The organism is Chelatococcus sp. HY11 (assembly GCF_018398335.1).
GTDB lineage: Bacteria > Pseudomonadota > Alphaproteobacteria > Rhizobiales > Beijerinckiaceae > Chelatococcus.
In genome coordinates this window covers 1-57060 of sequence record NZ_JAHBRX010000005.1, presented here as the reverse complement: position 1 = coordinate 57060, position 57060 = coordinate 1, and the positions used below count along the sequence as shown (strand labels likewise).

General features: G+C 58.1%; 49 protein-coding genes and 6 pseudogenes (1 of these 55 only partly in view). 23 read left to right on the top strand and 32 right to left on the bottom strand.

The annotated features are described in order from the left end of the window. A protein-coding gene (locus tag KIO74_RS31280) for a winged helix-turn-helix domain-containing protein (protein ID WP_213339684.1) crosses the window boundary here: on the bottom strand, positions 1-2344 show its 5' portion. 377 nt of this gene lie to the left of the window's left edge; 2344 of the gene's 2721 nt are visible here — the first part of the coding sequence; it begins with the start codon at positions 2342-2344; the stop codon falls past the left edge of the window. A 796-nt stretch (positions 2345-3140) separates the two neighbouring features. On the opposite strand from KIO74_RS31280, the gene KIO74_RS31275 reads away from it, so the two are divergent. The 7 genes from KIO74_RS31275 (at position 3141) to KIO74_RS31245 (ending at position 9894) form a co-directional block, all read left to right on the top strand. Continuing rightward, positions 3141-4091, top strand: coding sequence for an alpha/beta fold hydrolase (locus tag KIO74_RS31275; protein ID WP_213339683.1), 951 nt, complete (start codon positions 3141-3143; stop codon positions 4089-4091). Positions 4092-4197: 106 nt separating this feature from the next. Beyond that, positions 4198-5361, top strand: a complete 1164-nt coding sequence (locus tag KIO74_RS31270) for an acyl-CoA dehydrogenase family protein (protein ID WP_213339682.1) — start codon at positions 4198-4200, stop codon at positions 5359-5361. Between the two features lie 31 nt (positions 5362-5392). Continuing rightward, the gene (locus KIO74_RS31265) at positions 5393-5884 is read left to right on the top strand and encodes a VOC family protein (RefSeq protein ID WP_213339681.1); all 492 of its coding nucleotides are present in this window, start codon (positions 5393-5395) and stop codon (positions 5882-5884) included. Further along, the gene (locus tag KIO74_RS31260) at positions 5881-6639 is read left to right on the top strand and encodes an SDR family NAD(P)-dependent oxidoreductase (protein ID WP_213339680.1); all 759 of its coding nucleotides are present in this window, start codon (positions 5881-5883) and stop codon (positions 6637-6639) included. Before KIO74_RS31265 ends, KIO74_RS31260 begins: the two co-directional genes overlap by 4 nt. Positions 6640-6670: 31 nt before the next feature. Next, positions 6671-7090 (top strand): nuclear transport factor 2 family protein, encoded by a 420-nt coding sequence (locus KIO74_RS31255; RefSeq protein ID WP_213339678.1) that lies wholly within the window; start codon positions 6671-6673, stop codon positions 7088-7090. Between the two features lie 17 nt (positions 7091-7107). Then, positions 7108-8787 carry a class I adenylate-forming enzyme family protein gene (locus KIO74_RS31250; protein WP_213339676.1) on the top strand — a complete coding sequence of 560 codons (1680 nt, stop codon included), beginning with the start codon at positions 7108-7110 and terminating at the stop codon, positions 8785-8787. A gap of 18 nt (positions 8788-8805) precedes the next feature. Beyond that, a complete protein-coding gene (locus KIO74_RS31245; RefSeq protein ID WP_213339674.1) occupies positions 8806-9894 on the top strand; it encodes a CaiB/BaiF CoA transferase family protein in 1089 nt (362 codons plus the stop codon). Positions 9895-10128: 234 nt separating this feature from the next. Here the strand turns inward: KIO74_RS31245 and KIO74_RS31240 are convergent, their stop codons facing one another. Beyond that, on the bottom strand, positions 10129-10554 hold the full coding sequence (locus tag KIO74_RS31240; protein WP_213339673.1) for a MaoC family dehydratase: 426 nt from the start codon (positions 10552-10554) through the stop codon (positions 10129-10131). Positions 10555-10757: 203 nt separating this feature from the next. Here KIO74_RS31240 and KIO74_RS31235 point away from each other — a divergent pair, with 203 nt between their 5' ends. Then, positions 10758-11462 (top strand): IS6 family transposase, encoded by a 705-nt coding sequence (locus KIO74_RS31235; RefSeq protein ID WP_213339672.1) that lies wholly within the window; start codon positions 10758-10760, stop codon positions 11460-11462. A gap of 99 nt (positions 11463-11561) precedes the next feature. Here KIO74_RS31235 and KIO74_RS31230 read toward each other — a convergent pair whose 3' ends face one another. Further along, positions 11562-12155 carry a helix-turn-helix transcriptional regulator gene (locus tag KIO74_RS31230; protein ID WP_213339671.1) on the bottom strand — a complete coding sequence of 198 codons (594 nt, stop codon included), beginning with the start codon at positions 12153-12155 and terminating at the stop codon, positions 11562-11564. Positions 12156-12609: 454 nt separating this feature from the next. Here KIO74_RS31230 and KIO74_RS31225 point away from each other — a divergent pair, with 454 nt between their 5' ends. Beyond that, on the top strand, positions 12610-12888 hold the full coding sequence (locus KIO74_RS31225; protein ID WP_213339670.1) for a hypothetical protein: 279 nt from the start codon (positions 12610-12612) through the stop codon (positions 12886-12888). 175 nt (positions 12889-13063) lie between these two features. Beyond that, positions 13064-13333, top strand: coding sequence for a hypothetical protein (locus KIO74_RS31220; RefSeq protein WP_213339669.1), 270 nt, complete (start codon positions 13064-13066; stop codon positions 13331-13333). 169 nt (positions 13334-13502) lie between these two features. Here KIO74_RS31220 and KIO74_RS31215 read toward each other — a convergent pair whose 3' ends face one another. The 4 genes from KIO74_RS31215 to KIO74_RS31200 form a co-directional block, all read right to left on the bottom strand. Next, positions 13503-14102, bottom strand: a complete 600-nt coding sequence (locus KIO74_RS31215) for a GIY-YIG nuclease family protein (protein ID WP_213339668.1) — start codon at positions 14100-14102, stop codon at positions 13503-13505. After that, the gene (locus tag KIO74_RS31210) at positions 14083-14256 is read right to left on the bottom strand and encodes a hypothetical protein (protein WP_170147551.1); all 174 of its coding nucleotides are present in this window, start codon (positions 14254-14256) and stop codon (positions 14083-14085) included. The genes KIO74_RS31215 and KIO74_RS31210 overlap by 20 nt, the downstream gene beginning before the upstream one ends. A 191-nt stretch (positions 14257-14447) precedes the next feature. Further along, positions 14448-15059: a hypothetical protein gene (locus tag KIO74_RS31205; protein ID WP_213339666.1), complete on the bottom strand. Its 612-nt coding sequence runs from the start codon at positions 15057-15059 to the stop codon at positions 14448-14450. A gap of 10 nt (positions 15060-15069) precedes the next feature. Beyond that, positions 15070-15402 carry a hypothetical protein gene (locus KIO74_RS31200; RefSeq protein WP_213339664.1) on the bottom strand — a complete coding sequence of 111 codons (333 nt, stop codon included), beginning with the start codon at positions 15400-15402 and terminating at the stop codon, positions 15070-15072. A gap of 142 nt (positions 15403-15544) precedes the next feature. On the opposite strand from KIO74_RS31200, the gene KIO74_RS31195 reads away from it, so the two are divergent. Beyond that, on the top strand, positions 15545-15877 hold the full coding sequence (locus KIO74_RS31195) for a helix-turn-helix domain-containing protein (protein ID WP_213339662.1): 333 nt from the start codon (positions 15545-15547) through the stop codon (positions 15875-15877). 776 nt (positions 15878-16653) lie between these two features. Then, positions 16654-17667 (top strand): hypothetical protein, encoded by a 1014-nt coding sequence (locus KIO74_RS31190; protein ID WP_213339661.1) that lies wholly within the window; start codon positions 16654-16656, stop codon positions 17665-17667. 199 nt (positions 17668-17866) lie between these two features. On the opposite strand, the pseudogene KIO74_RS31185 reads toward KIO74_RS31190, so the two are convergent. Beyond that, positions 17867-18202, bottom strand: a pseudogene (locus KIO74_RS31185) (integrase core domain-containing protein); the annotation flags it as partial. Between the two features lie 143 nt (positions 18203-18345). Here KIO74_RS31185 and KIO74_RS31180 point away from each other — a divergent pair. Beyond that, positions 18346-19609: pseudogene (locus KIO74_RS31180) on the top strand (IS110 family RNA-guided transposase); the annotation flags it as partial. Positions 19610-19855: 246 nt separating this feature from the next. Here KIO74_RS31180 and KIO74_RS31175 read toward each other — a convergent pair. The 12 genes and pseudogenes from KIO74_RS31175 to KIO74_RS31120 all read right to left on the bottom strand — a co-directional run. Next, a pseudogene (locus KIO74_RS31175) lies at positions 19856-20688 on the bottom strand (IS3 family transposase); the annotation flags it as partial. Positions 20689-20816: 128 nt separating this feature from the next. Then, the gene (locus KIO74_RS31170) at positions 20817-21587 is read right to left on the bottom strand and encodes a GntR family transcriptional regulator (RefSeq protein ID WP_249731683.1); all 771 of its coding nucleotides are present in this window, start codon (positions 21585-21587) and stop codon (positions 20817-20819) included. Between the two features lie 115 nt (positions 21588-21702). Then, complete coding sequence (locus KIO74_RS31165; protein WP_213339656.1) at positions 21703-22398, bottom strand: amino acid ABC transporter permease; 696 nt, start codon at positions 22396-22398, stop codon at positions 21703-21705. Between the two features lies 1 nt (position 22399). Further along, the gene (locus tag KIO74_RS31160; protein WP_213339654.1) at positions 22400-23173 is read right to left on the bottom strand and encodes an amino acid ABC transporter ATP-binding protein; all 774 of its coding nucleotides are present in this window, start codon (positions 23171-23173) and stop codon (positions 22400-22402) included. Positions 23174-23197: 24 nt separating this feature from the next. Further along, the gene (locus KIO74_RS31155) at positions 23198-23953 is read right to left on the bottom strand and encodes a substrate-binding periplasmic protein (protein ID WP_213339652.1); all 756 of its coding nucleotides are present in this window, start codon (positions 23951-23953) and stop codon (positions 23198-23200) included. Positions 23954-23955: 2 nt separating this feature from the next. After that, complete coding sequence (locus KIO74_RS31150; protein WP_249731682.1) at positions 23956-26007, bottom strand: hydantoinase/oxoprolinase family protein; 2052 nt, start codon at positions 26005-26007, stop codon at positions 23956-23958. Continuing rightward, positions 26004-27608 (bottom strand): hydantoinase B/oxoprolinase family protein, encoded by a 1605-nt coding sequence (locus KIO74_RS31145; protein WP_213339648.1) that lies wholly within the window; start codon positions 27606-27608, stop codon positions 26004-26006. Before KIO74_RS31145 ends, KIO74_RS31150 begins: the two co-directional genes overlap by 4 nt. Before the next feature lie 9 nt (positions 27609-27617). Then, entirely contained in the window at positions 27618-28046 is a 429-nt protein-coding gene (locus KIO74_RS31140; protein ID WP_213339646.1) for a DUF3830 family protein, read from the bottom strand. A 42-nt stretch (positions 28047-28088) separates the two neighbouring features. After that, a complete protein-coding gene (locus KIO74_RS31135) occupies positions 28089-28631 on the bottom strand; it encodes a cucumopine synthase-related protein (RefSeq protein WP_213339645.1) in 543 nt (180 codons plus the stop codon). Between the two features lie 419 nt (positions 28632-29050). Beyond that, positions 29051-29731, bottom strand: a complete 681-nt coding sequence (gene scpB, locus KIO74_RS31130; protein WP_213339643.1) for an SMC-Scp complex subunit ScpB — start codon at positions 29729-29731, stop codon at positions 29051-29053. Between the two features lie 2 nt (positions 29732-29733). Next, positions 29734-30486, bottom strand: coding sequence for a DUF1403 family protein (locus tag KIO74_RS31125; protein ID WP_213339641.1), 753 nt, complete (start codon positions 30484-30486; stop codon positions 29734-29736). Positions 30487-30493: 7 nt separating this feature from the next. Continuing rightward, the gene (locus KIO74_RS31120; RefSeq protein WP_213339639.1) at positions 30494-33460 is read right to left on the bottom strand and encodes a Tn3 family transposase; all 2967 of its coding nucleotides are present in this window, start codon (positions 33458-33460) and stop codon (positions 30494-30496) included. A 163-nt stretch (positions 33461-33623) separates the two neighbouring features. Here KIO74_RS31120 and KIO74_RS31115 point away from each other — a divergent pair, with 163 nt between their 5' ends. After that, entirely contained in the window at positions 33624-34199 is a 576-nt protein-coding gene (locus tag KIO74_RS31115) for a recombinase family protein (protein WP_213339637.1), read from the top strand. A gap of 216 nt (positions 34200-34415) precedes the next feature. Here KIO74_RS31115 and KIO74_RS31110 read toward each other — a convergent pair whose 3' ends face one another. Then, positions 34416-35720, bottom strand: coding sequence for an NtaA/DmoA family FMN-dependent monooxygenase (locus KIO74_RS31110; protein ID WP_213339635.1), 1305 nt, complete (start codon positions 35718-35720; stop codon positions 34416-34418). 232 nt (positions 35721-35952) lie between these two features. On the opposite strand from KIO74_RS31110, the gene KIO74_RS31105 reads away from it, so the two are divergent. The 5 genes from KIO74_RS31105 to KIO74_RS31085 all read left to right on the top strand — a co-directional run bounded on the left by KIO74_RS31105 (position 35953) and on the right by KIO74_RS31085 (position 41507). Then, complete coding sequence (locus KIO74_RS31105; protein ID WP_213339633.1) at positions 35953-37542, top strand: ABC transporter substrate-binding protein; 1590 nt, start codon at positions 35953-35955, stop codon at positions 37540-37542. A gap of 58 nt (positions 37543-37600) precedes the next feature. After that, positions 37601-38587, top strand: coding sequence for an ABC transporter permease (locus KIO74_RS31100; protein ID WP_213339631.1), 987 nt, complete (start codon positions 37601-37603; stop codon positions 38585-38587). Further along, positions 38587-39534 (top strand): ABC transporter permease, encoded by a 948-nt coding sequence (locus KIO74_RS31095; protein WP_213339629.1) that lies wholly within the window; start codon positions 38587-38589, stop codon positions 39532-39534. Before KIO74_RS31100 ends, KIO74_RS31095 begins: the two co-directional genes overlap by 1 nt. Before the next feature lie 161 nt (positions 39535-39695). Further along, positions 39696-40706 carry an IS30 family transposase gene (locus KIO74_RS31090; protein ID WP_213339627.1) on the top strand — a complete coding sequence of 337 codons (1011 nt, stop codon included), beginning with the start codon at positions 39696-39698 and terminating at the stop codon, positions 40704-40706. Positions 40707-41189: 483 nt separating this feature from the next. After that, positions 41190-41507: a WGR domain-containing protein gene (locus KIO74_RS31085; RefSeq protein ID WP_343218666.1), complete on the top strand. Its 318-nt coding sequence runs from the start codon at positions 41190-41192 to the stop codon at positions 41505-41507. Between the two features lie 123 nt (positions 41508-41630). Here KIO74_RS31085 and KIO74_RS31080 read toward each other — a convergent pair whose 3' ends face one another. The 3 genes from KIO74_RS31080 to KIO74_RS31070 all read right to left on the bottom strand — a co-directional run bounded on the left by KIO74_RS31080 (position 41631) and on the right by KIO74_RS31070 (position 44406). Continuing rightward, on the bottom strand, positions 41631-42323 hold the full coding sequence (locus KIO74_RS31080) for a hypothetical protein (protein ID WP_213339502.1): 693 nt from the start codon (positions 42321-42323) through the stop codon (positions 41631-41633). A 585-nt stretch (positions 42324-42908) separates the two neighbouring features. Next, positions 42909-43526: a hypothetical protein gene (locus KIO74_RS31075; RefSeq protein WP_213339503.1), complete on the bottom strand. Its 618-nt coding sequence runs from the start codon at positions 43524-43526 to the stop codon at positions 42909-42911. Positions 43527-44100: 574 nt separating this feature from the next. Next, a complete protein-coding gene (locus tag KIO74_RS31070; RefSeq protein WP_213339504.1) occupies positions 44101-44406 on the bottom strand; it encodes a hypothetical protein in 306 nt (101 codons plus the stop codon). Positions 44407-45151: 745 nt separating this feature from the next. Between KIO74_RS31070 and KIO74_RS31065 the strand changes: the two genes are divergently transcribed. After that, complete coding sequence (locus KIO74_RS31065; RefSeq protein ID WP_213339505.1) at positions 45152-45478, top strand: hypothetical protein; 327 nt, start codon at positions 45152-45154, stop codon at positions 45476-45478. Between the two features lie 325 nt (positions 45479-45803). Here KIO74_RS31065 and KIO74_RS31060 read toward each other — a convergent pair whose 3' ends face one another. The 4 genes from KIO74_RS31060 to KIO74_RS31045 form a co-directional block, all read right to left on the bottom strand. Continuing rightward, entirely contained in the window at positions 45804-46535 is a 732-nt protein-coding gene (locus tag KIO74_RS31060) for a hypothetical protein (RefSeq protein ID WP_213339506.1), read from the bottom strand. A 250-nt stretch (positions 46536-46785) separates the two neighbouring features. After that, entirely contained in the window at positions 46786-47214 is a 429-nt protein-coding gene (locus KIO74_RS31055) for a hypothetical protein (protein ID WP_213339507.1), read from the bottom strand. A 308-nt stretch (positions 47215-47522) separates the two neighbouring features. After that, positions 47523-48101, bottom strand: coding sequence for a recombinase family protein (locus KIO74_RS31050; RefSeq protein WP_213339508.1), 579 nt, complete (start codon positions 48099-48101; stop codon positions 47523-47525). Between the two features lie 939 nt (positions 48102-49040). Further along, on the bottom strand, positions 49041-49346 hold the full coding sequence (locus KIO74_RS31045) for a hypothetical protein (protein WP_213339625.1): 306 nt from the start codon (positions 49344-49346) through the stop codon (positions 49041-49043). A gap of 337 nt (positions 49347-49683) precedes the next feature. On the opposite strand from KIO74_RS31045, the pseudogene KIO74_RS31040 reads away from it, so the two are divergent. Beyond that, positions 49684-50516, top strand: a pseudogene (locus tag KIO74_RS31040) (IS3 family transposase); the annotation flags it as partial. 246 nt (positions 50517-50762) lie between these two features. On the opposite strand, the pseudogene KIO74_RS31035 reads toward KIO74_RS31040, so the two are convergent. Then, positions 50763-52026: pseudogene (locus tag KIO74_RS31035) on the bottom strand (IS110 family RNA-guided transposase); the annotation flags it as partial. A 143-nt stretch (positions 52027-52169) separates the two neighbouring features. On the opposite strand from KIO74_RS31035, the pseudogene KIO74_RS31030 reads away from it, so the two are divergent. Both KIO74_RS31030 and KIO74_RS31025 read left to right on the top strand, forming a co-directional pair. Continuing rightward, positions 52170-52505 (top strand): annotated as a pseudogene (locus KIO74_RS31030) (integrase core domain-containing protein); the annotation flags it as partial. A 204-nt stretch (positions 52506-52709) separates the two neighbouring features. Further along, positions 52710-52937 (top strand): type 2 periplasmic-binding domain-containing protein, encoded by a 228-nt coding sequence (locus tag KIO74_RS31025; protein ID WP_213339623.1) that lies wholly within the window; start codon positions 52710-52712, stop codon positions 52935-52937. A gap of 484 nt (positions 52938-53421) precedes the next feature. On the opposite strand, the gene KIO74_RS31020 is transcribed toward KIO74_RS31025, so the two are convergent. The 3 genes from KIO74_RS31020 to KIO74_RS31010 form a co-directional block, all read right to left on the bottom strand. Continuing rightward, on the bottom strand, positions 53422-54585 hold the full coding sequence (locus KIO74_RS31020) for a TniQ family protein (RefSeq protein WP_249731653.1): 1164 nt from the start codon (positions 54583-54585) through the stop codon (positions 53422-53424). Positions 54586-54587: 2 nt separating this feature from the next. After that, positions 54588-55490: a TniB family NTP-binding protein gene (locus KIO74_RS31015; RefSeq protein WP_213339622.1), complete on the bottom strand. Its 903-nt coding sequence runs from the start codon at positions 55488-55490 to the stop codon at positions 54588-54590. Continuing rightward, positions 55490-57060: TnsB C-terminal domain-containing protein (locus KIO74_RS31010; RefSeq protein WP_213339621.1), on the bottom strand; the 1571-nt coding region annotated here is incomplete at its 5' end. The genes KIO74_RS31015 and KIO74_RS31010, both read right to left, overlap by 1 nt.

The window sequence follows — 57060 nt, the reverse complement described above, 5'->3', positions numbered from 1 at the left end:
TCAGCAGGCGATTTTCGGCTCCGTAGATCACAGCCTCGCGCAGATTTCGCTGCGCGGCCCGTCGATCGCCCATCAGATAATGGCATTGGGCAGCTAGCAAATTCCAGTGCAACTGCGAACGGACAGCGCCGCGGTGAATCGTGAATTGACGCCACCGGTTAACAACATGCCATGCATTCTTTTGCTCGCCCGCCGTCATCGCGTACCGCACGAATATCGTGGCGGCTGCCTCGTCAATCGATGTACTTGCAGAACTCGGCAACAGGGAATCCGGCTCGGAAGGTATGTTGGATTGCGTGAGTTGCCACACCCGATCAATATAGCCGAGCCGAAGATAGAGGTGGACCCTTTCGGCTATCACGCGCATGCGGAGACGTTCGATACCGCACTCAAGCGCAATTGAACTTGCTTCGTCCAGGATGCGGAATGCCGCCTCAAAATCTTCGTCTACGACATACAAGCGGGCTGCGACCGTGTAGCCGCATGCTAGTTCATCGGCAAAACCATAGACTCGTGCCTTCCCGAGATAACCAGAAATTAAAGAGCGGGCGGTTTGCAGATCGTTGGATTCATAGGCCAGTTCAGCGAGCGGCAGGGCAGGCAAAGCACCGAGGCCCGTATTTTCGCCGCTGAAACTCACGGCTTGTGATAGTCCGTGCTCCAACGCCTGTTTGCCTGCTGCGGTGCGGCCGATGGCATGAAGGGACGATCCCACAATCCCTTGCAGTGCTACATAAGCGAATTTGAAGCCTGATTTTTCCAGAACGCCGCGCGCCTTTGCTTCCAACTTCTCCAAGTCGGTCATTTTGAACTGCTCCCGCAGCGCTCGAATTTTCTGGCCGAACAGCGTGCAGGCAATATAGGGATGAGGGTCAACGTCATGCTGCTGCAGACGTTTGACCAGCGTCTCCACCTCTGAGAACTTATCCAGCGCCGCTGCCAAGAGCATCTCGCGATGGCCCAGAGTATAGTGTAGCTTCGCGACTTCAGATGGGTCGGTCCCTTCAACCTCCATCTCCTCGATGCGGGCACGTGCAAGATCGAGCAATCGCTCGGCGCTCTCTATTTGCATGCGCCGAATCTGGGCCCACGCAAGTACCATTAGCAAGCGCGGCCATTTCGCCACGATCTCGGCTGGCAGCTGGTTTGCAAGCTCCTCGAGATAGGTCATGGACCCGCGATAGGTCAGGTGTTCACAAGTGTGATCCAGCATCTCGACTAGCCACGCCACGTCGCCGCCCTTGATCGCGTGGTCAATGGCAGCGCGGTACTGACCAGCCTCCATCAGCCAGCGGCTGGCGGAACGATGGAGTTCGTGAGCCACTCCAGGCTCGAGATCGTTGAGCCTGCGCTCAAGAAATGAAGCAAAAAGGCCGTGGTACCGGTAGAGGTTACGCTCATCATCCAATGGTATGAGGAATAGGCCCCCATTCTCGATCTGGGACAACAGTTCGCGGCTCCCGGGAAACCCCAATACTGCATCGCACATGTCTGCGGTGAACTGCTCGAGTAGGCCAGTCCGCATCAAAAAATTCTGCACTTCCTCGGTCTGCTGGCCTAATACAGTCTCCGAGAAGAAATCTGCAACGAGGCTTTTGTGCCCGGAAAACGAGGCAAGCAGGCGTGCCCGGTCCGTCTGGCCACGCATAGCCAACAATGCCAGCTTTACCCCGGTGGCCCATCCCTCCGTGCGCGCGTGAAGTTTCTCGACTTCGGCGGGAAGCAGATTCGTGATACCTGTCCTTTTTGCGGCTTCCAGCATTTCCTGCGGAGTGAACCGAAGCTCCTCGATGCCGATCCTCCTGACCTCGCCCAATGAGAGCAGGCGGGCGGTTGGAAAGGGCAGCCGACCCCGCGACGCGCAGATGAAGGAAACGTTCTGCGGCAGCCACTCGATCAGGCGAAGTAGTGAGTGGCCTGACTCTTTTGAAAGGAGATCGGCCTCATCGATAAAGACAGCCAGGGGGCGATCCCAATCCATGGTCGCTCGCAGCAAGGCTCGGACTTCCAGATCCGTCGTCCGGAAGCCGGCGACGTGATCACCGCGCTCCAATACATCATGCAGATTCGGCATCGCTGGCGATAGCACCTGGATCAAGCTATGCACAATATCATGCTCGTGGCGGCTCGCATTGAGCCAGATGGCGGTCCGGCCGCAATCCATTAGAGTCTCGTACCATTGTCGCATTAATGTCGTCTTGCCGAAACCGGCCGGAGCGCCGATATGGGTCAGGCGGAACGTCAATAGGTCCGACGCCATCCCGCGCAAGCGAGGGCGGTCGATGACATGTTTGCCGATATAAGATGGTGCATCAGGAGTCGAATTGATGGCTGATGCTGGCATGCAGTGGCTCTGCTGGCATGCAGTGGCTCCTCCCATAAGCTAGAGCTGATTCCATTTGCATGGAATCGGCTCTCTTCTTTGTTGTGCCGCATTTCTTGACGGCGAACCGGATCCACTTCGCCGAAAAATGCTCTAGGGCAGACCCATACTGTATTTCATATCCAAAGTAAGTAAATGCCTGTCCTTGGATAGGTGCCATGTAAGCTCAGTGCCGAGAGTATAAATGGTGATGGTGTAAGTTCAGCTAAATGGGATATGCGCGCAGTGCCTATTAGTCGAACCGATCTGCCAACCTTGAAAAGTAACATTATATACATCCGTTGCCGCTCAGGCAAGCGTGACCAAAGGTGGCCACCGCTATCCGCCTTCGTTGATCTTGGAGCTTCCGAGGCGCTGTTTTCCGTTCACGTTCAAACTCGCGTCTAGAGCAACGGGCTTGGCATCGGAGTATGATTCGCCATGGAAAGTGGTGCTAAAACAGTGAGATAGTGGCAATGCACTGGCTCTATCAGAACCGCCATTGCTCTAGGCGCATGGTCAACGCAGTTCATGTCGTTGTGGCGACGAACGCCTTTTCGTTCTCCACACTGAGCAGGCTCCGTACCACACCTATGCGACGGCCTCGCAATCTAGCGCAGCGCAATCGCCTACGCGCTCCCATGGGAGCCACTATTTTACGCGTTTTATGTTCGGGGAGGCACGCTCGCAGGATCAACGTCCAACAGCCATTGGCCAACCTCACAGATCGCGGCGAGGATTCCAGCTTCATGCCGCCTGAGATAAAGGTGTTCTTTTCATGAGTGTCGACAACAGCGCCCTGCGAGGCGGCCACATTATGGCGGCGTTCCTACCCGGTGAAGGTCGGCCGAGGCAGAACGGATCAATCGCGCCGGCCGAGTTCGCCACAGCTGACGGACTCAATCTTTCTGCTGACATCGCCGGAGAACCCTGGCGCTCCCGCATCATCTTCCTGCATGGCGGCGCCCAGAGTCGGCGCTCATGGCGCCGGGCGCTGGAGGTATTTGCTTTGGGTGGCTTTTCCGTCGTGTCTTACGATCTGCGAGGACATGGCGAAAGTGACTGGTCAGCGAAGGGTGACTATTCGCTAGAGGCCCACGTCAGCGATCTCATCAGCATCGTGCGTTCATCTCCCGGGCGGCCGATCCTCATCGGCGCGTCGTTAGGCGGGCGAGTGGCGCTTGCGGCGGCAGCCAAACTAGGCAGTGAGGTGATCAATTGCCTTGTGCTTGTAGATTTGACGCCGAGGCTTAATGCCGTTGGCCTAAACCGAATCCGAAACTTCCTCAGTGAGAGTGTGGAAGGCTTCGCCGACAGGGCGGCGGCGGCCGCCGCCCTCAGCCTCTATGCTGAACGTCCGCTGGACAAGCCTATGTCCAATATCGGCCGCTCGCTCATCAAGCACAATAACGGTCGATTCTACTGGCGTTGGGATCCCCAAGCGGCACTGGATGCAAATCTCGATCCTGTCGACCTCGAAAGGAACCTGAGGCAAGCAGCGCGCCGGCTTGAAGTGCCGACGCTGCTGGTGCGTGGGACCGAAAGCGATTTGGTCACACCTGATTGCGTGTCCGATTTCCTTAGAGATTGCCCTAGTGCCGAGGTGGTCAACATAGAAGGCCAAGGCCATCTGATGAAGTCCAGCAATTGGGAGTTCTTTTGTAACGCGGCGCTGGAATTTGTTCATCGTCATACCCGACATCCCGTCTCCGACCCGTCGGAGTACTGAAGCGAAGCAACAAACGGCTGCGCACATCGCATATCGATAGATAGGTGCAGCCTAATGGCCGCTTTCCTAATCTGGCCAGCATAGACGATGACAACTGGTAAACAACATGGACTTCAACCTTCCTCAAGAACACGCTGCTTTTCGTGACACGGTTCGCCGCTGGGTGGATGCTGAAATGCCCAAGTCGCTGGCGCGTGAGCTGGAGCGCGACGAGGGGAACTATCCGTTTGAGCTTTGGGAGAAGTTCAATCAGGCCGGATTCCATGGTCTGGGTATCGACGAGGAATACGGCGGCCTTGGCGGAGACGTACTAACGCAAGCCATCTTCGCCCGCGAGGTTTCGCGGTCGCTGGCAGGTTTGCTGCTCGTCTGGATGCCTACATCGTTCGCGGGTGCCAAATCAATCGGTGTCTACGGAACGCCGGAACAGAAGCAGAGATTTCTTCCCAAGATAGCAACTGGCGAATGCCGTGTCTCAATCGGCTTCACTGAGCCGGGCGGCGGAACCGACGTACTCGGAGCACTCAGGACATTCGCGCAGCGAACCGAGGGAGGATGGATTATAAACGGCGAAAAAACATGGTGCACAGCGGCACATGTCGCCGATTACATTCTACTACTAGCGCGCACTGAAAAGAATGTTGAAAAGCGTCATCACGGAGTGACCCTGTTCTTCCTACCGGCCAAGAGTCCTGGTGTCACCACTAGTATGATTCCCAAGCTGGGCATGCGCTCAGTTGGATCGTGCTCGGTCACACTCCAGGATGTCTTTGTTCCAGATAATCTCGTGTTGGGTGAGCCGGGCAACGCCTGGTACATGTTGCTGCCAACGCTGAACAATGAGCGCATCCTTGTGGGGGCCCAGTGCCTCGGCACTATTGATGCCGTTCTCGAGGACGCCGTCGACTACGCCAAGACTCGCAAGGCGTTCGGCCGGCCGATCGGTCAGTTCCAAGCGATCCAACACTATATCGCTGATATCGCGACCTGGCGTCAGCAGACCGAACTGATGCTCCACTACACGGCTTGGCTCCAGTCAAACGACATGCCATGCGGGCAGCAGGCGAATATGCTGAAGATGATGGCTTCTGAAGCGGTCGGTCGCGCCGCCGATCTCGGCATCCAGATCCTCGGCGGTATGGGCTATTCGGCGGAAACTGACATGCAACGCTATTGGCGCGACCACCGTATCCTGCGCATCTCGCCAATCAGCAACGAGATGGTGCGCAACTCAATTGCGGAAAGCCTCGGCTTGCCGCGTTCCTTCTAGTCAACAACCACCTTAATATAACGAGGTTTTCATGCCGTCTGGTCCGTTTGCTCATGTCTGCCTTCTTGTCCACGATCTCGATAAAGCGATCGATGATTGGACTCAAATCCTCGAAGTGCTAGACCCTGACCAGCTCAAGAAGCGAATCGTGAAATACGACTCCTTCGGTGGCGGCGAAGATGCCGGCCTGCGGTGGGCATGCTTTGTAGCGGATCACGGCACCGAGATCCAGTTGATGCAGCCGGCTCCAAACACTCCGTTATACGATCGCTTGCAGCAGCGGGGTGAGCATGTGCATCATTTGTGCTTCACGACCAAGAACGTCCCGGGGGCCTTGGACCAACTCGAGGCGAAGGGAATTAAGATCCCAACGAAGGAACTGTTCTACGGCGATGAAGAGGAATGGCAAAAGTGGGGATGGGCATCTGCAAAGAGCGCACATGGTGTTTTGATCGAGATCGCATCGCCATATAAATCCGACAACGATGGCCGCTGGCATCCCGTTGGGAGCGCCGGAAAATGATGCGCGAAGATGGAGGCGCGCTTGTCCTTGGCGGGACAGGGGGACTGGGGAGCGCCATCGTAAGGCGTCTGGCAGTCAACTGGCCGTATGTCGACTTTACGTATCGCAGCAGCGCGGCGAAGGCGAGAGCGATTGTTAGCGATCTCGAAGAGATTACGTCAATTGCAGCCCACCCCCTCGAGATTTCCGACGATAATGCGATCGCGGCCGTGATTCAAGCCGCACATCGCAGGAGCAATGGTGGCTTGCGTGCTGTCATCTACTCGTCCGGCGTCCACATCCCTCAGGAATACGTGTCTAAGCTAGCGCATCAACAGTGGCAGGAAGTCGTCACGGTCGAGTTGATGGGCTTCATCGCATTGGTTCGGCATGTGCTTCCGGTCCTGCGCGAGACGCGTGGCAGCCTCGTGAATATCGGTTCCGTCGCTTCGCACTGGTTCGTTCCAGGCGATGCCCTCTCCGCCATCTCAAAGGCGGGAACGGAAACGCTGTGCAGGGCAATAGCAAAGGAGGAGGGTCGCTTCGGGGTAAGGGCCAACACCGTAGCGCCAGGCATCATGGAGGTAGGCATCGGGGGCGCCTTGATGCAGACCACCTATACCGAGGAGGTTTGGGCTAACTCCAAGCGCCGCACGCCGCTGCGTCGCTTCGGAGTCGGTGCCGATGTGGCTGCTGCTGTGGCGTTTCTATGTTCCAGCGAAGCCGGCTTCATTACCGGACAGACAATCATTGTAGATGGCGGTCTGTCGCTTTAGCTCATGTTTGCAATGTGAAAAGGAGAGAAAATTGACTGATTTGGCATTGTTGATGGCAGAGCGCGCATGTGAACGCCTGATGATCGAGTATTGCGAGTGCGTCGATACCCGCGATTTCAAGAAACTGATCTCATTATTTTCGCGCGATGGCGTGCTGAGGCGCCCGGATGGTGAGTTCAAAGGACAGGCGGCCATAGCGGCGTTCTTCGATAAGCTGACAACTGATCCGCTAATTCATGTCTGCAGTAACATGCTCATCAACATTGATGGTCCACAAAGCGGCGAGGCTACGTCCTACGTTACGGTCTTCCGCAGCTATGGCAAAAATGCTGATGGTCTACCCAAGTTGGAAGACCCCTATGTCGTCGCCAAGTATGTCGACCAATTCAAAGTCGAGGATGGGCAATGGAAGATTGCCTACCGCGACACCATCTTTGCTGCCAAGATCTAACTTAAAACGATCCACTCATGTCTTTAGAAACGATTCTGCGCGCTAGACCGGGTACCATCGGCAATTCCATACTGGAGGCTGCGCAACGCTGGCCCGATCGCACCGCATTCATCCTTTCGGAGCGACATGCAAGCTATGCGGAGTTCGCACGTCAGACTATTGCCGCAGCCCGTGCCCTGCTCGCGCTTGGAATTAAGCGCGGCGAGCATGTCGGCATACTGATGCCAAACAACTGGGACTATGCTGTTCTGGTTGGTGCCGCCAATATGATCGGGGCAGCAGCGGTGGTCCTCAACGCTCGCTATCGGGGTGAGGACCTGCGCTTCGTCATAGAACATGCGGACATAGCCGTATTGTTCACGACCGGCTCAGGTCAGCCGCATCTCGATCTCAAATCGCTGCTTTGCGGCCAGTTTCCAGAACTTGCAACCTGGTACAAAGGCGAACCGTTGGCCGCTGCCGGGGCGCCGAAACTACGCGCCGTATTTCACTTCGACGCGCCGGACGAAGTCAACTGGCCAGCTGAGCGTGAATTCATTGCCGGCTCAGCCAGCGTATCTGACGAAACACTTGCTCAGCGGGTGAGCTCGGTACAATCTGAGGACGCCGCTCTAGTCATCTTTTCCTCCGGCACTACCGCGCAGCCCAAGGCCTGCATGATCAGCCACCGTACAGTGAGCGAAGTCGCCGATGCGATGGCAGATCGATTGGCTCTCGAACAAAACGACGTATTTTGGAATCCTCTTCCTTTCTACCATTTGTCGTCACATCTACCTTTGAATGCGTGCCGGAAGATCGGGGCAGCCTATCTCTGCCAGACACACTTCGACGCCGGACAAGCATTGAATGAGATGGAAACGTGGGGCGCGACGATCTGCTACCCAGCGTTCCCAACCCTGACTGCGGCCCTCATAGACCACCCTGATTTCAGTCGGCGAGACCTCTCTCGACTCCGGCTTATGCTCAATATCGGTGCCCCGGAGTTGTTGCGCAAGTTCGCTGCTGCCATTCCACAGGCAACGCAGATAGGATGTTTCGGCCTGACTGAATCTGGCGGCGTCAGCACCATGTCAAAGCCGACCGAGACCCTCGAACAGCGTGTGACGCGTGTGGGAAGTCCGCTGAGCGTCCACAGGATCCGCATCGTTGATCCGGAAACGCTTGCTGACGTGCCCGCCGGCACGCGCGGTGAAATCCTAATTAGCGGAGCGATTTTTTCAGGATATTACAAGGATCCGGATCAAACTTCAAAGGTGTTGTTGCCGAGCGGATGGCTGCGGAGCGGTGATGCTGGCTGGATAGATGAAGAAGGACTTCTGGCCTATGCCGGTCGCATCAAGGATATGCTCAAAATCGGTGGGGAGAATGTTGCTGCCGTCGAGATCGAGAGCTTCCTGACAAGGCATCCAAAAGTAAAGATGGCCCAGGTCATTTCGGTGCCAGACGACCACCTCGTAGAGGTGGCCGCTGCATTTGTCGAGATGAAGTCGGGTGAAGCGGTGACTGAGGGCGAGCTCGTCGAATACTGCGTGGGTCGCATCGCCAGTTACAAGATACCTCGATATATTCGGTTCGTGACCGAATGGCCGATGAGCACAACCAAGATCCAGAAGTATAAGTTGGTCGAAACCTTCGTGCCGACCGGTAAGATCGACATCGCGCGCTTTCTCGGCAGATCGTCCAGCACCTTACAGTAACGATATCGGAGACAAGGAGTGGGACCTTTAGCGGGGCTGCGGATCGTAGAGTTGGATGCAATCGGGCCGGTGCCGATGTGTGCGATGCTACTTGCAGACATGGGTGCAGACATTGTTCGCATTGCGCGGGCCGGCGGACAAGTTTCCTATGACGATGTCGGAGGATCTATCCTTCATCGCAGCCGCACCGACATCGTACTCAACCTAAAGGAACCGGCCGGTCGCGACGCGGCTTTGGCGCTGATCGAGAAGGCAGAAGTGCTGATCGAGGGACTTCGGCCTGGTGTGATGGAAAGGCTAGGATTGGGACCCGACGTGTGCCTCGGACGACAGCCCACGCTGGTTTATGGCCGCATGACCGGATGGGGACAAGACGGTACGCTCTCCTCACGTGCAGGACACGATATCAACTATATCGCCGTGGCGGGCGCGCTTGCCGCCATTGGCGAAAGGGGCCGTACGCCCATTCCGCCGCTCAATCTTGTAGGCGATTATGGCGCCGGCGCTATGATGCTTGCTGTCGGAGTTCTGGCAGCATTGACTGAGGCTCGCCGCAGCGGAATTGGACAGGTCGTTGATGCCGCGATGTCCGACGGCACCCCGCTGCTTATGGCTCTTTTCCATGCACTGCGGCAGAATGGCGGCTGGAACGAGCAGCGTCAGTCGAACATGCTAGACGGTGGCGTCCCTTTTTATCGTTGCTATGCCTGCTCTGACGGCGGTTATATGTCGGTGGGTGCGCTTGAGCCGCAGTTCTTCGCAGAACTGCTCGCTGGGCTAGGCCTTGATCCCGCAGATTACCCTCAAAACGACGTTTCCGGCCATGAGGCGATGGCAGACGCTTTCGCAGACAGATTCTTGACGCGAAGCCGCGACGAGTGGACTGCTCTTTTCGAAGACCGCGATGCCTGCGTCTATCCAGTCCTCAGCATGTCCGAGGCGGTTGAGTACCGGCACAATCGCTCGCGTAAGACCTTTGTCGAACATGCCGGTATCATACAGCCTGCTCCTGCGCCACGCTTCAGCCGAACGCAGAGCGTAATCGGGACCGCCACATCTTGTACCTTCGAGGACGTGCTGGCACGATGGTCAGCGGAGGCAAATTAGCTTAGAAAAATGTGAGGCCATAAACTGAGTTAATACTCGGCTGAGAACTGCATCCAACGTCCTTGAACCGTAAGGAAGTCTCAAATCGGTGCGAAGCTGACTCAGACTGTCAGCCGAATTGAAGGCTGGCCCACTCCAATGAGAATCTGGTTTGGTGATTCTGTAGCAACCTAACACAAAAATTCCTGTCAGCCGGATTCTGCATAGCATAGAACAAAATTGAGATTAGCAAACTTAGTTCGTCGAGAAAGCGGATGAGGGAAGCGAGACGACTGCATTCCCGATCAGCACCGACCCTCGTTCAATCGAGGTTAGTACAAAGTCGCAGGTGATATTAACCATAATACCTATCTGTTCGATCGCGGTAACTTTAGCGCTAGCCTCTACCGTCTCGCCTTCATACACATTGTCAATGAAGCGGCTGGAGAATGACACGATAAAACCTTCTGCGAACGACGCCTGCAGCATATCCATAACATAGGCGGCGCTTATGACGCCCTGGTTGACCCGTCGGTCTCCGAGACCCTTCGCCCGTACAGCATCACGGTCGAGGTGGATTGGGTTCGGGTCTGCGAGTATTGGCGCCCAAACCCGCATCGTATCGGGATTTACAAAGTCGATCCTACGCAGTGGCAGAGTCGTACCAACTTCAAGCGGCATTGTCATGTCCCCGCGGCAAAATCCATGTATTCGTTATAGTGCATGCACGTGTCCCGTCATTCCGATCGAGATGCAACGTATATTCAAGGACGTCCATGATGCCCAATTTACGACTTCTTTTGCGCGTTAGGCCATTGACTTGGCCCCGCACCGGCGATGTCACGGTAACGGCTTGTGAGTAGCATTGTGATATACGCACCTGGATGAACACCTCATCCATCAGCTACAAGCGCCATCGTTTCCCTCCCCAGGTCATCGCACACGCAGTGTGGCTCTACTTCCGATTTCCGCTGAGCCTGCGTCTTGTCGAAGAAATGCTGCTGGAGCGTGGCATTGTCGTCTCCTATGAAACGATCCGCCGCTGGGTAAAGAAGTTCGGCCCAGACTATGCACGTCGCCTTCATCGCAAGAAGCCCAGCCGGAATGACGTGTGGCATCTCGACGAGGTGGTCATCACCATTGCCGGCAGGAAACACTGGTTGTGGCGCGCTGTTGATCAGGATGGCTATGTGCTTGACGAGATCGTCCAGGCCCGCCGCAATACCAAGGCGGCCAAGCGATTGCTGGCTCGACTTTTGAAGAAGCAGGGCATCGCGCCGAAGCGGATGATTACCGACAAGCTGCGCTCCTATGGTGCGGCGCATCGCCAGATCATGCCAAATGTCGATCATCGATCACACAAGGGCCTTAACAACCGCGCCGAGAATTCGCACGTACCATTACGAAAGCGGGAGCGAATGATGCAGGGGTTTCGATCACCCGGAAGCCTGCAACGCTTCGTCTCGATCTTCTCCGCTGTCCGAAATCTCTTCGTCCCACCCCGTTCCCAACGATCCGCAGTCGAGGTTTACCTGCACCGCCTTCAGGCGATCGCGGCGTGGAAAGCTGTGACGGGAACCATGGCCTGAAATCAATCCGCGATGCTCAACCCATTCGGCGCGCCAGAACGTAAGTTAAGGTGACATCGCCTAAACACCTCGTGGCGGTGCCCGCAGTATGCAGCGCGACTATGACTTGTCCTCCGTCAGGAGCCGCCGAACCAAATCGCTTTGTCGGTGTACATCCATCTTGGCAAACAGTGATCGCAGATGGGTCCGGGCGGTTTGATAGCTGATGCCGAGCTCGGCGGCGGCCGACTTCAGGTCACAGCCGTCCTTCAGCTTGTCCGCGACACGGCGCTCGGTGGGCGTAAACTTACCTCTGACGCTCTGAGGCGGCGCTCGCAGGCTATTGATTGTCCGCTCCACTGAAAACACCACGAGAGCGTCGCAGATATTCCTTCCCTGTTTTGCCGCGATATCGCCCGATGCCTCCGACATCAGGGGGAAAATAGCAACCGACAGCTCACGTGAGTCAGGGCCTTCAACTTTAAAGCCGTCAAGCTGTGACCGACCTGACGCGCAGCAGACTGAGATCTGGCTGGAAAGATGGCGTGCTGCGCGCGTGCCTCGCAAAACCAGCTGGCCTGTGGAAGACAGCCCGACACGGCTATCCTCGATCAATCCCGTGCCGGCGCTGTTGTGGACTTTGACGATGCCGCCTCCGTCGACCACAAATGCGGGATCAGCCAGCAGCTCCAGCAAGGCAGCTACCAGCCGCATGGCAGCATTCGCCGCTGTCTCGACCGCGGCCCCACCAACAGGCCTAGAGACAGACCCCGTTTCATCCACGCCCTCCTCCCCTGTCATGCGCCTGTGTGCGAAAATGCAGCTCGGTGTCCCCATCACTCCTGCCAAGTGAACGATAGCGTGCTCCACGCGGCGGGCCATAACCCATTTGGAGTAGGAACCTTGGTGCTGTCTATGATATCGGGCGGGCAGCATCATTTGCCGAGGGTCCCTCAGGAAAAGGTGCCGGCCGGCTGCCGAACAGGATGGGCTACCTGTGCTGCTTAGCCACGTCTCGAGCCTAAGCTCTGCCCGATCGTAAGCGCGGAGTGGGATGGCCACGATGCATATGCAGCGTAGTCATTGGGCGGACGTGAGCCATTGCTAGTGGCTTTCTTCGCAAATGGTGGTGACCACCGCAGGGTTGCGATGTCTCATGGGGAGTTTCATGCTTGGTTATCCGGATGTGCGCGCCGCCGGGGCGAGTATAGAGATTGCGCTCGAGCAGGGAATCACACTCGTCGCTGATGTCGGTGATGCGGCCGTCGCGACCGAGCTGGAAGACGTGTGGGCCAAACGTCACAATTTGGCTGCGCATATCGCGCTTCTATCCTTGCACCTCTCAAAGGCAGATTCGATCTCAAAAAGTGATCACGATCTTCGCGCCATTATCGCAGCATTGCGCCGCCAGATCGATGAGCTCGAACTGTCCTGCAAATGCTTTTGAAGAAGCGCTTGCAATGGCTTGATCCAGATCGAGTTTCGGCAATTCGATAGTTACTGGTCCGCTACTCCAATAGTGGGGTGCGGCCTCATGTCTGCGGTTGGGGAAACCGGCTGCGGCAAAAGGCCGACGCCGCCACATTTCATGGATTGATGAAGTAGTCCGCCACGTTCACCGGATGAGCCGACCGGAGGACATCGACCACATGCGCTACGATGCCAAGATCGCGACGGGGTTCATTCGGCCGATCGTCTGGCAGTCGATGGAATTGGATCTCTTAATGGACCTTCCCGTGCCGTTCCGTAGGGCGCTCTGGCGCGCCCACGTGGCGGAGGCGAACGACAATTTGACGGAGAACCCGGCGCGCGACCGAATGAACGCCGGCCTCTCGTCCGAAACCATCGGTGAAAGCTCTATGATGTTCGGCGGAGCTCCTCAAGCTTTTTGACCTTAAAAAGGCCTTGGCTGCAAAACATTTGAAGAACAACAAGCGCGATGATTGCGAAAGTTGGCTAACTCGTGAAATGCGAAGCACGGAAACGGGTAAGCTCAAGGCCGCCTTGGCCGCGGTAGTTCCCCAAATCGTAGCGCAATAGGCAGCGACCTGAGCGAGGCGATCACGCATCGGACGACGCGTCTCCGCACCACAAAGGTCGCAAGGCCTGCTTCAGGTGAGCATTAACTACGATTCGGTCAGCTTCTTCCGCCTGATCGCACCTGACAGCATCCACGCACAGGATCCCATGAACACCCTGTGCCCAGGTATCGAGATGCAGAGCTTCCCTCTGCGCATCCGAATGGGTCAGATGCTCGAGCAACCGGGCCTCAAGGTTGGAAGTCTGGCCGACATACAAGGTGCTTCCATTGACAGGCAATGGCGCGAGCTGCGGATAGCGATAGCCAGGATGGCGATGGCTGACAAAGTGATCGAGGATGTGGGCCAGCGACGCGCGCCTGACCGAAAGCCAGAATACGCCCGGTCCGGCCCCAAAGATACGAGAGAGCCGATCCTTGATCTGCCAATCTGCAACACCGACCGTGGCAAAGCCAATGGACCAGGCCTGGTGGTCAAGGTTGCTCCATGCCCCAAGGATCGGCAGGATGGTTGAATCAACGGTTCCTGTGTTCAAATTCGTTCCTGGTTGTCCTTCGATGATGACTTCTTGCTGATCACGAATTGCCAGCCGGGTCGCCAGGTCAAAGACCGTAATGGGCACACAGACGTTCGACCTCAGCCTGCCTGCCCTGCCGTACCATGGCACGCGTCCAATCGAGCGTTGCCAGGCGGTCCGTGGTTCCTGTGACAGTGTAGGGGGAAAACCCGAGTTCCGTCCGGCGAGCATCGACGCGTGCGATAGAGTCGGCGCTCATCGGATTGATGCCTCGTCTCCGCAGTGCAGCATCCACAGTGTCGTCGTAAATCTCGTCATACTCTTCAGGAAACAGCCGGGCATGGAAGGCCCGAACTTGCCTCTCCAGAGTTTCGTCTGCGCATCCTCTCGCTGACTGGGTGACAGCCCCGCCCGCCATTCCCCGACCTGCGTGACGCTGCCTTGATACCTTTACCGCCGACACCGGACCCAATCCTGACCGCCTTTGACGGATCTGTAGCAAAGCCCGCGCTTCTTGAGCTCATCAACCGCCTTCGCGCGGCGACCGCAAGCCTTTTCGGTCGCAGGGTCGTCGCCAGAGCCTCCCCGGCAAGCGTCGTTCTGATCCGCCCAATAGTCGATCAGCGCCTTGTTTGCCATTCCGCGCGAGGGGGGCGTCGCGGGCGCTTTCTGCGCGGTGGTCGCAAGGGTTGTACACCACTGATAGTCCTCGCCCTCGAGGCTGAACCGCTCCCGCGTCGGGACATCGAGGATGAATGACTGCGTGAAGGTCTCATCAACCTCCCGGCAGGTAGTCTCGACAAGATAGCGATGCGGCGGCCGGACCATTTTTATCGTGGCCACCACACAGGCGGTCTCCGGTCCCTGAAACTGCTTTCCACCCTTGTCGACTTCATAGGGCGCAAAGTCGAGCTTGCCCCGTCTGAATTCCGCGCATCGTCGTGCCGTCTCAGTATACACCCCATCGCGCAGCGGCACCCGGTCATCGGCAATGACGGGATGGACAAACGCTGTGAGAACGATCAAGGGCAGCGAAGCCCTGGCAATCCATCGGATCCCCATGGCGGCCGCCTCAAAAGTAATAACGTTTGTTACGGAACACATACAGCAGAAGATAGACCGGCAGCCACAACCCACCGGTCAGGATCGACAGGATGATATGTAACCAGTGGGGGAACCGCTTGATGGGTCCGGCGTAACCGACGACGGCTGAGGCAGCCGCCGCGGCGCCGCCACCTCCGGCATTCATGAAGACCTGCGATCCGCCTTGCTGCTTCTTCAGCATCTCGAGCTCGCGCATCTGCGGATCAAGGATCTCCCCGCAATGCCTGCATTTCTTGGACTGCGCATTGATCGTTTCCGAACAGTATGGGCAGCTCCTCATTTGTGGGGTGGTGGCTTCCATTCATAGCCTCTCAATTGGTGCCTGAGGGATAGCGGAACCCAATCGCAATTTCAACAAAAATCCGTAGTACTCTACGGATAAATAACATCTGTACGTAGTTCAATCTGTTCAACGCCGCGCCTGGCCAGCGCAAAACTGCGCAATGGTCGCTGTCGCCAAGTTCGGTCTGATTCTGAGAGAGATTCGTCGCCAGAAAGGCCTGACGCAGGAGGAACTCGCCCATAAGGCCGGGCGCTCGGTGGATGCTGTCTCTCAATGGGAACGTGCTATTAACTGGCCAACATTGAAGACCCTTGTCCAGATAAGCGAGGCGCTGGAGGTCCCCGTCCGGACATTCTTCGATGTCCCTGACGCACAGAAGTCGGATCAACGCCTACAGATGGATGTTGAAGCACGCCTGCTTCTTGATTCATTGCCAGATAACGATCTCGCGGTGGCGCTCGAGCAGCTTCGGGCATTGACAAAGCGTCGCTGACCAACCAGCGACGGGACATGGGAGCTGGCCGTCCATACCACCAGCCGATGACTTAGATTACCCAGTGGTGGGTCGCGGGCGGCTAGGAACGGTCGCCATGTCCACCTTAGTTTCGTTTGCGGCTCACCAAAAATCATGCTTGGTTCTGTGGGTTCACGCTCCCCCGTGAGCAGCCTCCCGATTTGCCGCTCCCTCGGCTGCCGCAAGGCAAGAATCGGGAGGCATTGTCGAGCCCGCAAGTCCGATCTGTGAGGCTCCGACCCGACCGTGAACTTGGCCACTCGGATATTCTCCGCTATGATACCCTCATCTGAAGTCCTTGCGATGGCGAGATTGCATGCTCCGGGACCACCATTCGCGAGCAATTCGCATTGGCTGAGCGCCATATCCGCGACGGCGAGCACCGTCTAGCACTGTTGCATGAGTTGCTCTCGCTTCACAGCTCGCGCAGCACAGATGCTGACAGCCTTCGGGCAGCTCGACCATGAAGAGCGCCAACAAGGCATGCGGACGATGGATCGCGGTCGCCTGATCGCCATGCTGGCTTGGTTCGAGAAGTCGGCCCTTGAACGGAAAGCACGATAATGGCACCAGGAACCAGGACGTGGTCCGGTCGGATTTTGAAGAAAGTCGCACTTACCCAGTTGCGGCAGATCAACACCCGGTGATTCGAGGCGGGATTTCTATTGGCCGCTTTCTGTATGCCTCGCTCTGCGACTAATGTGACGGTTTTTGTCTCGCGCTGTGATATATACGCTGTCCAAGAAGGATAACGTATGGACTGGTTCAAATCTCTGACAGGCTTTTCCGAACTCGGCTATCACGAAACCCGCACACTGCTTGAACTCAACAACTCTCGACTTCGATCGAAGATCAATGGGCGTGCCTCCGAGGTTGGCACCTTCTCGATGACCTCGCTCAACGATCTGAGGAAGAAGGTCGCAGCAGGTCGCAGCATCTCATCCAGACCCCGCCTCAGCCTGGTACAGGGCGATGTGCGTGAGATGCATCAGGCGTCAGAATATGCTGGGGCCCTGTTTCAGGTTGCATCTCAGTTCAACGCCCTGGAAATGATCCACCCCGACGTCACGCCAGAACATGGGGTTTCGGGATACGCCTACGACCCCACGCAAGGACCAGCCTGCGCCATCGCTGCCGGAGCGGCCACAATCTATCGCAATTATTTCGTGCCTGTTGGCGACCAGGTCGGCCAAACGGCCTTTCGCCAACTTGATGGTCTCGCCGGCGTTGGGGAGGAGCTAAGTCGCCTCCTCTGTTGCGCTGGCGATGACCTCTGGGACATGCGCAACGGCTATGCACTGCCAAGCCAAGGCTCCCTAGAAAGGATCATCCAACTCCTTGACGGAATGACTTCTGACGCTGTGGAGGCTCTCGCAGGCAGGCTCCGCATTGGCCTCCATATGGATGTTGAGGTAACGGACGCTGAGCGGCAGCCGGGTCCGTTCGTCAGCCAGGCATTTTGCTCCGCGCTTCCTGTTTCTTACGGAGCGGTTCCGCAGTCCTCCTGGGGCTCCTTCGCGCAGCTCGTGCTGGATGCTGCCTACGAGGCAACCCTTTTGGCAGGGGTCCTCAACGCGCGGCGAGGCATGTCGAACATCGTTCTCCTGACGCGGCTCGGCGGAGGCGCATTTGGTAACGATGAGATGTGGATCCACAATGCCATTCGACGGGCCGTGACCAAAATCGCCAACTTCGATCTGGACGTGCGGCTAGTGAGTTATGGCCTTCCATCGGCACAGACACGAGCGTTGGTCGAGGCTTTGGCATAGCCATAGGTTCTGGGCGTCTAGGACTGTCAGGCCGGGTATGCTCCATAGTCTAGGCTTGAATAATTCTGTAGAACCATTTTAAGGAAACCTTAGGAATCAGTTCGAGTGTTCGGGCCGTGCCTATCCGCCCCTGTCAAACGAACACTCCAGGTCTCCAGATGACGGTGGCCTGCCCCTATGAGGTGGTCCGGTTTCAGTCTTAATGCATGATGGGCTTATCGGCCAGCGGCAGAGCCGATGATGGTGCCGCTTTGCCGGGTTTCGACGGCCATATGAGGGCCTCCGGCGCCGGCGGTTTGTATCCCAGCGATGAGTGCGGCCGCTCGGTGTTGTAGTAGCGTCGCCATTGCTCGATGATGATCCGGGCCTCGGCGAGGCTGTAGAAGGTCTCGCCATTGAGCAGTTCATCGCGAAGCTTCGAGTTGAAGCTCTCGCAGTAGCCGTTCTCCCAAGGACTTCCCGGTTCGATGAAGGCGGTCTTTGCGCCGACAGCGGCAATCCAATCCCGCACGGCTTTGGCGATGAACTCCGGACCATAGCACATTGGGAAGAGGCTCGACCGTTGGCTGACGGCGCGCGAAGCCTTGCGTAGCGCAGCGCGCCGTCACGGCGGTCATGACCGGCCAGCAGGTCTCTAAAGTGAGGTTGTCGAGACAACACTTTGGAGAGAGGCCGACCATGACCAAGCGCTTTTCTACTCCCACCGGCGCCGTGCTGGTAGCGATCGACATGTCCAAGCATCGTCAGGAGGTCCTGATCGAACGACCTGAGGGTGGTCGACGCCGGCGGATGACCTTGATGGCGACCAAGCAGGACTACGAGCGCCTGGCTGTTGAGCTTTCTGCGATCGGACGACCGATCCTCGTCGGCTTCGAGGCGACCGGCAACTACCATCGCACGCTCGCCCACCGACTGCTGACGGCAGGCTTCGAGCTGCGGCTAATCTCCTCGGTCGCGCTCGCCCGGACTCGAGAGGCTCTGCACAACGGCTGGGACAAGAACGATCCCAAGGATGCCCAGGTGATCCTGCACATGTTGCGGATCGGCGCCACGCAGGCCTATGTCGATCCGCTGGCCGCCGGCATCAACGACCTGCAGGAGCTGTCGAAGACGCACGAGACGATCTCGAAGGCCAAGACGCAGACCTGGCACCGCATCCTGACGCATTATCTGCCGCTGTATTTTCCGGAGATAGCCCGCTTCGCCGGCAACAGCCGCTCGGATTGGTTCCTGGCGCTGATCGAGCGTTTCCCGACGCCCGGCAGCATCACCACATTGGAGCGGGAAGCGTTCGTGGCCGAGGCTTGGCCTCTGGTCGGCCGCAAGGTCTCCAAGGCTCGGCTGATCAACGATATCTACGAGACGGCCTGCTCATCGATCGCGTTGCCGGTGTTGGAGGAGAGTGCGGCGATCACGATGTTCCGCATGATCGTCGCCCAAGCGCGAGGCCTGATCCGGGAGCGCAACCGGATCGAGGAGATCGCACAGGCCACGCTGGCCGATCATCATGATTACCGGCTGCTGCGGCAGATCCCGGGAATCGGACCGATCAACGCTCTGACGATCCTGGCCGAGGCTGGAGACCTGCGCAGGTTCGGCCATCACCGGCAGTTCCTGAAGTTCTGCGGCCTCGACCTCGCGACCTGCCAATCCGGCACCTTCCGCGGCCGGACCAAGCTGTCGAAGTACGGCAATGCCCGCCTGCGCCGAACGTTCTGGATGGCAGCGCAGGTCGCCGCGCGCCAGCGCGATAACAGCTTCCGCGACAAGCTCGGCCGCTATGTTGCCGGCCACGCGGACGATGCCGATCGCCGTCGCAAGGCGATGACCGCACTTACCGCCAAGATGGCGCGGGTGGCGCATGCCGTCGTCAAGACGGGGACAGAATACCGGCCGTTCCTGGAGCGGTCGGATGCCAGGTGGAAGGACCCCTCTCTGCAAGTGCCGTGAGGGCGCCGAAGGCGACCCTGTAGATAATGTTCGGGCCTTCCACCTGGGTGCGTATCTCGTCTTGAGGACGGTGAGGACCACGGCCGCGTCAGTGCCGCTGGATCCTGTGTTTGCTATGGCTGGGAGCGATCCCGTTGACGGTGGAAACCATCTGGATCAGCTTATTACCGACGTCGGCGCATCGCCGACGCGATGAGACCTGCTGGCCAAGGCCCAAAGCTGCTTCCCGACATAGGACGTTGTCGGAACGAACATGGCCAGGCACGCCGTGCAGGATGAACAGGTCCGACAGAACGTCGATGACGTCGGTCGAGTTGAGCTTGCGATCGATGCGGATCGCCAGACATGCCCGGGTAAACTCATCGATGATGTTGAGCATGCGGAACTTCCTGCCATTGTGGGTCCGGCCCTCGACAAAATCGTAGGACCAGACATGGTTGGGGTGCTCGGGTCGAAGCCGGACGCACGATCCGTCATTCATCCAGAGGCGGCCTCTCTTCGGTTGCTTCTGCGGAACCTTCAGCCCCTCCCGCCGCCAGATGCGCTCGACACGCTTGGCGTTCACCGTCCAGCCCTCAAAGCGCAGCATCGCGGTGATCCGGCGATAGCCATAGCGGCCATACCGAGAAGCCAGCCGGATGATATCGGCCGTCAGTGCCTCTTCATCCGCCCGGCCTTTCAGCTTCTTGCGCTGGGTCGAGCGATGCTGGTCCAGGACCTTGCAGGCAAAGCGCTCCGACACCGAGAACTTCGCCATGACATGGTCGACGCAGCGACGGCGGCGGGCGGGGCTCAGAAGTTTCCCGAGGCAGCCTCTTTCAGGATCAGCTTTTCCAGCGTCAGGTCCGACACCGCCTTGCGCAGCCGGTCGTTCTCTTTCTCGAGCTCTTTCAGGCGCTTCACCTGGTCGCCCTTCAGGCCACCGAACTCCTTGCGCCAGCGGTAATAGGTGAACTGCGTCACACCGATTGAGCGAACCGCTTCGCCAACCGATCGGCCTTGTGACAACAAAACATCAACCTGGCGCAGCTTCGCGACGATCTCTTCGGGCTTGTGCTTCTTCTGGGGCATTCCAATGTCCTCTCCAACGGCTCAAGAGCCTACTTCAGGGAGGACCACTTTTCAGGGGGCAGACCAGTCAACACCTCTTCTCCTTGCCTTCGCGCAGAATCATGAGCCTTCTCTAGCAATCGCGTGCCTCAGGGAAACAGAAGATCAGCCTCGCCATCGGCATACGGTGAGCCGTTTTGTACAATGCTGAACCTGATACGGTCCGTCCGGTAATGCATCTCACCGGCCTGAAGCAGTCGGCCAGATGCCAGCTGGTCTTGAAATCGCTGGATAACGACTTGCGTGCCGACCGCCACCGAAAGATGAAACGCAACTTCAGCGTTACACGGCTCAATCTCTGCGATTGTCCGTGAATTGACGATCTCCAGACCGCTGCCCTCCACCAGAAGCTTGGAAAGGGACTCGGATTCGATCCGAGCCAGATCAATCTTGCGTAACAACCCGCTCTGAAAAATATGCGTTTCATAAACCAGCGCCTCGTCGGCAACTGAACGGACGATCCGCAAACACGCAACACCGCCCTTTCCCTTGCCGGCTAGTTGCCGATGCAAGCTAGGATCTGCCTGGAAGTTTTCGTCCAGCGAAACGGTCCGGGTGTCAAGATGATAGCCCTGATCCCTGAAATCCTTGATGATGGAGCGGGGCGGAACGAGCCTTCGCTCGAATTTCGGGGGACATACAATCGTGCCACGACCCTGCTCGCGCCGCACCAAGCCCTTGGCCTCGATGAGCGATAGCGCCCTGCGAACTGTCGGACGGCTTACTCCATACCGTTGCGCTAGCTGGTCTTCTGTGGGGAAGAGAACATTGGGCGACAGGGCTCTCGCCGATGCCTCCAACTCTCCCGCAAGCGCCAGATAGATCGGCTGGGCGCGGGCAGTGCCTTCAGAACTTTTCATTCTCATACCTCATCCCACGTCATGAGCTGCCGCCCACAACGCTCGCGCCGCTTATATACCGTCCGCCAAGGCGTCGGAATGCCGGAGCCTTTCATGGTTAGATTCAAACAGTTGCCTATGCGTGCACCCTGTTGCTCCGCATCCACCGCTCGAGCAGGTAGACAACGGTTTGTATCAAAATCACCATCGCAATGTAGAACACCGCCGCGAACGAGTAGGCTGTCAGACTCTGGAACGTCGACGAAGCCGCCAGTTGTGCGGTACGCATCAGCTCGCTCACACCGATAACGGACACGAGCGACGTTCCTTTCAAAATGATGATGAACTCGCTTCCCAGCGGCGGAAAAGCAATTCTAAAGGCCTGAGGGAGAATGATGCGACGCAGCGTGAGAAAATGCGACATGCCGATCGATCTTGCCGCTTCCCTCTGCTCTGGCGGAACAGCCTGTATGCTTGCCCGCAATATCTCCGCGGCATATGCACCACTGATCACCGAAAGCGCCAATGTCGCCGATACAACACGGTTATCCAGAGGGTGCATGGCCGCCCTGAGCCATTCCACACCCGAACTTGCCGCCCAGGCCGGCAACCCGAAATAGACGATGTAGATCATCACTAATGGCGGCACGCCTCGGAACAATGCCACATAAGCCGAAGAGGCGTAACGCACGGCCGTGTTGCCTGAAACGCGCCCCAGTGCGACGACCAGTCCGATTACAAGCGCGCCGCTCATGGCCAATATTGTCAAACCGACACTGATAAACGCGCCTTGGAAATAAAGCGGGAAATACTTAAGCGCGAACTCAAGCATTTCACATGCTCCTCGCGAGAAACTGCGCTATGCGCGCAGACGGCGGCGCAGCAAAAAAAACCTCCGCCGGTTGATCCGCAAGAAGGCGACCATTTTCCATAAATAGGATCCGATCGGCGACTTCGCGCGCAAAGGCGATCTCATGGGTCACCAACAGCATGGTCATCCCGCTGAGCGCGAGATCACGAATGACGGCGAGCACTTCACCAACAAGTTCAGGATCGAGCGACGACGTCGCCTCATCGAACAGGATCATGTCCGGCTCCATGCACAAGGCCCGCGCTATTCCCACTCGTTGCTGCTGACCGCCGGAGAGTTGATCCGGCCACTCATTCTCCTTATACCGCAGGCCTACGAGATCGAGCGCGCGCCGCGCGCGCTCGATGGCTGCGTCGACGGATAGGCCCAGCACATAGACCGGGCCTTCCGTCAGGTTCTGGATGACGGTCCGATGGGGGAACAGATTGAAGCGCTGAAAAACGAAGCCGATCCGCTTGCGGATATCGGCAATGTTCGCCTCTTTCTCCCGAAGGCACCGGCCACCCTCCTCGCGATATCCGACCAGACGCCCGCCGACCCGGATCGTACCGCTGTCATAGGGCGTCAGGAAGTTGATACACCGCAACATGGTGGTTTTGCCGGAACCGCTCGGTCCTAGAATCGCGACGGTTTCTCCGCGATTCAGCTTAAATGACACATCTTCGATAGCGAAGCTCGCACTGAAGCGCTTCCCTACATTCTCAACCACAAGTAGCGGATTATCGGGTGCGGTCATCGTACCGTACATAAGACCTTGCCTTCATTCCGCAACCACATTGGTCTCGCCGAACCACTTGGTGGCGATAGCCTTCATGGTGCCGTCAGTCTTCATCGTCGTGATCGCCTGGTCGATTTGGGCCAGGAGATCGCCATTGTCCTTATGCACGGCCACCGAAATGACGCGCGGTTCACTGGAGAGCTTCAAAGAAGAAACGACCAACTTATCGTGGAATGTAGCCGCAACAGTGTATGCGCCGCCGATGCTCTCCACAACGACCGCGTCCAAACGTCCCAGTACGAGATCATTTAGTTCGTCCGGTAGGGAATTGTAGCTCGCCGCCTTCATGCCTAGCGCTTCAACCTGCGCGGCTGCCGAACTGTTGACCTGCACGCCGATACGGAGCGCCTTCAATTCTTCCAGCGACGGCACGGGTTTGCCGACAGGCAGGATCGCGACGATGTCTTGAACGAGTACAGGCTGAGAGAACAGTACCTGTTCCTTGCGGGCGTTCGTCACCGCCAGACTGGTGATGGCGTCGATACGCTTAGACATAAGTGCGGGAACGACGCCATCGAAGGCCATGCCTTCATAAGCCGTCTTACGGCCGATCTTTTCACCCAGCGCGGCTGCGAAATCCATGTCATAGCCCACTTCGTTTCCGTTTTCGTCGGTAAAGCCGAACGGACGGTAATTGGGATCTCCTGCGACGCGGAAGTCCTGCGCAGTCGCGATTGAGGCTGAGCCGGCGAGAGCAAACGCCAGCACGATAGACTGAATGAAAGCAGAAATTCTCATTTTTAGACCCTCTGTGGCTTTTGATTGATTTCTATTATGAGTGCGCCGCCTTCCGCGACCACGACCTTGTCGCCCGGCATCAACACCAGGTTGGAGTCGTACTGCTCGACGACAGCCGGTCCCTCGATGCGGTGCCCGACCGGGAGATCACCGCGCTCGAAGACCGGACAATTCACCGGATCTTGGTCGCCAAACCAAACATCTCGATGACTTCGCGGAGCGGGATTGCCGCTCGTTGAATGGAAATCGATCACAATCCCCGGGTTTGGCTGGCGGACCGAGACCCCGACATTAACAAGCTCGATAGATGCGGCCGTGTCGCCATGTCCGAACCGTTGCTCATGAAGGACGTGGAACGCTGCTACGGCGGCATCGAGGTCTGTCTCGGTCTCCCCGGCCAGCGACACAGTCAGGCTGTGCGACTGACCGCGATAGCGGAAGTCGGCGCTGCGATTGATCGACATTCCTTTCGGGTCCAGACCATCCGCCTCGGCGCGCGCGAGCAACCCATCGGCAAGCGTGTGCAACGCGATCCGCAGGGATTTCGCAGCGTTCGCATCGACCGTCAGCATCAGCGTTCGATGAGCTGAATAGGTGAGGTCCGCCGATAATATGCCAAAGGCCGACCACACGCCCGGATAAAGCGGGATCACAACCCGCGGGATTTGCAGCACGCGCGCAACCTCGAGAGCGTGCATCGGACCGGCGCCGCCAAACGGCAGTAAGGTCATCTCCCGCGGATCGTGTCCCCGCTCGATCGAAATCGAGCGGACCGCCCTGCAAATGTTGTCGATTGCGATATCGAGGATGCCGCTTGCCGCCCGCATCGTGCTCATGCCGGTTGGCTTGGCGATCCGCGTCTCGATCGCCTCAAGAGCCGCCTGCCTGCTTATCGAGAATTTGCCGCCCAGCATCGATCCGGTACCAAGGCGCCCCAGCGCCACATGAGCGTCGGTGACGGTAGGCTCCTCGCCGCCAAGTCCGTAGCAGGCAGGCCCAGGCTTGCCGCCGGCGCTGCGCGGTCCCACCCGCACAAGACCGGTGCTGTCGATATAGGCAATCGATCCGCCACCTGCCCCCACCGTCTCAACCTCGACCGAAGGCAATGCGACTGAGTAGCCGGAGATGGTTCGGTCCTGCGTTAGCGCGGTCTGATCCGCACGCAGCAGGGCGACGTCCGAACTGGTGCCGCCTATGTCGAGCGTAAGTACATCGCCCAGATCAAGCTGGCTCGCCAGCGTTTGAGAACCGAGCACGCCACCGGCGGGTCCCGAAAGCATGCACCGCGCGGGAAAACGACGCGCCTCAGGTAGCGTCATGCAACCGCCATCGGATCCCATGATGCTCAGGCGCATTCCCTTGCCCTCGACCGCGCGTTCCAGCGTGTCCAGAAAGCGCGCCATCACCGGGCTTGCGGCCGCGTTAATGGCAGTGGTGCTGATGCGTTCATATTCACGGAAAGTCGCCAGCACTTCCGAAGAAATAGAAATCGGAACATTGAACTCGTGGGCAAGATAGTTGCGCACTCTTTGCTCATGCGAAGGATCCACAAACGAAAAGAGGAAGCAGATCGCAATTGCCTCGACCTCCGCCGCACGCAGCTTTGAGACAAGGTCAGGAAGAAGGCTTTCGTCGAGCCGCGTGAGCACACTACCGTCAACACCGATGCGCTCGGGAACCTCAAAGCGGAGATCTCTGGGGACTACTGGCACCGGCCGCGAAAGACCAATGTCGTAGGACGACGGGCGGCGCATACGCGCAATTTCGATGACGTCCGCAAACCCTTCGGTGGTGATGAGCGCCGTGCGGGCAAGCTTATGCTCAAGCAGCGCATTGGTGACAACGGTCGTGCCAACGACCAGCGTGCCGATATCGGCAATGCTGCCACCAAACCGCTCGGCAAGGTCGGCAAGCGATGTCATGATATCCTCGCCCTGGTGGCCAGGACGATGGAGGACCTTCGATATCCGGCTGGCCGCCGTCGCCCGGTCGGCGATGAGCACGTCTATGAACGTTCCGCCGACATCGATCGCAGCGTGGAAGTCGCGGCTCATGACGAGGCCTCCGGCACCGGCTGGCCGTATCCGCCGCCGCCCGCCGTCTCGATCCAAACGACGTCACCCGCCGCAATATCAGCTTCGACGTAGCTGTCGATCACATCCACCTGTCCCGATTCTCGCACGATGCGAATGCTTGTCGTCGCTCCATTGCCGCCACCGTCACGGCCGCGCGGTGCGCGATGCCCCATGCTGATCTGGAACGACGCACGCACCGGCGCCAACATCCGGAACACCCGTCGGAATCCCAGCCCGCCTTTGCGGAATCCCTTGCCGCCCGACGTTCTGACCAGTTCGTAGCGCTCGATCCGCACAGGCATGCTCAGTTCGACAGCTTCCGCCGGCGTATCGCTGAGATTGGAGACGGGCGGCATCACCGCACATTGCCCCTCACTGTCCGGGCTGGCACCTGAGCCACCGCCCAGCGCTTCGCCATAGGCGAACAACTGGTCTGTCCGAGGGTTCAGACCTCCGAACGAAAACACACCGCCACCTCCGGATTCCGCGTAAATTGCGTGTGGGGCCAACGGTTCGAATGCCTCCATCAGCGCGTCGAACGTGTGGTATGACACCTGGGTGGCTGCAGAAATGGCCGCCGGATATTTTGGGTTGACTATGCTGCCCTCCGGTGCGCGCACGTCGACCAAGCGATAAAGGCCTGCATTGGGGGGAATATCGCCCGCCAGCGTCACGCGCAGAGCCATGAACACGCACGCACACGTGTTTGACAGGCAGGAATTGAAGGGGCTGTCGGTCTGCCGGGCGGTACCCGCAAAGTCGACGACAAGCCGATCTTCCTGAACCTCCAGCTTGACCTTGATAGGGACCATTTGCCCGCCAAAATCGGCCTCCGTCTGTCCATAAGACACATGACCGTGAAGACTCTTGAGGGTTTTGCTGAAGGCGGCTTCCGAACGATCCAGAAGCTCTTTCAGCGCTCGCAGGATAGTCGCACGTCCATAACGCTGACCGATCTCGATCAATCTCTGCTGGGCGAGCTTGGCCACAGCGATCTGCGCGCGAAGGTCTGCCAGCCTCTCGTCCGGCGTGCGCGAATTGCTCACGATCAGTCGCGTCATCGCTTCGTCTGGCTGCCAGTCGCGGGTCAGCCTTACCGGTGGAATCCGCAACCCCTCCTGAAAGATTTCGCGCGCGGCCGCCGGCATGGATCGCGCCGCCATGCCACCCACATCATTGTGGTGGGCAAGACTTGCGGCAAATCCGACGAGTTCCCCCTCGATGAACAGGGGCCCCGCGAGAATGAAATCGGGAAGGTGATTGGCTCCGTGATACGGATCATTGACCAGGAAGGTGTCTCCTGGTCGCATCTCATCGCGAGGATACCGGGCCAGGATGGCACGCATCGCAAACGGCATGACGCCGAGATGTATCGGTATGTGCTCCGCCTGAACGGCCATTTCGCCGTCGGCGGTGTATATTCCGCAGGAGCAGTCCTTGCGCTCCTTGATGCTCGGGGAATGCGAGGAGCGCACCAACGCCTGAGACATCTCCTCGCTTACTGAAAGCAGACTGTTGCGGATGAGCTCGAGCGTCACCGGATCGAGTTCATGCATAGCCGCTGACGTCGAACCACCCATGTTATTGCCTCAAGCCCGCTCGCACACCACGAGAATATTGCGCTTCGATAGCGGATTAAGCTCATCGTTGCCGTAGGGAGCGATGAGGTTCGCCCAGGCCTTGTGGCCGACCTTGACCAGCGTATCCAGGTCTTCAGGATAGACCTTGCCCCAGATACCCGCGCCTTCGGGTTCGGTCAGTCCGCCGTAGCAGATAATGAGGTTCTGGGATCCCGCCCCATAAAGGCATTCGCCCGGCTGAACGTCGGTATAGAGCTTGAGGTTTTCGCGGGCGAGCGTGAGCACCGGCGCAGTCGCGAGCAACATCGGGCCGGTAATCAGCGCGTGAGACTGAATGGTCTTGAATGGCAGTGCGTCCCAGATCTTGCCGGCAACCGTGGGCGCCTTGTCATCATAGACCTCGATCCGAATGCTCGCATCGAATGCCGGCCATGACATCTTAAGTGTTTTCTTCGACATAATATTCTTCGTCCTCGACAATCACTTGGTTTGATAAGGGACGCGTGTCCACGGCTCAGCGGAAGCATAAGAGAGTATATCCTGCGCCTCATCCTTGCTACGCTGGTGCATATGCATACCGAGGTGCCACGGGAACACCTGCTCCGTCCAAAGATGTAGACGGGCACCGTAAGTGTGAATCGCTTCGGTCAGGCTCAGGAAGTCTTCCCTGGTCGAGATCTGGTCGAACACCGAAAAATAGCGCAGGAACAGGTCGCCAAGCTCATGGAGGCCCACATAATTCAAGAAACCAGCGCGATAGGCAAAGTGAGCCTGCGCCATCTTCTTGAGCTGTTCCACGTTGAAGTCCGGATCGTGCGCTAGCTTCAGCACGGCCGTCGTCGCGTAAAATGCAACTCCCCGCAGTTCGCTCTGTCCGAACAGCAAAGTCGTAAAAACCTGTCCGTATGTGCCCGCGCCGGAATCGATCACGCCATGCCTGATCTTGATCAAATCGGCTGGCTCATCAAGCCAGATCGCTTCTGTCCTTTGCCTAATGTAGGCCTCAACTTCCCGCCACGTCATTCCCGATCCCTTTCTGTAGCTGGCTCGGCGTGAACGTAACGTATAATTTGTATTTACAAATATGTTTTAACAATTCCAGAGCGCGACATTACGACGCATGGGATCGACTCGAGAAGCGGTTGTTGAACGGATGCATGTTTTTGCTGGTCGTCTCCCTTTTTGATGTTCCTGGGAGGTCGTCCGCAAAGACGCCATGGCTCGGCCCTATTGCCCTAGCTGAAGTCTCCGGAGCTGAGGATCGCTCGGCAAGATCAAAGATGGGAGATCAGGACACGCAATGACTTCACTGAGTTCGCGGGCGGTCGGCTCAACAACTGAGGGAAATTCCGCGGACCGTCGGAGTCAGCCATTGCCGCGAGCACGCCAGCAAATCTAAGAACCAGGGATTCGACCTGAGAACCACCTCTGGGCGGCCCATTCTAGTCGCGTATGGCTTCGTTGACCACCGTTGCCAGTTCACCCGTCAGCAGCTCTGCCTTGCTGAGCAATCCCGCATCCTCGAGTGCCTCGAAGTCGGGGAGATCACGAAGGGTTTCGAGCCCGAACTCGAGCAGGAACGCGGGTGTGGTGACATAGGTGTAGGGCGCACCCGGCTGCGGCGCGCGCGGGCCGGAAGCGATGAACCCGAATGAACGCAGGTTGCCGATCAGGTCGCGGCTGATTTCCTTGCCGAAGAAGGACGAAAGCTCGGCACGGGTGATCGGTTGGAAATAGGCGATGCACATCAGCACCAGCACCTCGGACCGCGACAGGTTACGTTCGCTTCCGCCGACGGCTGTGCCAAATGCACTGCGGATGGCGTCGGCATAGGCGGGCCGGGTCAAGTGCTTCCAGCCGCCGGCGACCGCGACCAGATCATAAGGACGGCCGCGCAGCTCCTCGCGGATATCGTCGATCAGGAGATCGATGCTGCAACTTTTTCCCACGATCCGCGCCAGCGTCTCGCGGTCGACCGGCTCGCTGGCCGCAAAGATCGTTGCCTCCACCCGGTTCATCCACTCCCGCCACCGCGCCTCCGCCGGCAGGTGATCCAGTTCGCGGTCCAGCAGACTGTCGGATGGTCGCCCTTTCGCCCGTTTCGCACGCGCCGCCTCCGCCATCGTCATATCCCGTAGATGCGGAAGGTCGTGCGGCCGCTGAGCTCGCGCACAGAGCCGAGCTCGACCAGTCGATCGAACAGGCGCCGGCTGGCCCAACGTGACAGACTCTCGGTGGTCAACGCTCCTGACACCGCATCGTCGCCGAGCAGCCGGTCGATGACGTCGCCGGCCGCCTTGGATCGCAGTTTTGGGACGGCGGCGCGCAAGCGCCCGGCCTGCGCCGCTATGTCTGTAGCGAGCCGGCAGGCCTCCGCCGCTCCAAGGGTCGCGGCGACAAAGACGGCCTGCTCGAACACTTCGCTGCCCGGTCGCGCGCGCCGGCTGTCCGGTCCCAACCGTAGCAGTGGCGCATGGATTTGGGGGGCAAGGATCAGCACGGCATGGCGCCAGCCCATGCGCCAGGACAGGGCGCCGTCGGCCAGCCACCAGGCCAGGAGTTCGGCTTTTGGGTCTTCCCGCATAACAGCGGCGGCGATGCGCGCCGCGACCACCGGCGCCGGCGCGCCGGCGCGCACTTCATCCCGTACGACGTCGATCAGGCCGCCAAAGCCGTCCGACCAGCCGACGCCGAGCAAGGCGGTAACCGTCCGCAACTCCTGGATGGTGGGCGGCAGCGAACGACTGGCGAGGAGCCGCCACGCGGCGAGCACATTGCCGGCCGGCCCCGGCGCGTCGCCGGGCTGGCGCAGCAACCAGGCGTCGCGCATTGGCGTCACGACACGAAAGGGATGAATCTGTCCGACTTTTGAGAACATAGGGTGATCAGGCTGCCAGCATAGATGTTTCGCTCCGAAGTGGCCTGAGGTCGAGGCTGTCAGTCGGGGTCCAGATGTAATCGCCGGTCAGGCTGATGTGCTGCCATCCGAGCGGGGTGATGTGTTTGATCACGTCGGGCGGCGTGGCGACGCCTTCCCGGTTGAGTTCGGCGAAAGCCGGTTCGAGATAGAGCGTGTTCCAGTAGACGATGGCGTTGATCAGCAGGTTCAGTCCGGAAGCCCGATAGAACTGGCTCTCGAAGGTTCTGTCCCGCAACTCTCCGAGCCGATTGAAGAACAGCGCGCGAGCCAGGGTATTTTGGGCCTCGCTCTTGTTGAGCCCGGCGGTGGCGTTCCTGCGCATTTCGGGGTTCTGCCACCATTGGGGTAGGAAGATGGACCTATTGATGCGTCCGATGTCGCGCAGCGCGAGCGCCAGTCCGTTTTGACGTGGGAAGGCGGACAACTTCGCCAGCAAGGTCGAAGGCCGGACCTGGCCGGAACGGATCGTCGTGACCAGGCGCAGGATGTCATTCCAGTTTGCCTTGATCCGCTCGACGTTGATGGGCTCGCCGACGAGCGGTGCCAGCTTTTCAGGTGGCGCGTCGCCGGGGAAGAGATGGAGCTTGCGATCCTTGAGACCGCGCAGGCGAGGCACAAGCTGGAAACCGACGAGGTGGCAGAGGGCAAAACTCATGTCGCTGACCCCGCCGGTATCGACATAATGGGTTTCGATGGCGAGATCGCTGCCATGATAGAGCAGACCGTCGAGCACGTAGATGGCTTCGCTCGCGTTGGCATTCATGGCGATGATGTGGAACGCGCCATACTGGTCGGAGGTGAAGCGGTAGAATTTGGCGCCGGGATTGGGACCGTAGCGGGCGTTGAGGTCACCGATCGCCTCGGCGTGCCCCCCCGCCGGAAAATACTGCCCATCCGAGGACGAGGTGGTTCCGTCGCCCCACAACCCTGCCAGAGGCAATTGCCTCTGGGCGTTGACGAGGATGGCATGTGCGGCGGTGTACCCTTCCTCCCGTATATGCCAGTCGTGTGCCCAGGCGAGCTGGCGCATCGTCAGTCCGGGAGAAACATCCGCCATCCTGGTGAGGCCGAGGTTGATGCCGTCCGCCAGAACGGCGGTAAGAAGCGCAAGCTTGTTGTCGGTCGTTCGCCCTGAGCGCAGATGTGTGAAGGTGTTGGAAAATCCCGTGCGGGCGTCCACTTCAAGCAAAAGGTCGGTGATGCGGATTGCTGGTAGGCGGCCTTCCACCTTCGGCTTCAGCGCCTTCGCGATGTCCGGAAACATGGCCTTGTGCGGCGTGACGGTGAAACCCGCGCCGGTCAATTCGACGTCGCCGAGTTCGCCGGCTTCCGCCAGACGGGAAAGGTCGCTCAGCCCGTCGTTCAAGGTCTGACGCTGTTGCTTCAGATAGGTTTCCACATCGGTATCGACGGCGACCGGAAGCGGACCTTCCTCGCGCATCAACTCGAACGTCGGCGCCGGGATGAGGAAGCTCTCAAAGGACTGGAAGCGCTTGGCTCCCTCAACCCAAACATCGCCCGCATCGAGCCGGCGTTTCAATTCGCTGAACAGGCAGAGCTCATAGGCCCTGCGATCGATCTTGCCATCCTGCAGGATGAGAGGCATCCAGCCTTTCGGCGCAAAGGATATGGGAGCCCTATCTGGTATCGCTCTTTTCCCTTTGCGGTACAGATCGGCGACCGTGGACAGCGCCCGCAGGAGATTCGCCGCCACGGCGTGACCACGAAACACGAACGTTGACAGGAATTCCGGCGCCATTTTCCGGATTGTCGGATAGCGCTGGAGCATTTCGATTTTCCCGTCGATGCTGTCCGGGGCGATCAGCGTGTCGACCGCCTGAACACTCGTTGTGAAGGCTGGCCATTGAATGACCCGTTCGAGCGCCCTGCCGATATCCTCGCCTTTCTCCCTGGCCTCGATGATTGCGTGACAAACTTTCGAAACGTCTTTGAGCGGCTTTTGAACCTCCCGGACGGAACGGGTGATACGGGCTGTCGCCTGATTGCCGGCCCGCCGTGTCAAGGCGCCGATCAGTTTCTTGAACACGTCGATCGCGCAGTCGGTCAAATGGCGGGACAGATGCAGGACGGTCGCCGCGAGCACGGCGTGCCGGCGTTCGGGGTTGAGGTCGCGTAGGTGCTGCGCGCTCATCCGCATCCCTTCCGCGGCGAGTTCATCAAAAACCTTGGCCGGAATGCGCTCCATCAGTTCCATTGGCAGGTTCAGAGACCGAAGAAACTGAACGCGTTCGGCTATCCTGTCGAGGTTGACGGCGGTGGGCGACAGTGCCGGTGTTCTCGCCCAGGCGAGAATGGTCACGCTCGTCCCCGCACGCGGATCGAGAAGCTTGTCCAGATCGAGCTTCTGGTGTTCCGAAAGTCCGCCAGCCAGGGCCCGGTGAGCGATCCGGATGCCGCGTCGGATCGCGACGTGGATGATGGCTTCGAGCGCGCCGCGCGCCGGCAGGAGAATTCGCCGGCGACGCAATTCCTCCAAAACCATGTCCGCCAATGTATCGGCTTGGCGCAGGGTTTGCGCAGCAGGCGTCAGCCAGCCTGTCAGCGCCCGCACGTCCGAAGGCGCAAATGGGCGCATCTTCATTCTGTCGAAAAGCAGGGCGAGGTGCTCGCGGCGTGTCTGTGGGCGCTCGAAATATCGATCGATCTCGCGATGATCAACGCCGATTTGCCGTGCCAGGAACCGCAAGACGCTTGGCGGTAGGACTTCACCATCCGCGAGCGGTCGACCTGGAAATCGCAGCATCGCCAGAACGCAGGCCAGACCCAGTCGGTTCGATGGACGGTTCTGCCGCATGATCAGATCGAGATCCGACTGGTCCAGCGTGTAGTGCTTGGCGATCTCCCTTTCGTCATCCGGAATCGCTGTTGCCTGGCTCCACCATGCTTCGCTCAGCAGTGCTCTTCGCGTCATTCATCACCATCCATCCCGTCGCGGAGGTTGCAGCGAAATCGAAAATGCATGTCCGGCAAACGACCGTTTCACGGCTTCCACAGATTTTGTCCGCTAACCTTGCCATGCAACGGCAAATCGGACATTGTCCGCCTACAACGGGAAAGCGGACGTATCTCGCACCATGACCACCATCGGCTATGCAAGGGTATCTACCGGCGACCAGCACACCGCGCTGCAACTCGACGCACTGCGAAAAGCAGGGTGCGAGAAGACTTTTGAAGACCGGGCATCCGGCGTGAAAACCGATCGACCCGGACTAACCGAGGCGATCCGCTACCTTCGGGAGGGCGACACACTTACAGTGTGGAAACTTGATCGTCTCGGCCGATCAATGAAACACCTGATCGAGCTCATCACGGAGTTGGACACCAAGGGCGTCGGGTTCCGATCGGTCACCGAAAACATCGACACCACGACATCCGGCGGCCGCCTGGTCTTTCATTTGTTTGGCGCACTGGCGCAGTTCGAGCGTGATCTGATCCGGGAGAGAACCTGCGCCGGCCTCCAGGCCGCAGGGGAGCGAGGTCGACGCGGTGGCCGGCAAGCTGTCGTCACCCCGGAGAAGCTCGCCAAGGCCCGCCAGCATCTGGCTGCCGGCCTCAATGTTCGCGAAGCCGCCGCTCGCGTGAAAATCGGCAAGACCGCGCTCTACGAAGCGCTCAAAGCCGAAAAATCTGCCGCGTCCACTATCAAATAAGCCGAAGTTCCGGGTACGTTCTCAAATGTCGGACAGATTCGATACTTTCGTGTCGTGACGCCAATCTGAAGATAGTAGTCGAGGCTCATGACGTCCCGCGGTTGGGAGCGGGTATAGCGCCAGCCCCCGGCGTGGCTGCCTTGGGCGCGGATGACGAGATTGAGTATGAGGGATTTCTTGCTCATGATTGCGTCGTGCTCTTGCGCGTTGCGGCGCTCACCTCGTCACCGCCGGCAAGCCAAGACTTTGTCGCAGCGTCTGCCCCAGTGATGCCGCCTCGCGGAACACGCCGCGACGCTGAAGCTCGGGGACAAGCTTCTCGGTTATGTCGCGGACACCATCCGGGGCCACGATGGGCCCGACGACAAAACCGTCAGCACCGCCTTGCCGGTACCAGGCTTCGAGTTGGTCTGCCACGCTCGTCGCGGTCCCCACCAGCAGCAGGAAGCCGCGCGATGCGGATGCCTCCACCGCAAGATCCGCGATGCTGAGATTGTCCCGACGAGCGCGTTCCAGCAGAGCACGAGCACGACCGCTGTCTGCGGCGACAGCCGGCCAGCTCGCCGGCGTGGCTGTTCGATCCACTTGGCCGGCCTCCCAGCCCAAGGTCTTCTCGAGGTCGCGGATGGCCTCGTCGCTATCGATGTAAGGACGCAGGCGCGCGAAATCGGCCCAGGCGGCTTCTTCCGTTTCACCGATGACGATGATGGCCCCCGGCGTCACCAGGACATCCTCGGCGCGCCGCCCTACCGACCTGACCTGTTCCTTCACGGAATGATAGAAGGACTTTGCGTCTTCGAGATTGTTCTGGCGCGTGAAGACCACATCGGCATTGCGGGCGGCGAATTCCTTCCCGCCATCCGATACGACAGGGACGAAGAAGACGGGTCGCTCCTGTGATGTGCGTGATACGTTCAGAGCGCCGCGCACGGAGAAATAGGGTCCATCATGAGCGATGGGGTGTATCTTGGCCGCATCGACATAATGACCGGAGGCCCGATCGCGGATGACGGCGCCCTCATCCCAGGCGCCCCAGAGTTCATTCACCGTATCGAGAAAGTCCTGAGAGATCTTGTAACGATCCTCATAGGCGAAGCTTCGACCAGTCGTGTAGTTATTCCGCGCGGTGTTCTGGTAAAATGAAGTCAGGATGTTCCAGCCCATGCGTCCCTCGCTGATATGGTCGAGAGACGCCAGCGAGCGCGCGAGCGTGAAGGGATCCTGATAGAGGCTTGACGTACTGGGAATGAAACCGAGGCTACGCGTTTCCGCGGCGAGGGCGGCTGCGAGCACCTGCGGGTCGAGGGAGGGGGTCCAGCCGCGATCGATCCGGGCCGCGCCATCGAGGGAATCCCCGAGAAACATGAAGTGCAGATGCGCGTCCTCGCTCTGGCGCGCCAGGGCGCGGTAGTAGTCGAGCTTCTCGCGATCGTTGTCTGTCTCGCTGAGCCGCCAGCCTTCGCGATGCCCGCTGATGACGAAGAAGGACAGGCCGAGAACAAGTCCGTTGTGACCACTCATAGAGCGGATCTCCAACGGCTGGCTGTCGCTTTGGCCAAGCGTGGCATAGCGCTTATGCGATGGAAAAAGCGAGATAAGCTCATAAATATCAATGACATAGTAAAATCCATACCATTTCCGCTATTATCATTATAATCTCTATGGACTTTGTCAATAATTTAGATCACCCTGCCGGTGATGTGATTTTGATGCGGCTGCGCATGCCGCCATCCGCGAGGTATGGAAAAGGACGATGTTCACTCACAATCGCCGGAGCTTCCTGCTCGGCACTGTCGCGGCCGCGGGTGCGTTGGCCGCGCCGCGCGGTCTCCACGCCGCCGGGCCGCGTCATGGTGGCACCTTGACGCTTCTGACGTCAGATCCTCCGGTGATCCTGTCGTTGTTGAATACAGGCGCGGCGTCTTATGTCAGCGGCAAGGTTACGGAAGGTCTGTTGCGATATGAATTTGATTTGACGCCAAAGCCGGAACTGGCGATCAAGTGGTCGCTTAGCCCGGATGGGCTGGTCTATAGCTTCTCCTTGCGTCCACAGGTGAAGTGGCATGACGGCGCGGATTTCACATCTGCGGACGTCGCTTTTTCCATCGAAGCCGCGAAGAAGTACCATCCCCGCGGCGCGGCGACCTTCGCCAACGTAGTGGAAGTGCGAACGCCCGACGCCTTGACTGCCGAAATCGTCCTTTCCAAGCCTTCGCCTTACATTATCTCGGCTTTGGCGTCCCATGAGACGCCCATTCTTCCGAAGCATGTCTACAAGGATGGGCCGATCGACAAGAGCCCGAACAACAATGCGCCGATTGGCACCGGACCCTTCATCTTCAGGGAGTGGGAGCGCGGCAGCCACATCGTTTTCGAGCGTAACCCCAACTATTGGGATGCGCCAAAACCCTATCTCGACCGGGTTATCATCCGTGTCATCGCGGATGCTGCCGCCAGGACGATCGCGCTCGAGACGGGCGAGGCGCAGGCGTCGCAGGGCTCCCTGCTGGTTCTGAACGACGTGGCGCGTCTCCAGAAGAATACAGCGCTCGCCGCGGACGATAACGGCAACCAATATGACAACAGCATCACGCATTTCATCTTCAATCTGGATCGACCGCACTTCAAGGATGTTCGCGTCCGCCGCGCGGTTGCCCACGCCGTCGATCGCGAATTCATTCTCAAGAACGCGTGGTACGGTTACGGTGAATTGAGCCAGGGGCCGCTGAGCCCATTGCTCAGCCGTTATTATGACAAGACCCTCGTTCCCTATGCCTTCGATCCGAAGAAGGCGGAGGCGCTGCTGGACGAGGCGGGCTTCCCGCGTCAGGCTGATGGCGTCCGCTTTCGCATCACGCATGACTACATGCCGACGGCCGAAGCCTTCAAGACTGCCGCAGAGTATATCAAGCAGGCACTCGGCGCGGTCGGCATAGCTGTCACCATCCGCGCCCAGGATTTTGCCACCTACACGCGGCGGGTTTATACAGATCGCGATTTCGATCTCACCTACGGTTTCATGAGCACGACGTTCGATCCCTCGGTCGGCGTCCAGCGCCTGTTCTGGTCCAAGAATTTCAAGCCGGGCGTTCCCTTCTCCAATGGGGCACATTACAGCAACCCGGAGGTTGACGCATTGCTGGAGGCGGCCGCTGTCGAAGTCGATACGGAAAAGAGAATCGAGCAATTCCACAAGTTGCAGCAGATCATCCACACCGATCTGCCGGATCTCGGCATTCTGATTGTCAACGTGCCATCCATATTCGACAAGCGTTACAAAAACCTGATTACGACGGCTGATGGACTGCGTGCGAGTTTCGCCGACGTCTATGTCGAAAGTTGAGCACCATAGATTCTGAAGACAGCGGCCGGGTACGACCGCTGTTTCGAGGCATTTCGGCATGAACGGGTTGGATCGCGTTGGAAAGAGCCTGTTGCGGAACGCGCTGCAAGCCATACCGACGATCTTCGTCATCGTAACTCTGGGGTTCTTCCTGCTGCAGCTTGCGCCGGGCGACGCGGCGGACTATATCGCCGCGGAATCGGGGGCTGCGACAAGTGAAGGACTCGCTCAGATCCGTCGAACCTTCGGCCTCGACCTGCCACTGTTGACACAGCTCATTAATTACTACGGAAGTCTTGCTCATTTCAGCTTGGGCATTTCACCGCGCTATGGCATGCCCGTTGCCGACATGATCATGCAGCGCTTGCCGGGTACGCTGTTGTTGATGGGAATAGCCATCGTCGTCGCGCTTTTACTGGGACTTCTGACTGGAACGATCATGGCTCTCACCGCCGGGCGGTTGCCTGATCGCGTGCTGTCTGTGCTGTCACTGCTGTTTTATTCGATCCCCTCATTCTGGATCGGCCTGATGCTCATCATCCTTTTTTCCGTCAAGCTCGGCTGGTTGCCAAGCGGCGGCGCACGCAGCATCGGACCGAGCCTGGCGGGGTGGGATTGGCTGGCCGACCGCGCTCGCTTCCTCGTTCTGCCGGGCCTGTCGCTCGCACTCTACTACGTGGCGATTTATGCCCGCCTGACGCGCGCCTCTGTGCTGGAGGTCAGCACACAGGATCATGTACGCACAGCGATTGCGAAGGGCATGCCGATCGGGCGAGTGGTGCGCCGGCATATCCTGCGCAACGCCCTTACGCCTGTCACGACCGTCGCCGGCATGCATGTCGCTGGCATTCTCGGCGGGGCGGTTGTCGTCGAAACGGTCTTCAGCTGGCCAGGTATGGGGCGGCTTGCCTATGAGGCGATCCTGTCGCGGGAATACACGCTGCTGCTCGGCATCATGTTGATGAGCTCGCTCATGGTGATCGCCGTGAATGCGCTGTTCGACATCATCCAGTCGTTGCTCGATCCACGTGTGGAGGTCCGCTGATGAGTCTCGCGAATGTCTCGGCCGAGATGGGTGGGCAGCCCGCGATAGCGGATCTGGCGGCACCGTCCTCCGGGCGCGACATCCGTCGCCGGACCGTTCTGCGCGCCATCCTGCGCAATCCGGCGGCGGTTCTCGGGATCGCTCTGCTCGCCGTCATCATCGCGATGGCCTTGCTGGCGCCCATCATCGCTCCGGGTGATCCGCTAGGGATCGTCGGCCCGCCGCGTCTGTGGCCGGGCGAGAACGCCGCCTTTCCCCTCGGCACGGATGCGCTTGGGCGGGATGTTCTTTCCGGCGTCATCCACGGCGCCCGCGTCTCGCTGCTCGTCGGTCTTGCCTCCACCGCCCTCGGTATCATGGGTGGAATAGCCATCGGCGCGATTGCCGGCTTCTACGGGCGATGGGTCGATGATCTCATCGTGCGCTTCATCGAGATCTTCCAGACGATCCCAGGTTTTGTTTTGCTTGTGGTGCTTGTCGCGATCGCGCAACCCTCGATCACGACAGTCATCATCGGGATCGCGCTTGTGTCATGGGATACCATCGCACGGCTTGCCCGCTCCGAATTCAGGAGCTTGCGGGAGAAGGACTTCGTGGCTGCCGCTATTGGTGCGGGCTTCCGACATCGCCACATCATGCTGCGCGAGATATTCCCCAATGCGCTGCCTCCGCTGATGGTGACGGCATCGATCATGGTCGCTTCGGCGATCCTCAACGAATCCGCCTTGTCTTTCATGGGGCTTGGAGATCCCAACGTGATCTCCTGGGGATCGATGATCGGGTCGGGGCGGGAGCTTTTGCGGACGCATTGGTATTTGACCGCCATTCCCGGCGGCTTTGTCGCGCTCACCGTTCTTTCGCTGAATCTGATTGGCGATGGCCTGAATGATGCGCTCAATCCGCATCTGCGCGAGGCCCGTGGGATGAGCCGCCTGGTCGGCTTCTAACGGTTAGCGCTTTGCACGGGTAGGACCCCGACTATCAATCAGGCGCGATTCGCATTCCATAATGCGCCCTTATCGGATTCTCTCCCGCAGCTGGGTGGGTTCAAGTTTGAAGTGCGACTTGCGAGTGATGCCAAAGGGTTATCGGTCGCAAGGACAGCGCAATGAAACGCACCTACTCTCACATTGACCTGAACGATCGGCGCAAGATCGCCCAATGGCGTGGCGTTGGATTGAGCGTCGATGTCATCGCGGAGAAGCTCGGCCGGCATCGCTCGACGATTTTCCGGGAACTCCGACGCAACGCCTTCAGCGACAAGGACTGGCCGGAGCTCGACGGCTACCATTGCGTGACAGCGCATGACATGGCCCGCGAGCGGCGCGTCAGGCTCCGGAAGCTCGCGCGCTTCTCCCATATGCGCCAGTCGGTCATCGAACGGATTCAGCATGGCTGGTCGCCAGAACAGATTGCTGGCCGGATGAGGCTCGAGCGTCATCCGATCTCGGTCAGCCACGAGACGATCTACAAGTTTGCCTATTCGGTGGACGGTCAGGCCATTAAGCTCTGGCGGCATCTGCCGGAACACCGCGCGCGACGCCGTCCACGGCATGCGAGGCGCCGCCATGGCCAGCGCTTCAGCCCAGAGTTGAACATCCTGCGCCGCCCGGACATTGTCGCCGAGCGAAAGCAGTTCGGACACTGGGAGTGCGATCTCATCCAGTTCCGTCAGAAGTTCGGCAAGGCGAATGTGACGTCGCTGGTCGAGCGGGTCAGCCGGTTCGCCGTTCTCCTGCGCAATAATGACCGGCAGTCGCGGCCAATCATGGAGCGGCTCATCAGCGTCCTGCGGGCCCTGCCCCATCGCGCGCGCCGCTCGATCACCTTCGACCGCGGAACGGAATTCACCGACTGGCCCTATCTCCAGGCCGGGATCGGCTCTCAGACCTGGTTCTGCGACCCGCAGTCGCCCTGGCAGAAAGGCACCGTCGAGAACACGAACGGCCGGGCCAGGAAATGGCTCGCGAGAGACGTCGATCCTCTCTCTATCACCGACCAGGAGCTGAAGGACATTTGCGAACGCTTGAACACAACGCCGCGAAAGTGCCTTGGCTACAAAACGCCGGCCGAAGTCTTCCGACAGAAGCTCCTCGCCCAGATGCGGACGGGCCGATAGGATCGGACACCCGCAAGTCGCGCTTCAGCGAGAACTCATACTGAATGAGATTAGAGGATGAAGTGCGGCTTGACCTACGCAATGTCGCGGGTGGAACCATGAGCGCTAAGACGATCTGCCTCGGCCCCTGCAATCCGGCGCCCGTGGTGCAGGTCTATCCCCGCAGGAACGTTATTACGGTGTCTATGAACAGACGCTTGATCGCATCATCAACGCGCACTTGATCCAAGGTCACGCGGTCGCTGATCCGGCATACAAGCTTTCTCCGAAGAAACAAACGCTGCACGGCCAACAGCCGAGTTCCGGATAGCCGCTATAGCCTAGTTTACATTCCAGCATCCGCGGCAAGATCGTCGGAATTTCGTCACAACACCGGACTGTCTTTGAGTTGCCGCACATATGCGTCACCCTCACCACCGGAGTTCGCGCTGATCACGACTATGAATCGATGCGCGGTCTTTGATTCCGGATTTGAATTGGACGATGGAGATCTGCGGTGGGAGATTGGGACCGTCTTCAGCCGTGGATTTTGCCATGCCGGAACCGTCTATCCAATATCTTGTCCTGGAGAGGACGGACGCGGCGCACAACATCGCCCGTTACTATGTCCTGTCTCTTGAGCCGACGCTCTTCGCCGAGATGGCCCTTGTGCGCCGATGGGGCCGGATCGGGCGAGCGGGCGGACATCGCGTGGAATTTCACGAAACGCAAGCCGGCGCGACAGAGGCCTTGCAGACATGGCTCAAGCGGAAGCTGCGGCGTTCTTATAGGCTAACCGGAGCCTCGAAGAGGCCAGCTTGACGCTCCCGTCCCGCTAGGCCGAAGACCGGAAAGCTGCTCAAGCCCGATCTAATCATCGGGTTCGCCCGTGCAGCACCGGGTGTTGCGGCAGCGACATCCTATTCGACACCACCAGGACCTTCTTCAGTCCGCCGATTCCTGCGTCCTCCGTCTCGCCCTCTCCAGGCGCTGTTTGAACGCCCCGGGCTGAATCACGAAGCAATCCTCAACCCTCGCCACCTGCCGCGCATATGAGGCTTGCTTCGCGGCATATTCCCCGAGAGGCGGTGTGTTTGAGCCGGACACGACAGTCCGGCAATTGATCGAGCCTGTGCGCATCTTTCCGCGATGCTTGACCTCGATATAACGGGGCAGCACCGACGGCAACATGGACGCCTGATCCTTCCCGACCAACCAGAAGGACGAAATGAACAGGCGTGTGCCGTGGACCTTTCGTTTCTCGGGAAAAGGGGTGGCAAAGTCGATGAAGGCTGCCACCTTCGGCAGGCGCGAGGCTGGAACTGAATCGTTACCAAAGAGCCTGGTGCAGACCTCGCGGTAGAACGCGTTGAATGCTCTCATGCGTGAACGCGCAATCGGTTCGGTCCAGCAGATATCTTCGAATGAGATAATCACACAGAAGAGTTCCTTCTCATCTTCCGCTTGCGCAGGGCTCTCCAAAAGCCTCAGCAGATTGTCGATGCCGCATCGGAGCAACAGATGCGCATCTGGATCGGCTTGGCCTGTGCTACGACGACGACCTCCAAGAGTTGCACGGGACGGAGGAGCGGCCGACCGCCGCACCACTGGAACCCCGCCGACGAACTCAACTGTCATATTGCAATGTCCTTCTCCTGTTCTCTGATCTAGTGGTTCTTCCCATGCGAGTCTCTCTTCTGCAGGAAGCGAGCGTTCTGACCCGCCCACTCTTCGCGTTCCTCGGCTGTAAAGATTCGGACTACACCATGATCGCTGCTATCAAGGCTGGTGACCCCCACCCATTTGTTAGCGGAAACCCCGAGTTTCTTGATCCACGTTTTCTTCATGTATCTGTGTTGTTCTGGTCTTGCGTGTTTATGAACGATCATACGTCTTCCTTTGCTGATGATCTACAAATTTATTTAGTGCAACTTTCGTCGTTAGACGAGAACATATCGATATTATTTTTATCATCATCACTTACTATCTTTTTTTGCCGCGGGATGGACATAACGACCATCTCGCACTGCAAATACCAAAGGTATATTGCCTTCTTCCCACTCAGGCATTTTTTAGGGGCCCGATCGCTACCGACTTTATAGTCCCGCCATATCCGGCCCCCTCCCCCAAGGGCGAGCGGGGCTCGTCTGTAGCAAAGGCTAGCGTCTTTTGAGAAGGTGTGCCGGCAGAAACGGCTGCTGCACAGGGACGATACATCGCGGCTCAGGACAGCCGGTCTCCCATAAGATCGCCTTCCAGCGACCGGTAGAGCTGCGACCAGGCGCATTCTCCAGACATTCTGGCGGCGGCACCGGTTATATCCGCGACCTCCCGATCAACATCATCAAGGTCCAGGATGAAGGCAAACTCCGCAAGCGGGTTCTCGGACCAAAGAACGTGCCATGCCGATGTCCTACCCCACTCGTCGTCGATCGCATCCCAATGGGAGGGTAGCCAAAAGATACCTTCCATCCTGATGCCCCACCCTTCATCCGTCCTGTCCACGATAAAAACGTCCATGACAGGTCGTGCAGCCCCAGGGGTTGCTCCTGAAGCCATGAGCCATCGCTTCACAAGCTCCAAATGAAACCACAATGCGACATTGTCGAGCAAAGCTGGACCCTCAGCCCTGACGATCGCGGCCCTTTCTCCCGGTGAATTGCAGGGACCGATAAAATAGCGCAGCTCCTGCGCGCCAACTCCAAAGATTATCTGTTTGGTGATCGACTCCGGGTACTCTGCAGCCAGGCTGTGATATTTGCAAATCAGCCTCTCCTGCAGAGATTCTACGGATGAATGTGAGGTGTTAAAACTAATTTTCTTATTTTCATATAGCTTCATTTTCTTCTCCAATGATTAAATCCAAAATTTGTGAATCGAATTATTTATTCATATACGTTTGTTTTACAAATGCATCGATGCGAATCGAGAATGGATAATTCGGGATAGTACTGTCGCAGTATGGGCTGCGTCCCTGAACGGCTATGTCATGTTAACCTCTCCCTACCCTATACATCTACGCGCGGTGATATGCCTCGCACTACATTACCAACGAAAAGCTCAATGGTCGGAAAATCGCGTATGAGCAAAAACACATATTTTATTTCCGGCAATTTCTTGGGTATTTCCGCCAACCAGATTTTATTTCCTTGATCCGGATGGACAGATTGGCTCAAATCCAGTGATCTCCGGGCAATCTTCCACGACAATCCGCCGCACGTCTCCAAAAATAATTTTCGCTTCTCATAAGGCGGAGGATTTTCCTTGGAAATAAACCCGATTTTCCGGAAATACAGCTGCTTCTTCCGGTGCGTCACGGATTTTGACGCTGGCACGGTCCCCGATGATCGTTCTGGCAATCAAAACACGACGAGCAATTTCGCCGCGCTGAGATTTTGCCGTTAGAAACTGCCGTTCAAGAAGTTATCTGCACCAAAATCGGGCCGATTTTCAGACCCCGATTCCGACGGAAAAACGACGTGTTGCACATCGTCGTCCATATCGACATTTCCAGGCGCCGCAGGAGGACAAGCCCTCCAGCACGGCGAACCTGCACACTCAATGCCTGGATCTCGCCCGAGCGGTTGCATTCTTCAGTCAGGCGATGGTAGTAGCCTTGCAGCTTCAATGAGAAGCGACGCTGGGCCTCTTGAGCCGAAGGCGGATCGGATGGGGTGCCTCGATCCGTAGAATTTGAATTTTTAACGATTTCTGTAGCCATGTTTATCCTCTTACTGCTGGCCATTGTAATAATTAAGGTATTTTCGGCGCGTGAACGCCTGTTGTTCGACCGCTTCCCACGACAAGGAGGCAGGCCCAAGCAGATGCTTGGGATAATAATCGATCGATTTCTTGCGTTCTTTGTGTATTTTTCGACATTTCTCTATTACTTTTGTCATAAAAAACTCTCTCAGTATTTTTGATATTTCCATCATCAGAGTCCCCATCGGTTTGGTTTCGGCGTGATCGCTTGGCGGTGGATTGCCAGCCCACCTCCGTCAAAAACATGTGGTGATATCTCGTCAGCTCATCTGATCCTCCTGTTTCCTTGTTCTCATCGCAGAGCCGCCCGCGACCTAAGATGGGTGAGGCCACGTCGGCAGAGCCCCAAACGGAGGCTCATCGACGATGATAATCAAGCAACGCGCCATTTACGGCGTGTTCGCAGCCTGCATCTGATATGTGACGGAGCGGTCCAGTTTCCTCTTGCTCTTCTTTCTGCCTTGAGACTTGGGCCGGGGGTAGATTACGCAGGTCCGTGCGAAGTCGCATGTCGTGCGCGTGTGGTACAGGTCTTCCAGGATTGACTGAGCCACGTCTGCAATGGCGTTATCGGCGATGGGAGACACCTCGACTTGGCGAATTCCCCGTCTCCTACAGCCCACAGATCCGGCTAATTTATTCACGATGCGGGAAAATCGATCGACATACCCCGCACTCACGACCCACAACGAGCGGATGTGGACATGCTGGGCACCGACATCTCTTCTGGCGAGCCAATCGGACCTGCCAGCGTCGATCACAAAGCATGCCCGAGGCCTCATATGATCAAGGGCGACAGACGACTTTCGGCCCAGAATCGCCCTGCATACGCGATCGAAAAATGCCCCTCCGGCATCCATACGAGCGACGGACGCATCCCCGGAGCGTGGCCCTCCTTCAAAGAAGATCCTGACCTCAACGAATCGGCTGTCTTTATGGGATCCGGCATCGAAATGCGGGCCGGCGAAGAACTCTATAATATCATCTTGCGACTGATACTTATCAGAAAATTTTGTTACTGTATCCATTAATAACCTCTAATATGCAATTATACATCGCGCCTTCCAATATTGTCAAGCCCAATTGAACTGAAATACAAATAATCGGAATTCTTTCTGAAATATGCCTCCAACAACACTCTATGGCCGATCCGCCCGAGCCCCTAGCTGATTGGCCTATACTAACTCACGAACAACCTTATTATGCTTCTTGATTCGGCATTCGGCAAATTGTAAATTGATATATTATTGTTGTTTTCTATCACTAACCTAGTCGATCGAGGAAGAATGACATCTATCGGAAGTAAATGCCCGTTCTATACCTACGAATTGCCTTCTACCATCCGATGCAACCGCCTTAATCAGGGTGTCTGTTCTCGGCAGATGCTACGGTCCAGATTGTATGATGGCGACGCCTCCCCCTCGGATAGACCTCGAAGTCCTGCTCATAGCCAGGCGATTCGTTGTTATAGAAGCCAAGCTTCCTCGCGTAGGCTATGACCTTATAGAGTTCTTTTCTTTCAACAGACCGGATGTCGATGGTCTCAACACCTCTTTCAAGGCAGTATCTGCATCTCGCAGCCTCGGGTATGTGCTTCTCAATGAGCGCCCGTTGGTCATCCCTCACTGCCCATACAGAGTGAATGTGAATGTTCACGGGAGATACCAGACGATCGGCATATCTTGATCCCTCAGCATCAATCAAGGCCACAACCCTGGGAACAGCTTCAGATTGGCGATGGTGGTTCTTGCCTAAAGCCAATCGGCAAGTTTGGTTGTAGAGAACGCCAAATGTGTTCAGACGGTTGCGCGACAGATCTTTTACAAGGTTACGGACTGAGAACGTCACTGTCACAAAAAGGAAGCATGCGGCTGTCTCGTCTCCGTATGAAGCTGTGAGAAGATCCACAAAATGCGCGGTGAGAGCCTCATGACAGGCAAGAGATGGGTGGCGCTGTCGGAGATGTGTGATCCGTGATTTTTGTTTGCTAGGCTTGGAAAAGGATTGAAAGACGACGCCAGGGACGACCTTAGTTCCAACGTTAGCTTGTGTTAGTGATTCACATGAATCTATAATTGATTTGTCCATAAATAAATTCTCCATCTTCAAATATTTTTCGTTGTCAAAATGACATAGGTATAAATCCGCCTGTTCGACGTTTTGCCGAACATGCGTGGACAAGGATGAGGTTTATGGATCCAGATCGGAGGCTTGCCGTCGCGATGAATACCAATAACTTTATATTTACGGCGCTCGGCTGATGTTGCTGAGCTCAGTATCGAATTTTTTCAAAATTTCTTTAGCGGGACCATTTTGACCCCATGAACAAGAATAGTCATCATCCGCGGATGATGATCTCAATTGCATTCTCTGGCACACCAAGGGAAGCCGCCAACAGCTCCTTGGCTTGTCCTATAGTCAGGCAACCCGGCCCCGGAACAATCGTAAGAGACCCCGTCGGCAATGGGCCTGGGTTAACCGCCCCGCCTTTCTCCTGCCCAATCCTTGCCATCCCCCCAATCTTGCTCAGATCGCCGTGCCCGATGAACCGAGAGTGATGGCCACGACGGCCGAGCATAAGGCGCCCATATCCCAGCTGGTCGAGAATCCGAAAGCACCTGAACACTTCGGCTTGGAGCAGCCCCGCTCCCGCCGTCGCCTGGTCGACAGAGATTTCTCGTTCCTTTTTCCCAAGGCCGGCCAACCAATCGATTATACTGCGGAACGCCAGATCGTTGTCATAATGGGCCTGGATTTCCTCGTTCATTATTGTCTCTGCCGATGCACCCTGCATACCCTTCTCCCTGTAGGCAGAATACATAATCTAGGCATTGTTAGATGTCAATAGCTAGGTAATACTCTAAAGTTCTTTTTTAGAATCTGCTTAGGCGATTGATATAACCTTCCAGCTAAGATGGCGTTGTGCTAATTTCGTGGCGGATAAGGGTGCGTCGCCGATCTCGCCTCAGCCAATTCTGGCGACCAGGACAACGCCTGAAAATACCACAGCTCGGCGCACCACTCGCAAGCCAGCGAATGGCGAGCGACAGGCCGACCACCCATATTGGCTGGGCCTCACGAGGCCTGATCTCGCACCCGCATGAGGGTCTGCCGGCTGACCCCATATTTCCGCGCAGCCCCCGAAATGCTCATGCCTGCGTTCAGATCCGAACGAGCCGCTTCTCTCTGTTGCGAGGTCAGAAGCGATGGCCGGCCGAGGGTCTTGCCCTGTAATCTCGCGCGCTTGAGACCCGATTGGGTTCGCTCAATCAGAAGGTCGCGTTCGAATTGCGCCACGGCATTGAGAACATTCATGGTCATGGTCCCCGCGGAGCTTGTCAGATCGACACCCCCCAACGCCAGGCAATGGACCTTCACCCCCATAGCGCTCAACTTCGAGACCGTAGAACTGACATCGATGGCATCACGTCCCAGCCGGTCCAGTTTCGTGACGATCAACACGTCCCCCTTCTCCATCCGATCAAGGAGCCGGCTGAAGCCATCCCGTCTTGCAATAGCGACACTTCCTGAGACGGTCTCAGCAATGACCCGGTGGGCTTCTATTCGAAAACCAGCCGCTTCGATCTCGCGAATCTGGTTCTCCGTCGTCTGTCCTGTCGTTGAAACGCGTGCGTAGGCAAAAATCCGTGTCATGAATGTCCTTATAGGCTGTCCGAAATATGCAACCTGTCCATCGACCGGTCAAGCTACTTTATGGACATTCATGGAGACCTTGTCCAAAACCCTTCCTTTTCGGACAGGGCTTGGACAACGGAACACTAACAATCTGAACCGATCACAAAACAGGATTGACCCGCTGATTGAAGCGGATCAATGGGGATCTCAAAAGGATCAAGCCCGAGCTATGCGCGGCCTTTGTCCGGCGGGACGGCAATTTCGCGGAAATCAGAACGAGATCCACATATACGCACAAGGAATTTTCCGGAATCCTCACCGATTGTGGAATTCCTTGCAAGGATAGTGATGTCGAGAACGCATCTAGGAACAAGTCTAACGGGAAGACGATTTCTTATGGAAAATCCGGAGCATCAGAACGTGTCAAAGTATTATTGATCAAGTTGAGAGACGATCATTTCCGCGATCTCGATATCGACTTATTTCTCAAATGAGACGTCAACAGTGTTTCTCACAACGAAACCATGGTTTCTGATAGTGAGATGGTCTGATAGCGACTGGTATCTTGCTTGTGAGCCTCTCACAAATCGATAATTTTGCCCCGAGAATGCACGTTCGATAGGGGAGTATTGAGAACGAATATAAAATAAATCACCTTGGAATTCAGGTTAAGATCATATACAGAATAATTTTTAACTCACGCTGAATTATACCACCTCCCGTACAATATAATGCAACAGACACCCATACGGATATTGTACGGATAGTGGTGTTTGTGAATACATTTTTCGCCGGGTTATCTTCCGCCTTTGCCGGTCGTCGCGCAAAGGAATGCAAAGAGCTCCACCACTGTTCCTGGAGTCCTGGTGATTGCGACCGGCGAGGTAGAGTGGTTTAAGGGGAACGGTGTGATCTTGGCGGTGATTGCCGCGAATGCCCACTAGCCCAAAAGCCAACCTAATGGCTCAATGACCGCCTTGCACTATCAATCAGTCTGGATTGAGTTTCGAAATCGTCAATCTGCCGTCGCAGACTGGCCAATAGGGGTCGGACGTCGTCATGTCCGCAATCGAGCGGACCTAATTCGCGCAATCGCGCCTCCAAGCGAGCGATCCGAACCGCCATGCTATCCTTGAGGCTCCACAGTTCGGCAAGCCGCATCGCAACGTCGGGATCACCGATATAAGCAACAAGTCTCAAGCCCTTTTCAAGCTCGATTTCGATATTGGCGCCCTCAGCACGCACAAGCGGAAAGTCTCCCATAGTCCCCTCCCCCTTTTCATGGATCGACGTACGCCGAGCGTACCCCCTGTGAAACATGACGCTTCTGTGTCAGAATGGTCAGGTTCTAGCGAATGTTAACCATTTTGACAAACCGCTTTTGGGAAGGCTGGCGCGGTGGCTTCGACGACCGCCTGATCGGAGCTTACGGTAACGGCACAGGCTGCGTCATCCAGAGGCAACGACGGGCCCATAAATGCTACTTCCTTGGCTACAAATATTTAGAACAAACGAAATAATTTGAACCATCCTGTGGTCTGCCCCCTGAAAAGTGGTCCTCCCTGAAGTAGGCTCTTGAGCCGTTGGAGAGGACATTGGAATGCCCCAGAAGAAGCACAAGCCCGAAGAGATCGTCGCGAAGCTGCGCCAGGTTGATGTTTTGTTGTCACAAGGCCGATCGGTTGGCGAAGCGGTTCGCTCAATCGGTGTGACGCAGTTCACCTATTACCGCTGGCGCAAGGAGTTCGGTGGCCTGAAGGGCGACCAGGTGAAGCGCCTGAAAGAGCTCGAGAAAGAGAACGACCGGCTGCGCAAGGCGGTGTCGGACCTGACGCTGGAAAAGCTGATCCTGAAAGAGGCTGCCTCGGGAAACTTCTGAGCCCCGCCCGCCGCCGTCGCTGCGTCGACCATGTCATGGCGAAGTTCTCGGTGTCGGAGCGCTTTGCCTGCAAGGTCCTGGACCAGCATCGCTCGACCCAGCGCAAGAAGCTGAAAGGCCGGGCGGATGAAGAGGCACTGACGGCCGATATCATCCGGCTGGCTTCTCGGTATGGCCGCTATGGCTATCGCCGGATCACCGCGATGCTGCGCTTTGAGGGCTGGACGGTGAACGCCAAGCGTGTCGAGCGCATCTGGCGGCGGGAGGGGCTGAAGGTTCCGCAGAAGCAACCGAAGAGAGGCCGCCTCTGGATGAATGACGGATCGTGCGTCCGGCTTCGACCCGAGCACCCCAACCATGTCTGGTCCTACGATTTTGTCGAGGGCCGGACCCACAATGGCAGGAAGTTCCGCATGCTCAACATCATCGATGAGTTTACCCGGGCATGTCTGGCGATCCGCATCGATCGCAAGCTCAACTCGACCGACGTCATCGACGTTCTGTCGGACCTGTTCATCCTGCACGGCGTGCCTGGCCATGTTCGTTCCGACAACGTCCTATGTCGGGAAGCAGCTTTGGGCCTTGGCCAGCAGGTCTCATCGCGTCGGCGATGCGCCGACGTCGGTAATAAGCTGATCCAGATGGTTTCCACCGTCAACGGGATCGCTCCCAGCCATAGCAAACACAGGATCCAGCGGCACTGACGCGGCCGTGGTCCTCACCGTCCTCAAGACGAGATACGCACCCAGGTGGAAGGCCCGAACATTATCTACAGGGTCGCCTTCGGCGCCCTCACGGCACTTGCAGAGAGGGGTCCTTCCACCTGGCATCCGACCGCTCCAGGAACGGCCGGTATTCTGTCCCCGTCTTGACGACGGCATGCGCCACCCGCGCCATCTTGGCGGTAAGTGCGGTCATCGCCTTGCGACGGCGATCGGCATCGTCCGCGTGGCCGGCAACATAGCGGCCGAGCTTGTCGCGGAAGCTGTTATCGCGCTGGCGCGCGGCGACCTGCGCTGCCATCCAGAACGTTCGGCGCAGGCGGGCATTGCCGTACTTCGACAGCTTGGTCCGGCCGCGGAAGGTGCCGGATTGGCAGGTCGCGAGGTCGAGGCCGCAGAACTTCAGGAACTGCCGGTGATGGCCGAACCTGCGCAGGTCTCCAGCCTCGGCCAGGATCGTCAGAGCGTTGATCGGTCCGATTCCCGGGATCTGCCGCAGCAGCCGGTAATCATGATGATCGGCCAGCGTGGCCTGTGCGATCTCCTCGATCCGGTTGCGCTCCCGGATCAGGCCTCGCGCTTGGGCGACGATCATGCGGAACATCGTGATCGCCGCACTCTCCTCCAACACCGGCAACGCGATCGATGAGCAGGCCGTCTCGTAGATATCGTTGATCAGCCGAGCCTTGGAGACCTTGCGGCCGACCAGAGGCCAAGCCTCGGCCACGAACGCTTCCCGCTCCAATGTGGTGATGCTGCCGGGCGTCGGGAAACGCTCGATCAGCGCCAGGAACCAATCCGAGCGGCTGTTGCCGGCGAAGCGGGCTATCTCCGGAAAATACAGCGGCAGATAATGCGTCAGGATGCGGTGCCAGGTCTGCGTCTTGGCCTTCGAGATCGTCTCGTGCGTCTTCGACAGCTCCTGCAGGTCGTTGATGCCGGCGGCCAGCGGATCGACATAGGCCTGCGTGGCGCCGATCCGCAACATGTGCAGGATCACCTGGGCATCCTTGGGATCGTTCTTGTCCCAGCCGTTGTGCAGAGCCTCTCGAGTCCGGGCGAGCGCGACCGAGGAGATTAGCCGCAGCTCGAAGCCTGCCGTCAGCAGTCGGTGGGCGAGCGTGCGATGGTAGTTGCCGGTCGCCTCGAAGCCGACGAGGATCGGTCGTCCGATCGCAGAAAGCTCAACAGCCAGGCGCTCGTAGTCCTGCTTGGTCGCCATCAAGGTCATCCGCCGGCGTCGACCACCCTCAGGTCGTTCGATCAGGACCTCCTGACGATGCTTGGACATGTCGATCGCTACCAGCACGGCGCCGGTGGGAGTAGAAAAGCGCTTGGTCATGGTCGGCCTCTCTCCAAAGTGTTGTCTCGACAACCTCACTTTAGAGACCTGCTGGCCGGTCATGACCGCCGTGACGGCGCGCTGCGCTACGCAAGGCTTCGCGCGCCGTCAGCCAACGGTCGAGCCTCTTCCCAATGTGCTATGGTCCGGAGTTCATCGCCAAAGCCGTGCGGGATTGGATTGCCGCTGTCGGCGCAAAGACCGCCTTCATCGAACCGGGAAGTCCTTGGGAGAACGGCTACTGCGAGAGCTTCAACTCGAAGCTTCGCGATGAACTGCTCAATGGCGAGACCTTCTACAGCCTCGCCGAGGCCCGGATCATCATCGAGCAATGGCGACGCTACTACAACACCGAGCGGCCGCACTCATCGCTGGGATACAAACCGCCGGCGCCGGAGGCCCTCATATGGCCGTCGAAACCCGGCAAAGCGGCACCATCATCGGCTCTGCCGCTGGCCGATAAGCCCATCATGCATTAAGACTGAAACCGGACCACCTCATAGGGGCAGGCCAGTCGCTGAAGCAGACGCAGCGGAGCGTAGATTACATCTATGGCTGATGCGGCGTCCCGCCGGAGGCTAGGTGCCGAAGGACGAATCGAGGCCGATCAACCTAGCAGCTCATGTCTTTGGACGAGGCATTGACCGTGTGCTTCGCGTTGGTGTGCTGTAGGAGAGCCCAGTATGGTGCGCCACGTCGCGATGCCGGCAGAGGTAACTCTGGCTTCACCGGACTATATGGCGCAGTCCGGTCTTCCCGACAGCACTGATGCACTTCTGAATCGCCACCGTATGACGGGTTTCCAATCCACCGCGGCAGACGGTCTGCTCCCACCCGAGTTCGTCGCGGATAGAGATGTCCGTCCGCTCGTGCTGCCGACGACCATTGCGGTGAGCGCGGCCGCAAGCTAAGCGGCAGCGGGCAAACTCGGGCAGGGACCGATGGCGAGAAGCTACGCGCCCTAACTCCCTAATTAGTTGATAATATTGATACAAATATCGAAGCGGTAGCAATACGTCTGTTAATTTCCGCAACAGGAATAGCGATTTTGTCGCGTGAGATCCCCCCCCGATATGACCAACTGGTGCGTGGTGAGCTCCCACGGCGAGCCCTTGCTACGTCGTGTGCTGAACGGTCGGGGCAGAAGCGCGACGCGTCGGCTCAAGCCGCTAAAACCTAGGAATGTTAACACAGGCTCGTCAGAGGCACGCCAGACCGACCGGCGTAAGGGCCGCCTTACCAACGCGAGCTACCTCCTTGCATCGCGGAAGCGATATATCATACACGCCTGCAAAGGACCGTTTTCTCTTGTCTGATGAAATTGTACAAAGGGCCTCGAATCGGTTCTGGATGTCATTTGTCACAGTGGACTGCACTGGCGGGACAAAGCTGACTTCAGTAGGGGTCACCGGCGAGATCAGGCGTCCGGGCGACGAGAAGCGGCGCCAACACCGGAATTCCCAAGCTTTTGAGGGTTTCGTCAGTCTGAGCCACGAACCGTGCACTGCGCGGCTGATGATTGAGCATTCGGCGCAGATCGATCGCAACGTCGTCGTTTTCACGGGCCAGCATGGTGATGTTCTCGATTTCGATGGGCATCAGTTGGAAATCCCGCACGAGAACGGCAGGCGAGACGGCCCGTGACGCTTCAGCCTCCAATGGGCGCGTGGATGCTTTCAAAGGCTGGAAGCCCGCCCTGATCAGCGGCCGCATGGCCAAGGCAGCGACTTTCAGCACGTTCGCCCGCTCCAAACGACCCAACTTCTCGTAAATACCCCAGCGCCCCAGGGCATGGCGATAGGGCAGGCCTGCTGCTTCCCACGCAGCCTCAATTATCGGACGTGCCACATCCTTCATGCGGCGCGGGCGGCAGATCTCGTCGATAACGCCACGCAGAACACGAAGCCAAAGGCCTCCGTGAACAAGGCGGCCACCGGGCAACTGTACCCTGCCCTTCGTAACGGCCTGCAGGGTCAACCCGTCGAGCGCCGCGAGTTCTGTGGCGGTTTCCTTGGAAACTGGATACTCGGATTGTTCGGCGGGACTGGCAGCGTGCAGCAGGACGCCGTGCTTCGGGCAACTCGCCATCCAGTTCGCTCGCCAATGTAGCCGGCCGAAACGCTGCCGATCGCCCCGCAGGCATTCAATGCACCCGATCATCTTGCCGTCGGCGAGATCGTCCGAGATCCAAGGGAGCCACCAAGCAGCCCGCGCCGGGCGCACTCGCAACGCCGGATTCTCAAAGATACCAAACTGACAGCAATAGGCTCGAAAGATGTCGCCTCGCGGCGACAGACTGTCCAACAGATAGGGCACATAGGCCGCCATCGTCATGGCCCGGATCCGACCAATAGCAACACCTGTGCGTTCCGCCAGCTTCTGGATCAAAAGAGCCGATGGCCAGAAATCCGCCAATTCGATATCCGGCCTGTTGATCCCCAGGGCTGCTTCAGCGAATTCGCCGACGCCCATGTCATAAGCATCAGCGAGCCGCCACAGCCATGAAGACAAAGCTTCTTGCGGCAATGGCTGAGGATGAATCGGCAGCCTTGTCGCCATCCTCAGACCAGAAGCTTCTCGGTGAGACGTCGGCGGTCTGCCGGACCTTGGTATTTCATCTGGCGGAGCGACCGCTGATTGATCGCCTCCTCCCCGCCTTCGACCGCGGCAACCGCAGCCGAACGCAACAGAGCAGCTATTTCCCCTATGGTCCCGCCTGTGCGGGCCAAAATCCAGCTCTGCAGATCGGCCGAGTTGAGAAATGACGGCTTACGAAGCGGGAACGTCGCCACGAAGCTCTGGATCAGCCGGTTGAGTTCGTCTCCCTCGTCCCACGCCGGCAGGATGATCGGATGAAACCGGTTTTCAAGCTGCGGATCGGTCCGGATGGCGAGATAGGCGTCCCTCGTCCCTGCCCCGATAATCGGAATTCTCAGTTCGTTGCCGAGAAACCGCAACAGGTTGAGAAATTCCCGCTGTGCCGGTGCGGTACCCGCCAGAAGATTGTGCAGTTCGTCGATGATGAGGATTTGTGCGCCAACCCTCTTAAGGATCGACAACGCCAGCGCTTCAAGATCATGCTTGCGGGCCGTCCTTCGAACCGGCGCTCCCAAAACCTCCAGGAGATGCTGGTAGAAGCGCGCAACCCCCGGATCGGTAAGCATCTGCACCACGACAACAGGGATGTTTTCCTCATCACGGCCGGGCAAGGCAGGCGGCGTATGATCGCGTCGGAATTTTTCGATGATCATCGACTTGCCGTTGTTTGTTGGCCCCAGCAGGAGAAAGCACTGAGGCCGAACGCGGCCTGGTTCGTTTTCAATCGCGGCACTGAGCAGATCGAGCGCAGCCTGTGCCTGCGGGTAGCCGATCCACCATTGGCCACGGATGAAGGCAATTCGTTGCGCGTCGTCTGCGGCGGCAATCTCTCGCAGATCGCGAGAAAGGTGGCTGAGATCGCTCATCACCATCTTTCCATCGGAAATGGCACCAAGTCGGCAGCCTGATCATCGCCGGCGAGCTCGGTTTCGATCGCCGGCATGACAGCCACGCGATCCACCGACGATTCTGGCACCGGCGTCTGTCGCGCCAACTGGCGCCGGGCCGCTCTGGATTTCTTTGCTGCGGTCTTCACCAGCCCACGCTGCTGTTCGACCGTCCTGAAGATACCCTCTTCATCGACCTGAGCCCGACCGCCAGCTTTGATCATCTGGACGGCCTGCCGATGCTCAAAAAGCGAGATTCCCGGCCTTTCCAGACGCCGGCAAGGCACCGTCACGTAGCTGCGGCCGTCCGGCTCGAGTACAAATATCTGCGATAGATCGCGAGGATCGCGACGGATCAGGAAGGACCGGCAACGATCCCTATTCGCTATCCACGGGCGCAAAACATCTGAATAGTAAGTGATGTGGTCGAGCGTGAAGCCATCGCGCTGGATCGTCCGGCGCACGACAGGCAGGAAATCGACCAGGTATTCGCGGCTATTGGCAACTGGTCGCGGGTCGCCATGCTCGGCAATTCCACGCTTCCACCGCGCGAGCGGCGGCTCCATGATCCCTTCGTGGACCTCGTGATGGTAGCGTCCGCTGATCGCCAGAGCCAGCCAATGCTCCAGCTCGGACAACGTTAGAACCGCAGTTGCATCGCTGTCATAGGTTCCCCGTTCGGTCGGATTTGAGAACGTCGTGCCGGGCAGATCATGGATAAGGCCCATCAATGTGCCGATCAGACGCTCGATGACCCCGCCGAAATGAGGTTGGCCCTTCGGGCGATATTCGAGGCCGATCCCATGCTGCTGACAGCCACGAGCGAGAGCTTCGCCATGAAACTCCGCAGCATTGTCAAGATGCAGGAGACGCGGAACACCTGCGATCGGCCACTCCGTATCGAGGCCGAGGCCGTCGAGATAGGCCCTCTTCTCAACGCCAGAGTGGGCGAGGCACAAACCGACACTCGTTGCGGACGGCGCCTCGAACGACACCAGAAAGCCGGTGATGCAACGGCTGTAGACGTCGATCGCTACCGTCAGCCACGGCCGCCCGACCGGGAGGCGGCTGATTTCGTCCACCAGAATGATATCGACCGGCGTGTGATCGATCTGGACGATGTCGAGCGGTCCCGTCGCGACAGGCCCATGGCCCGCGGCCGACGTCAGCCGCCTTGCTGCGCTGCTGCGCGGGCCGTCACGACGCCGCGCTACCTCTTCAGCCCGAATCGTCTCCAGACGACGGCGGATCGTTTTCGCCGAAGGAGCCGGCAATCCGGCCTTTTTGCATCGGAGTTGAACTTCCTCGACGAGACGGACAATCCGACGCTTTTGCCTCGTCAGGTAGGTGTCGTAGATTGCGGCGGTGACAATGTCGTCCACCCGCGCCGGCATTCTGGATCGGCCTCGGCCGCCGGATGGCTTTCCAGGAGCCAGCGAACTCATCAATCCACCTGAGGCCCGAAACCGGGCGACAAGCGTGTAGACCGATCTGGTGCTCATCGCCAGCAGATCTGCCGCAGAACGTGCATCAACGGCTGAGACGAGTT

Excerpts from the sequence above, each read along its gene's own strand:
- KIO74_RS31260 (WP_213339680.1), top strand. The coding sequence starts at position 5,881 with ATGATGCGCGAAGATGGAGGCGCGCTTGTCCTTGGCGGGACAGGGGGA.
- KIO74_RS31135 (WP_213339645.1), bottom strand. The coding sequence starts at position 28,631 with ATGACGTGGCGGGAAGTTGAGGCCTACATTAGGCAAAGGACAGAAGCG.
- KIO74_RS31190 (WP_213339661.1), top strand. The coding sequence starts at position 16,654 with ATGGACTGGTTCAAATCTCTGACAGGCTTTTCCGAACTCGGCTATCAC.
- KIO74_RS31140 (WP_213339646.1), bottom strand. The coding sequence starts at position 28,046 with ATGTCATGGCCGGCATTCGATGCGAGCATTCGGATCGAGGTCTATGAT.
- KIO74_RS31050 (WP_213339508.1), bottom strand. The coding sequence starts at position 48,101 with ATGACACGGATTTTTGCCTACGCACGCGTTTCAACGACAGGACAGACG.
- KIO74_RS31265 (WP_213339681.1), top strand. The coding sequence starts at position 5,393 with ATGCCGTCTGGTCCGTTTGCTCATGTCTGCCTTCTTGTCCACGATCTC.
- KIO74_RS31125 (WP_213339641.1), bottom strand. The coding sequence starts at position 30,486 with ATGTTCTCAAAAGTCGGACAGATTCATCCCTTTCGTGTCGTGACGCCA.
- KIO74_RS31045 (WP_213339625.1), bottom strand. The coding sequence starts at position 49,346 with ATGGGAGACTTTCCGCTTGTGCGTGCTGAGGGCGCCAATATCGAAATC.
- KIO74_RS31095 (WP_213339629.1), top strand. The coding sequence starts at position 38,587 with ATGAGTCTCGCGAATGTCTCGGCCGAGATGGGTGGGCAGCCCGCGATA.
- KIO74_RS31155 (WP_213339652.1), bottom strand. The coding sequence starts at position 23,953 with ATGAGAATTTCTGCTTTCATTCAGTCTATCGTGCTGGCGTTTGCTCTC.
- KIO74_RS31200 (WP_213339664.1), bottom strand. The coding sequence starts at position 15,402 with ATGGAAGCCACCACCCCACAAATGAGGAGCTGCCCATACTGTTCGGAA.
- KIO74_RS31195 (WP_213339662.1), top strand. The coding sequence starts at position 15,545 with ATGGTCGCTGTCGCCAAGTTCGGTCTGATTCTGAGAGAGATTCGTCGC.
- KIO74_RS31055 (WP_213339507.1), bottom strand. The coding sequence starts at position 47,214 with ATGAACGAGGAAATCCAGGCCCATTATGACAACGATCTGGCGTTCCGC.
- KIO74_RS31060 (WP_213339506.1), bottom strand. The coding sequence starts at position 46,535 with ATGGACAAATCAATTATAGATTCATGTGAATCACTAACACAAGCTAAC.
- KIO74_RS31250 (WP_213339676.1), top strand. The coding sequence starts at position 7,108 with ATGTCTTTAGAAACGATTCTGCGCGCTAGACCGGGTACCATCGGCAAT.
- KIO74_RS31225 (WP_213339670.1), top strand. The coding sequence starts at position 12,610 with ATGCTTGGTTATCCGGATGTGCGCGCCGCCGGGGCGAGTATAGAGATT.
- KIO74_RS31080 (WP_213339502.1), bottom strand. The coding sequence starts at position 42,323 with ATGACAGTTGAGTTCGTCGGCGGGGTTCCAGTGGTGCGGCGGTCGGCC.
- scpB (WP_213339643.1), bottom strand. The coding sequence starts at position 29,731 with ATGGCGGAGGCGGCGCGTGCGAAACGGGCGAAAGGGCGACCATCCGAC.
- KIO74_RS31070 (WP_213339504.1), bottom strand. The coding sequence starts at position 44,406 with ATGGCTACAGAAATCGTTAAAAATTCAAATTCTACGGATCGAGGCACC.
- KIO74_RS31015 (WP_213339622.1), bottom strand. The coding sequence starts at position 55,490 with ATGAGCGATCTCAGCCACCTTTCTCGCGATCTGCGAGAGATTGCCGCC.
- KIO74_RS31085 (WP_343218666.1), top strand. The coding sequence starts at position 41,190 with ATGGAGATCTGCGGTGGGAGATTGGGACCGTCTTCAGCCGTGGATTTT.
- KIO74_RS31210 (WP_170147551.1), bottom strand. The coding sequence starts at position 14,256 with ATGAGCGCCGACTCTATCGCACGCGTCGATGCTCGCCGGACGGAACTC.
- KIO74_RS31025 (WP_213339623.1), top strand. The coding sequence starts at position 52,710 with ATGGTGCGCCACGTCGCGATGCCGGCAGAGGTAACTCTGGCTTCACCG.
- KIO74_RS31270 (WP_213339682.1), top strand. The coding sequence starts at position 4,198 with ATGGACTTCAACCTTCCTCAAGAACACGCTGCTTTTCGTGACACGGTT.
- KIO74_RS31145 (WP_213339648.1), bottom strand. The coding sequence starts at position 27,608 with ATGGGTGGTTCGACGTCAGCGGCTATGCATGAACTCGATCCGGTGACG.
- KIO74_RS31065 (WP_213339505.1), top strand. The coding sequence starts at position 45,152 with ATGCTGGGCACCGACATCTCTTCTGGCGAGCCAATCGGACCTGCCAGC.
- KIO74_RS31090 (WP_213339627.1), top strand. The coding sequence starts at position 39,696 with ATGAAACGCACCTACTCTCACATTGACCTGAACGATCGGCGCAAGATC.
- KIO74_RS31115 (WP_213339637.1), top strand. The coding sequence starts at position 33,624 with ATGACCACCATCGGCTATGCAAGGGTATCTACCGGCGACCAGCACACC.
- KIO74_RS31235 (WP_213339672.1), top strand. The coding sequence starts at position 10,758 with ATGAACACCTCATCCATCAGCTACAAGCGCCATCGTTTCCCTCCCCAG.
- KIO74_RS31075 (WP_213339503.1), bottom strand. The coding sequence starts at position 43,526 with ATGAAGCTATATGAAAATAAGAAAATTAGTTTTAACACCTCACATTCA.
- KIO74_RS31240 (WP_213339673.1), bottom strand. The coding sequence starts at position 10,554 with ATGCCGCTTGAAGTTGGTACGACTCTGCCACTGCGTAGGATCGACTTT.
- KIO74_RS31120 (WP_213339639.1), bottom strand. The coding sequence starts at position 33,460 with ATGACGCGAAGAGCACTGCTGAGCGAAGCATGGTGGAGCCAGGCAACA.
- KIO74_RS31020 (WP_249731653.1), bottom strand. The coding sequence starts at position 54,585 with ATGGCGACAAGGCTGCCGATTCATCCTCAGCCATTGCCGCAAGAAGCT.
- KIO74_RS31110 (WP_213339635.1), bottom strand. The coding sequence starts at position 35,720 with ATGAGTGGTCACAACGGACTTGTTCTCGGCCTGTCCTTCTTCGTCATC.
- KIO74_RS31105 (WP_213339633.1), top strand. The coding sequence starts at position 35,953 with ATGTTCACTCACAATCGCCGGAGCTTCCTGCTCGGCACTGTCGCGGCC.
- KIO74_RS31160 (WP_213339654.1), bottom strand. The coding sequence starts at position 23,173 with ATGACCGCACCCGATAATCCGCTACTTGTGGTTGAGAATGTAGGGAAG.
- KIO74_RS31275 (WP_213339683.1), top strand. The coding sequence starts at position 3,141 with ATGAGTGTCGACAACAGCGCCCTGCGAGGCGGCCACATTATGGCGGCG.
- KIO74_RS31220 (WP_213339669.1), top strand. The coding sequence starts at position 13,064 with ATGAGCCGACCGGAGGACATCGACCACATGCGCTACGATGCCAAGATC.
- KIO74_RS31205 (WP_213339666.1), bottom strand. The coding sequence starts at position 15,059 with ATGGGGATCCGATGGATTGCCAGGGCTTCGCTGCCCTTGATCGTTCTC.
- KIO74_RS31165 (WP_213339656.1), bottom strand. The coding sequence starts at position 22,398 with ATGCTTGAGTTCGCGCTTAAGTATTTCCCGCTTTATTTCCAAGGCGCG.
- KIO74_RS31170 (WP_249731683.1), bottom strand. The coding sequence starts at position 21,587 with ATGAAAAGTTCTGAAGGCACTGCCCGCGCCCAGCCGATCTATCTGGCG.
- KIO74_RS31100 (WP_213339631.1), top strand. The coding sequence starts at position 37,601 with ATGAACGGGTTGGATCGCGTTGGAAAGAGCCTGTTGCGGAACGCGCTG.
- KIO74_RS31150 (WP_249731682.1), bottom strand. The coding sequence starts at position 26,007 with ATGAGCCGCGACTTCCACGCTGCGATCGATGTCGGCGGAACGTTCATA.
- KIO74_RS31230 (WP_213339671.1), bottom strand. The coding sequence starts at position 12,155 with ATGCGGCTGGTAGCTGCCTTGCTGGAGCTGCTGGCTGATCCCGCATTT.